This window comes from Crenothrix polyspora, assembly GCF_900163755.1.
Lineage (GTDB): Bacteria > Pseudomonadota > Gammaproteobacteria > Methylococcales > Methylomonadaceae > Crenothrix > Crenothrix polyspora.
The window spans coordinates 1-42,966 of the sequence record NZ_FUKI01000124.1 but is presented as its reverse complement, the minus strand read 5'-3'; the positions used below and the strand labels follow the sequence as shown (position 1 = coordinate 42,966).

Annotated in this window: 38 protein-coding genes; 15 read left to right on the top strand and 23 right to left on the bottom strand. The window is 44.0% G+C overall.

Annotated elements, in window-relative coordinates; all coding sequences use genetic code 11:
* Positions 1–11: 11 nt before the first annotated feature.
* From CRENPOLYSF2_RS11265 to CRENPOLYSF2_RS11240, 6 genes are all read right to left on the bottom strand, one after another.
* The gene (locus tag CRENPOLYSF2_RS11265) at positions 12–650 is read right to left on the bottom strand and encodes a hypothetical protein (RefSeq protein ID WP_087144046.1); all 639 of its coding nucleotides are present in this window, start codon (positions 648–650) and stop codon (positions 12–14) included.
* A 230-nt stretch (positions 651–880) separates the two neighbouring features.
* Positions 881–2,206, bottom strand: a complete 1,326-nt coding sequence (locus CRENPOLYSF2_RS11260; protein WP_087144045.1) for a hemolysin family protein — start codon at positions 2,204–2,206, stop codon at positions 881–883.
* 47 nt (positions 2,207–2,253) lie between these two features.
* On the bottom strand, positions 2,254–2,751 hold the full coding sequence (locus CRENPOLYSF2_RS11255; RefSeq protein ID WP_087144044.1) for a phosphatidylglycerophosphatase A family protein: 498 nt from the start codon (positions 2,749–2,751) through the stop codon (positions 2,254–2,256).
* Between the two features lie 311 nt (positions 2,752–3,062).
* Positions 3,063–4,508, bottom strand: coding sequence for a dihydrolipoyl dehydrogenase (gene lpdA, locus CRENPOLYSF2_RS11250; RefSeq protein WP_087144043.1), 1,446 nt, complete (start codon positions 4,506–4,508; stop codon positions 3,063–3,065).
* Positions 4,509–4,513: 5 nt separating this feature from the next.
* A complete protein-coding gene (odhB, locus tag CRENPOLYSF2_RS11245; RefSeq protein WP_087144042.1) occupies positions 4,514–5,755 on the bottom strand; it encodes a 2-oxoglutarate dehydrogenase complex dihydrolipoyllysine-residue succinyltransferase in 1,242 nt (413 codons plus the stop codon).
* Between the two features lies 1 nt (position 5,756).
* Positions 5,757–8,585, bottom strand: a complete 2,829-nt coding sequence (locus CRENPOLYSF2_RS11240; protein ID WP_087144041.1) for a 2-oxoglutarate dehydrogenase E1 component — start codon at positions 8,583–8,585, stop codon at positions 5,757–5,759.
* Positions 8,586–8,735: 150 nt separating this feature from the next.
* Between CRENPOLYSF2_RS11240 and CRENPOLYSF2_RS11235 the strand changes: the two genes are divergently transcribed.
* Complete coding sequence (locus CRENPOLYSF2_RS11235) at positions 8,736–9,050, top strand: hypothetical protein (RefSeq protein ID WP_087144040.1); 315 nt, start codon at positions 8,736–8,738, stop codon at positions 9,048–9,050.
* Positions 9,051–9,373: 323 nt separating this feature from the next.
* On the opposite strand, the gene CRENPOLYSF2_RS11230 is transcribed toward CRENPOLYSF2_RS11235, so the two are convergent.
* The gene (locus tag CRENPOLYSF2_RS11230; RefSeq protein WP_087144039.1) at positions 9,374–10,291 is read right to left on the bottom strand and encodes a hypothetical protein; all 918 of its coding nucleotides are present in this window, start codon (positions 10,289–10,291) and stop codon (positions 9,374–9,376) included.
* 151 nt (positions 10,292–10,442) lie between these two features.
* Here CRENPOLYSF2_RS11230 and CRENPOLYSF2_RS11225 point away from each other — a divergent pair, with 151 nt between their 5' ends.
* Complete coding sequence (locus tag CRENPOLYSF2_RS11225; RefSeq protein WP_087144038.1) at positions 10,443–10,778, top strand: H-NS histone family protein; 336 nt, start codon at positions 10,443–10,445, stop codon at positions 10,776–10,778.
* 131 nt (positions 10,779–10,909) lie between these two features.
* Here CRENPOLYSF2_RS11225 and CRENPOLYSF2_RS11220 read toward each other — a convergent pair whose 3' ends face one another.
* The 11 genes from CRENPOLYSF2_RS11220 to ettA all read right to left on the bottom strand — a co-directional run bounded on the left by CRENPOLYSF2_RS11220 (position 10,910) and on the right by ettA (position 27,853).
* Positions 10,910–11,200, bottom strand: coding sequence for a hypothetical protein (locus CRENPOLYSF2_RS11220; RefSeq protein WP_087144037.1), 291 nt, complete (start codon positions 11,198–11,200; stop codon positions 10,910–10,912).
* Positions 11,201–11,249: 49 nt separating this feature from the next.
* Positions 11,250–12,209, bottom strand: a complete 960-nt coding sequence (locus tag CRENPOLYSF2_RS11215; RefSeq protein ID WP_336469729.1) for a YncE family protein — start codon at positions 12,207–12,209, stop codon at positions 11,250–11,252.
* 10 nt (positions 12,210–12,219) lie between these two features.
* Positions 12,220–12,795, bottom strand: a complete 576-nt coding sequence (locus CRENPOLYSF2_RS11210) for an SRPBCC family protein (protein ID WP_087144036.1) — start codon at positions 12,793–12,795, stop codon at positions 12,220–12,222.
* A gap of 90 nt (positions 12,796–12,885) precedes the next feature.
* Positions 12,886–17,403, bottom strand: a complete 4,518-nt coding sequence (locus tag CRENPOLYSF2_RS11205) for a pilus assembly protein (protein WP_087144035.1) — start codon at positions 17,401–17,403, stop codon at positions 12,886–12,888.
* Between the two features lie 187 nt (positions 17,404–17,590).
* Positions 17,591–18,133, bottom strand: coding sequence for a pilus assembly PilX family protein (locus tag CRENPOLYSF2_RS11200; RefSeq protein WP_087144034.1), 543 nt, complete (start codon positions 18,131–18,133; stop codon positions 17,591–17,593).
* 7 nt (positions 18,134–18,140) lie between these two features.
* Complete coding sequence (locus CRENPOLYSF2_RS11195) at positions 18,141–19,355, bottom strand: PilW family protein (RefSeq protein ID WP_087144048.1); 1,215 nt, start codon at positions 19,353–19,355, stop codon at positions 18,141–18,143.
* Positions 19,356–19,714: 359 nt separating this feature from the next.
* Positions 19,715–21,055, bottom strand: a complete 1,341-nt coding sequence (locus CRENPOLYSF2_RS11190; RefSeq protein ID WP_087144033.1) for a type IV pilus assembly protein FimV — start codon at positions 21,053–21,055, stop codon at positions 19,715–19,717.
* Positions 21,052–21,399 carry a hypothetical protein gene (locus CRENPOLYSF2_RS11185; protein WP_087144032.1) on the bottom strand — a complete coding sequence of 116 codons (348 nt, stop codon included), beginning with the start codon at positions 21,397–21,399 and terminating at the stop codon, positions 21,052–21,054. Before CRENPOLYSF2_RS11185 ends, CRENPOLYSF2_RS11190 begins: the two co-directional genes overlap by 4 nt.
* A gap of 18 nt (positions 21,400–21,417) precedes the next feature.
* A complete protein-coding gene (locus CRENPOLYSF2_RS11180) occupies positions 21,418–24,189 on the bottom strand; it encodes an Hsp70 family protein (protein WP_087144031.1) in 2,772 nt (923 codons plus the stop codon).
* A 577-nt stretch (positions 24,190–24,766) separates the two neighbouring features.
* Complete coding sequence (locus tag CRENPOLYSF2_RS11175) at positions 24,767–25,570, bottom strand: hypothetical protein (protein ID WP_087144030.1); 804 nt, start codon at positions 25,568–25,570, stop codon at positions 24,767–24,769.
* 618 nt (positions 25,571–26,188) lie between these two features.
* A complete protein-coding gene (gene ettA, locus CRENPOLYSF2_RS11170; RefSeq protein WP_087144029.1) occupies positions 26,189–27,853 on the bottom strand; it encodes an energy-dependent translational throttle protein EttA in 1,665 nt (554 codons plus the stop codon).
* Between the two features lie 524 nt (positions 27,854–28,377).
* Between ettA and aqpZ the strand changes: the two genes are divergently transcribed.
* A complete protein-coding gene (gene aqpZ, locus CRENPOLYSF2_RS11165; protein WP_087144028.1) occupies positions 28,378–29,067 on the top strand; it encodes an aquaporin Z in 690 nt (229 codons plus the stop codon).
* A 245-nt stretch (positions 29,068–29,312) separates the two neighbouring features.
* Complete coding sequence (locus CRENPOLYSF2_RS19500; protein WP_087144027.1) at positions 29,313–30,044, top strand: YidB family protein; 732 nt, start codon at positions 29,313–29,315, stop codon at positions 30,042–30,044.
* Between the two features lie 143 nt (positions 30,045–30,187).
* Here CRENPOLYSF2_RS19500 and pyk read toward each other — a convergent pair whose 3' ends face one another.
* The 5 genes from pyk to CRENPOLYSF2_RS11135 form a co-directional block, all read right to left on the bottom strand.
* Positions 30,188–31,636: a pyruvate kinase gene (gene pyk, locus CRENPOLYSF2_RS11155; protein WP_087144026.1), complete on the bottom strand. Its 1,449-nt coding sequence runs from the start codon at positions 31,634–31,636 to the stop codon at positions 30,188–30,190.
* 15 nt (positions 31,637–31,651) lie between these two features.
* Positions 31,652–32,665 carry a type I glyceraldehyde-3-phosphate dehydrogenase gene (gene gap, locus CRENPOLYSF2_RS11150; protein ID WP_087144025.1) on the bottom strand — a complete coding sequence of 338 codons (1,014 nt, stop codon included), beginning with the start codon at positions 32,663–32,665 and terminating at the stop codon, positions 31,652–31,654.
* A 200-nt stretch (positions 32,666–32,865) separates the two neighbouring features.
* On the bottom strand, positions 32,866–33,276 hold the full coding sequence (locus tag CRENPOLYSF2_RS11145) for an ExbD/TolR family protein (RefSeq protein WP_087144024.1): 411 nt from the start codon (positions 33,274–33,276) through the stop codon (positions 32,866–32,868).
* 2 nt (positions 33,277–33,278) lie between these two features.
* Positions 33,279–33,944 carry a MotA/TolQ/ExbB proton channel family protein gene (locus CRENPOLYSF2_RS11140; protein WP_087144023.1) on the bottom strand — a complete coding sequence of 222 codons (666 nt, stop codon included), beginning with the start codon at positions 33,942–33,944 and terminating at the stop codon, positions 33,279–33,281.
* A 208-nt stretch (positions 33,945–34,152) separates the two neighbouring features.
* The gene (locus CRENPOLYSF2_RS11135; protein ID WP_087144022.1) at positions 34,153–35,085 is read right to left on the bottom strand and encodes an energy transducer TonB; all 933 of its coding nucleotides are present in this window, start codon (positions 35,083–35,085) and stop codon (positions 34,153–34,155) included.
* 377 nt (positions 35,086–35,462) lie between these two features.
* On the opposite strand from CRENPOLYSF2_RS11135, the gene CRENPOLYSF2_RS11130 reads away from it, so the two are divergent.
* The 11 genes from CRENPOLYSF2_RS11130 to CRENPOLYSF2_RS11080 all read left to right on the top strand — a co-directional run bounded on the left by CRENPOLYSF2_RS11130 (position 35,463) and on the right by CRENPOLYSF2_RS11080 (position 42,282).
* A complete protein-coding gene (locus CRENPOLYSF2_RS11130; protein WP_087144021.1) occupies positions 35,463–37,304 on the top strand; it encodes an LTA synthase family protein in 1,842 nt (613 codons plus the stop codon).
* A 36-nt stretch (positions 37,305–37,340) separates the two neighbouring features.
* On the top strand, positions 37,341–38,447 hold the full coding sequence (locus tag CRENPOLYSF2_RS11125; protein ID WP_087144020.1) for a hypothetical protein: 1,107 nt from the start codon (positions 37,341–37,343) through the stop codon (positions 38,445–38,447).
* 46 nt (positions 38,448–38,493) lie between these two features.
* A complete protein-coding gene (locus CRENPOLYSF2_RS11120) occupies positions 38,494–38,910 on the top strand; it encodes a DUF4124 domain-containing protein (protein WP_087144019.1) in 417 nt (138 codons plus the stop codon).
* 40 nt (positions 38,911–38,950) lie between these two features.
* Positions 38,951–39,514: a hypothetical protein gene (locus CRENPOLYSF2_RS11115; RefSeq protein WP_087144018.1), complete on the top strand. Its 564-nt coding sequence runs from the start codon at positions 38,951–38,953 to the stop codon at positions 39,512–39,514.
* A gap of 153 nt (positions 39,515–39,667) precedes the next feature.
* A complete protein-coding gene (locus CRENPOLYSF2_RS11110) occupies positions 39,668–40,351 on the top strand; it encodes a class I SAM-dependent methyltransferase (protein ID WP_087144017.1) in 684 nt (227 codons plus the stop codon).
* Positions 40,352–40,440: 89 nt separating this feature from the next.
* On the top strand, positions 40,441–40,692 hold the full coding sequence (locus CRENPOLYSF2_RS11105) for a type II toxin-antitoxin system Phd/YefM family antitoxin (RefSeq protein ID WP_087144016.1): 252 nt from the start codon (positions 40,441–40,443) through the stop codon (positions 40,690–40,692).
* Between the two features lie 40 nt (positions 40,693–40,732).
* Positions 40,733–40,972: a type II toxin-antitoxin system RelE family toxin gene (locus CRENPOLYSF2_RS11100; RefSeq protein ID WP_217884100.1), complete on the top strand. Its 240-nt coding sequence runs from the start codon at positions 40,733–40,735 to the stop codon at positions 40,970–40,972.
* A gap of 274 nt (positions 40,973–41,246) precedes the next feature.
* Positions 41,247–41,453 (top strand): type II toxin-antitoxin system HicB family antitoxin, encoded by a 207-nt coding sequence (locus tag CRENPOLYSF2_RS19235; RefSeq protein ID WP_087144047.1) that lies wholly within the window; start codon positions 41,247–41,249, stop codon positions 41,451–41,453.
* A complete protein-coding gene (locus CRENPOLYSF2_RS11090; RefSeq protein ID WP_245807978.1) occupies positions 41,386–41,661 on the top strand; it encodes a type II toxin-antitoxin system HicA family toxin in 276 nt (91 codons plus the stop codon). Before CRENPOLYSF2_RS19235 ends, CRENPOLYSF2_RS11090 begins: the two co-directional genes overlap by 68 nt.
* 139 nt (positions 41,662–41,800) lie before the next feature.
* Positions 41,801–42,010 (top strand): ParD-like family protein, encoded by a 210-nt coding sequence (locus CRENPOLYSF2_RS11085; RefSeq protein WP_087144014.1) that lies wholly within the window; start codon positions 41,801–41,803, stop codon positions 42,008–42,010.
* A 2-nt stretch (positions 42,011–42,012) separates the two neighbouring features.
* Positions 42,013–42,282 (top strand): type II toxin-antitoxin system RelE/ParE family toxin, encoded by a 270-nt coding sequence (locus tag CRENPOLYSF2_RS11080; protein WP_087144013.1) that lies wholly within the window; start codon positions 42,013–42,015, stop codon positions 42,280–42,282.
* The last annotated feature ends 684 nt before the right edge of the window (positions 42,283–42,966 follow it).

Sequence of the window (42,966 nt, the reverse complement as noted above, 5' to 3'; positions counted from 1 at the left end):
GGGGTGGTCGACTATTTTAACTCAATACTACTGGATAACTGTAAGACCGACACACTCCTAGCGCCGCCAGCTGCTGCTTGTTCTAAAACACGGACACAATCGTGCCGATAAGGATGAATGCTGGCGACCCATTCAAAACGCTCAGGGTAGCGCTGTGCCAAGGACATTGCATAGTCGTTAGGTACAAAAAAAGACGTGTTGGCATGGTTAGCATCGCCGTTAGCACCGTGGGCTTTATCGAAGGCATACAACATGGCTTTAGCGCCTTGTGGCAGGGTTTCCAGTAATGCCAATAAGCGTTTAACAAAAGCAATATCTTGCCCACCGCTATTTCCTGTACACGCGGCATTGGCATAAGCCCAGTGTTGAATCGTTTGAATGGGGTGCAGCAGTGGGGCATTCATATCTGCGCTCATGGTAATGCCGCTACCGCCATCACCAGAACCTACAATATGGGTGTGGCAATCCCAGTAATTAACAGGATTAATACCTTGCCATGCCAGTGTTTCTAAGGCTGTTGTTGGTGTTTTCAATGGATCAAGACAGGCATTAGCAAGCCTAAACAGTGCTGGCGCTGAGCTGCTGTAGCTAATTAAGCCCGTGGCAGCGAGTTGCAGAAAATGGCGACGTGAATATTTGAGTTGCGTCATGATGATGTTTAAAAATAAGGCAACTAATTTAAATACAGGAGAAAAAATAATAACACTCAGGATAGTAAATTGGGTTGTTTGTTACAGCTTAAAGAGATGACTGTAAATCAGGAACCTGATCGTTTGTCACCAATTGTGCCTATACTCAACGCATGCGCGTATTTGAAAAAGAGGAGTGAGGGGCGATTTTTAAATAAATTCCCCTTTTTCAAAGGGGAAAGTGAAGACACTTACCCTAAATCAGTTGTTTCAATAGGATATATTTTGACAAAAGCAATGCGTGATCCATGCATCTTTTCAACGACGACATTGAATTGATTGAATTCAATCTTCTGGCCTTTTACGGGAATATCACGTAGTTTGGCCATGATAAGGCCACCGATTGAGACTTCGTTTTCCAATTCAAGCTCTTCATTCTCAATGTCGATGCCCAAAATTCGTTCCAATGAGAAAATCGGTAAACTGCCTTTACCGGTCAGCGTGCCGTCATCCAGCCGAATCCAATCATGCTTGTTATGACGGAACTCGTCACGTATTTCTCCGACCATAGCACTTAACAGGTTATCCAGCGTAATAAAGCCTTGTGGCTTGTGTCCTTTTTGCCCAATGATAGCAAAATGGGATGCCCCCATACGGAAATGACGGAATAACGCAAGCGAAGGTGTGCTGGGTGAGATGTATTGAATTGGTCGCAGGTAGGTAGTTAAATCTTCAATTACTTTGCCTTCTTGCTGTGTAAAAAACAAATCTTTTAAATGAATGACCCCTAAAACATCGACGTTGTTCGTGTCGAAATAAGGGTAACGACTGTAGCGATTTTGAGCGACAGTGTGCAGATTTTGCTGTAATGACTGGTTGCGATACAACGCGGTGAGTTCGTGGATAGGACGCATCAGGTCGGACACTTCAAGTTCGCTGAAATCAAGTGTTTTCGCCAAAATATTCCATTCGTCACGGCTAAAACGACCATCTGGGCAATTGTTGCGTAAAATAAGTTTAAGTTCGTCGGCCGAATAATGCGCATCGTTACCGTGGGTGTTATTCAGACCAAACACACGCAATACCAAATTGGCGCTGGAGTTAAGTAACCAGATCGCAGGGTACATCAGCCAATAAAATCCGTACAGCGGTACAGCGCTCCATAAACCAATTTGCTCAGGATTACGAATGGCCATTGATTTGGGTGCAAGTTCGCCGACGACGATGTGCAAAAATGAGATGGTAGAAAAAGCGAAAGCAAATGAGATACCGTGTATCAGTTCCGCTGAGGTGACACCGATTCTGATGAACACGGGTTCTAATAGGCTGGCAAATGCCGGTTCGCCAATCCAGCCAAGGCCTAGCGAAGCAAGAGTAATACCCAGCTGACATGCTGATAAATACGCATCAAGCTTTGCGTGTACCTTACCTAGAATGCGGCCACGAAAGCCCTGTGTTTTAATAATTGCGCGAAGACGCGTTTGTCGCAGTTTAACAAGACCAAACTCAGCGGCTACAAAAAAGCCGTTGAGAGCAACGAGCAACAAAGCGATAATGATCGGAAAAATATTATTCATAAGCTGGCAAACGGTGTGCTGGATAATTTAATTTTGTAAACAATGGCTTAAAAAATCCACAGTAATATCAAACCGGCAAAAATTCCCGCCAACACATCATCCAGCATAATACCCAAGCCGCCATGTACTTTCTGATCTACCCATTTAATAGGCCACGGTTTAATAATATCGAAAATTCTGAATAAAATAAAACCGACTAGCGTAGCTTGCCAGCTAAAAGGCACAAACCATAGCGTAATTAAATACCCCGCCACTTCATCCCAGACAATACCACCAAAATCGTGTTCACCTAATTTATCAGCAGCGATACCACACAGACTGATGCCGAGCAGTGTAACGGCTATAGTTAACAGACTGTAGACAAGTAACGGTGTTTGCGCAAACAAACAATAAACAGGAATAGCTGCTAGCGTGCCACACGTACCGGGGGCTTTTTTGGCTAAACCAGAACCAAACCCAAACGCCAAAAACAACACAGGGTCAGTGAGGATTTGCTTGGGCGTAAGCTTGTTTTTTCCGTAGCGTGTATTAATAAAGGTATTCAAAATGGATTGCCTCCAAGAGTAGGTGTCTGTGTCTTATGGCTTGTGTTGGTATTGCAGTATGCCATTTTGTAGCTATGTTCCATTTTCATCGTGTCAGAAAAATCGCGGGTTTAGTCCGCATAAATCCGAGCTACTAAATTCTTAAACCACTGCGGCCTAAAAATAACCACGTACACGCCCAAAAGACTGGTAATGGGAAACGGCCCAAGCCCCAGTACTGCAAAAAGCAATAAAACGACCGCACATTTAAAACGGGTAAATAAAGACTGGCTATTCATAACACCTACGGATAATGGTAGTGCGTGAAAAATCTACAACGGCAAATGCAGCGCTCGGTTTTTAAGTGCCAGCGCGGCTTCGTGCAAGGTTTCAGAAAACGTGGGATGTGCATGGATAGTTTGCGCCAAATCTTCGCTACTGGCGGAGAACTCCATCGCCAACACCGCCTCGGCCAATATTTCCGACGCATGGGTACCCATAATATGCACGCCCAAAATGGTATCGGTTTCGGCATGGGCGATTATTTTAACCATGCTCTCAGTGTGCTGCTGTCCTTCGGCTTGTGCCCGTAAATTAGCCGTGAGCGGAAAAATACCTACTTTAATAGGCTCACCAATAGCTCTTAAGGCTTGCTCGGTTTGGCCTACCCAGGCAATTTCAGGGTCGGTATAAATAACACTGGGCAGGGCATCGTAATTGATGAGATTGTGCATGCCGGTAATCTGTTCCGCCACAAAGAGACCTTCTTCTATGCCTTTGTGCGCCAACATAGGGCCTAGTACGGTTAAATCGCCTATGGCATAAACGCCAGGTAAGTTGGTACGGCAGTTTTCATCAACGTGGACAAAACCGTTTTCATCCAGTAATAAATTGGCTTCTGGTGCGGCCAGGTTTTCGGTATTGGGCTTGCGGCCTGAGGCAACAATAAGCTTATCAACAGACAAACTGTGTGTACCGTGTTGATCTTGGTAGCGTAAGGTGACTTTGTTGTTGTGGACTTTTGCGCTAATTACTCGTGCGCCAAGACGTATATCAATGCCTTGGTCGCTGTAAATCTGATACGCCGCACGGGCAATGTCATGGTCGGCTAGCGACAAAAAGCGGTCTTGGGCTTCCAGCAAAATAGTCTTTGCGCCAAACCGATTCCAAATACCACCCAGCTCCAGACCCATGACACCGCCACCAATAATAGCTAACGTATCAGGCACAGCATTCAGATTTAACGCGATGGCGGTATCGATAATAAACTCACCATCAATAGGCGCACATGCCAGGCCGGTCGGTGACGAACCGGTCGCCAGAATGATATGTTTGCCTTCCAGCACGAAGGGTGCAGGACAATCATGGGAGATCACTTCCACTTGACGTGCATTAAGTAATTTGGCCTTGGCGTGAATATATTCAATGCCGTGATGTATAAACAGGTCGGTAATTTTGCCTTCAAAAGTTTCAATGATTTGGTCTTTACGGGCAACGGCCTGGCCAATATCCAGCGATATATTATCGGCAAAAATACCGTGTTCATTAATCGCGTGGGTTAATAAGTAATAAATTTTTGACGATTCCAGCAACGCGATGCTGGCAATACACCCGGCATTAAGATGTGCCCCGCCCAAGCTGCGCTGGCCTTTTTTGTTATGGCCATTGTCAATACACACGGTTTTAAAGCCCAGCTGCGCACAGCGGATAGCACTGATATAGCCCGCAGGCCCTGCGCCAACGACAATAACATCATAGTGTGTTTGAGTATGTGGCATAAGTTTTAGATATTCAGTAAGAGATGGGCGGGCGCTTCCAGGCATTCTTTAATGGTGACTAAAAATTGTACCGCTTCACGGCCATCCACCAAACGATGGTCGTAAGACAAGGCCAAATACATGATGGGACGGATGACAATCTGGCCATTTTCCACCACTGCACGCTCTTTAATGGCGTGCATACCTAAAATAGCACATTGCGGCGGGTTAAGTATCGGTGTGGATAGCATAGAGCCAAACACGCCGCCATTGGTGATGGTAAATGTGCCGCCTTTTAAATCATCGTACGCCAATGTCCCAGCACGGGCTTTTTCGCCGTAGTTTGCAATGCTGCGTTCAATACCGGCAAAGTCGAGCTGGTCGGCATCGTGTAACACGGGTACGATTAAACCACGCGGCGTACTGACAGCGATACCTAAATCGTAATAACCGTGGTAGATAATGTCGTTGCCGTCTATCGAGGCATTAATGGCGGGGAAGCGCTTTAAGGCTTCTATCGAAGCTTTGACAAAAAACGACATAAAGCCCAGTTTGACTTTGTGTTTTTCTTCAAAGCGGCCTTTGTACTGGTTACGCAGGTCAATCACGTTTTGCATATTGACTTCATTGAACGTGGTCAACATGGCGGCGTTTTGCTGCGCTTGTAGCAAACGTTCGGCGACTTTGGCGCGTAAACGGGTCATGGGTACGCGCTGTTCTGGGCGCAGGTTGCTGGCGGCGCTGCTTGGCTCGGTTTTGGGCGCTACTTTGCTGGCTTTAGCCACAGGTGCTACGGGCGGCGGCGTAGGTTCGGCACTTTTAACCGTTTCTTGTTGCTGCAAATGTTCCAGTACATCGGTTTTGGTTAAACGGCCGCTTTTGCCAGTACCCGTAATCGCCGCAGGGTCTAAGGTATTTTCATGCACCAAGCGCCTGACCGAAGGGCTTAACGGGATGTCGGTGGTTTTTGGCGTGGGTGTTTCGGCGATGGGCGTATTTGGGGTGCTGGCCGGCGGCGTATTTTGCGTAGCCTGCGTTTCCAGTAACGCCAGTACTTCACCTGCCGTGACAATACTGCCGTCGTTTTTAAAAATGGTACCCAGTATACCGGTCTCTTGCGCGGTCACTTCCAAGACTACTTTATCGGTTTCCAAATCCACTAAATGATCGTTTTTTTGGATAACATCGCCGGTTTTTTTATGCCAGCTAATCAAGGTAGCATCGGACACGGATTCGGGTAACTGGGGAACTACAACGTCAATACTCATGTTAATTTCCTGAAGGATCGCCATAAAGAGCCGACTGTACGACGGCTTTTTGTTGTTCTATGTGAATATGAAACTTGCCCACCGCAGGCGATGCTGAGGCTTCGCGGCCTGCATACGTCACCCGAATGGTGGCGGGTAAATTATCGGTAAAGTGATGTCTGGACTGATACCACGCGCCTTGATTTTTAGGCTCTTCCTGACACCAGATAAAATCGTGCAACTGTGGGTATTTGGCAATTTCTGCTTTGAACAACACATCGGGGAAAGGGTATAGCTGTTCAATGCGGGCAATTGCGACATGCGCTAAGGCATCGGACTGGCGACGCTCTTCCAGTAAGTCGTAATAGACTTTGCCGCCGCAAAACACGATGCGGGTGACCTGTTCAGCAGCCAGCGCGTCTTGTTCGCCAATAATGGGTTGAAACTGGCCTTCGGTGAGTTCTTCCAGTGTTGATACTGCCAGCTTATGCCGCAACAAGCTTTTGGGGCTCATGATAATTAACGGCTTGCGGAAACAGCGCCGCATTTGCCGCCGTAATAAATGAAAAATTTGCGCGGGCGTGGTCGGTGTACACACCTGTATGTTGTGTTCGGCACACAGTTGCAGATAGCGTTCTAATCGGGCTGAAGAATGTTCGGGGCCTTGGCCTTCGTAACCGTGCGGCAATAACATCACCAGGCCGCATAAGCGTCCCCACTTGGTTTCGCCCGAACTGATAAACTGGTCGATTAACACTTGTGCGCCATTGGCAAAATCGCCAAATTGCGCTTCCCATATCACCAATGAGTTGGGCATGGTGGTGCTGTAGCCGTATTCAAAACCCAGCACACCGGCTTCTGATAATAAAGAATCGTAAATTTGCACGCGGCCTTGATCTTTGCCCAGATAGCGCAGTGGCGTATAAGTTTTATTATTCAGCTGGTTGTGCAGCACGGCGTGGCGATGCACAAACGTGCCGCGTCCGACATCTTGGCCGGTTAAGCGCACGTCGTATTGTTCCATGAGTAAAGTGGCATAGGCTATGTTTTCGGCAAAACCCCAGTCTATTGGCATAGCGCCTGCGGCCATTTTACGGCGATTTTCCATGACTTTAGCCACGCGAGGATGCAATTCAAAGCCCACTGGCAAACGTTGCAGACGCTCATTGCAAAAGCGTAAACGTTCCATTGTCACTGTGGTGTCGCTGGCTATATCCCAGTCTTTGTTGAGAAATTCATTCCATTGCGCGGTGTACAAATACTCGGTATCTGCCAATACGGGCCTTGAGACAATGTGACCGGCATCCAAACGCTTTTGGTAATCTTGTTCCAGGTCTATCGATTGTTCTAAGCTAATGACCGTTTCGTTGATCAATTTTTCCGCATACAATTTGCGGGTGGTTTTGTGATTGCGAATTTTCTTGTACATGATAGGCTGCGTAGTGGCCGGCTCATCGGCTTCGTTATGGCCTAAACGCCGGTAACAAATCAGGTCTATCACCACATCTTTGTTAAAGGTCATGCGGTAATCAATCGCCAGTTTGGTGACAAATAATACCGCTTCAGGGTCGTCGCCGTTAACGTGGAATACCGGTGCTTGAACCATGCCCGCCACATCAGTGCAATACAAAGTAGAGCGGGCATCTTGCGGGTTGCTGGTGGTGAAGCCAATTTGGTTGTTGATGACAATATGCACCGTGCCGCCGGTGGAAAAGGCGCGGGTTTGCGACATATTCAGGGTTTCCATGACAATGCCTTGGCCAGAAAATGCCGCATCGCCGTGAATTAATACCGGAATAACGGTGTGGATACCGTCTTTACCGGCACGATCTTGCCGCGCTTTAACCGAACCTTCCACTACCGGATTAATAATTTCTAAATGCGAAGGATTAAATGCCAACGTTAAATGCACTGCGCCGCCAGGCGTTGCCACATCCGAGGAAAAGCCCATGTGGTATTTCACATCACCGGAACTGACACCCGGATTAGGTGTGGAAATGCCGGCAAATTCATCAAATAAACTGGCGGGGCTTTTGCCTAAAATGTTAATTAATACATTCAAGCGGCCACGGTGCGCCATGCCGATGACAATTTCTTTAACGCCTTTAGTGCCGGCATTTTGAATTAATTCATCTAAAACAGGGATTAAAGATTCGCTGCCTTCCAAAGAAAAGCGCTTTTGCCCGACGAATTTATTCTGTAAATGACTTTCAATACCTTCAGCAGCTGTCAGTAACTTTAACAAAAAATATTTTTTTTCTGCATTAATGACAAGATTTGTACGAGAACTCTCTAGACGATTGATGATCCAGCGTCTAATATTGGAGTCCACAATATGCATGTATTCCGAACCAATGCTGCCGCAGTAAATATTTTTAAGGCTGGCAATAATATCGCGTAAAACCATACGATCGACACCGTAAATAATACCGGTATCAAACATGGTATTCATATCGGGTTCGGAAAAGCCGTAATAGGCAGGTTCAAGATCGGCGGGTATGACAGTTGTTTTCCCCAACGGATTGTTTTGAGCAATTTGATGGCCACGTACCCGATAATGATTAATCAAGCGGGCAACGGCCGATTGTTTTTTAACCGTTTCCTCGGTGAAGCCTTGTAGCTGTACCAGTCGATTGGGTGACTTTATTGCCAGTTGAGCGAAGCGTTCTACAACGGGGCTGTGCGGGGTTTCGTAACCTGCGTTTTGATGAATGTCATGGAACTCTTTTTGCCAGCTGGCATCAACAGACTCAGGGTCATTTAAATAGTGTTCGTACAAATCTTCAATAAAGCTGGCATTGCTGCCATATAAACTTGATGAATTTTGAAAAAATTTAAGCAGCTCACTCATTTTGATAGTTATCCGGTAAATTCTGCGCGGGGTTTTTTCTGTGCTAGTGGTATATTACCAAGTGTAACGCATTGCCCCAAAAAAACATGCTGGCTTGCGTAAAACAGCAAGTATGCCTTTTCCTTTTAAACCAGAGTGAATATAAATTCTATGGCCGAAAAAAAACATATTGTTATTAAATTAAAATTCCCTACTGGGCAGATGTCTGGAAAAAAAATTCCAGCGGCTAATGTCATTACCGAATGGAATTATACCCGTATCGTCTTGGCGTTAGCTGTTATTGTCGCTTTAGTGGGATTAGGCGGGTATTTTTTTTTAACACATCAACAAACTAATGTCGCTGCAACACCCGCTATTGCACCTGTTACTGTATTAAGTGCGCCAGTGCCCAGTAGTGACATTCCAAAGGCACAGGGTTTAGACAAGGGCGTTCAAAAAAACACTCAAGAGGCACCTAATCGCTAAATTGTCGACAGTGAATCAGTAGTGAAATTAATTTGTCAGTTAAACCAGCAACAAACAGTCGGCAATGGCGGCTTTATTTAGCTAAACTTACTGATATGAACGCTTAATTAGACCGCTAAGTCCATGTTAAAAAGCTGTTAATATCATCAATACACAGTGTGATGCATCCCCAATCGATAAAAAATGTGTAGATTAGCAATAGCAACTGGCCTGTGAGGTTAGTTAATTATGTTGCAGTAATAACACTGCCGTACGTATCAGAATAGTAACTCATTTATTTTAAAATGACGCTTATTATGCAGTGTTGTTTTTAATGTCTTCGCTTATTTAGTAGGCTTGTTTAGGCGATTTAGCAGATTTTTAAACAAGGGCAGCACGTTATGTTGCCATTGCTCATAAGCTTTTTTTGCTACTACAGAAAGCATAGGTAATAGATTTTTACCTGTTTCAGGTGGAAAAATAGTTCTGTAGAGAGTGCGTAATTTTTGGCCATATACACCACCTGCTTCAATATATATTTTCTTATACAACCACATTTCCGACAGTGATATTGCCCACATAAACATAAACGAAATCCCCATGCCCATGCCGGCTAGAATAATCAGCCAGGCAAACAGCGGATTTATTTTTGTTAGCCACCAAGATAAAATATCAGTTACTAAAAATATATAAGGCATGCCGACAGCAATACATTTGTATTTTGTTGATGTTGTTTCAGAAAAGCTAAATATCAAACCCACAAACATAAAAATAAAGCTGATACCAAATAGATGAACGTGCGAGACACGTATTAAAGAGTTAAATGTCGCGCCGGTATCTTGCGTGGTTAAGGCTTTTAACTTTTCAAATTTATTAAAATCTGGCATGCCGGCTGGCGCTTGTGCGTTATGGCACATTACGCAGCGCTCTTCAACAATGGCTTCAATGCCATCGGCTTTATAGGTGTTTAATTCGGCACCGTCTCTTACCCATTGAATGATTTTAAAACGTTGCTCTGTAGAGGCATTTTGTTTCATAGCGCCGTTCAGTTGAGTTTCTAATACTGAACCAGATCGGTTACCATAATAACTGTAGACAATATCATCAACGGATAAGCCAAATTTTCCATCTGCCATGCCGTGCGTAAATAATATTTGTAATAAAGCAAAAAAATAACCAATACCTACCGCAGATAAATAACCGGTAAATAATACTTTGATGGGGGTATCGTGATCTTTTAGTGGTAAATATTTTTGTGACATATTTAATTAATACCTATCTAGGGTGAAAATAATGCGCTGGTAACCAGAATATTAACTATTGACCGTTTATATTCAAAGTATACTGTAGTAAAATTATTATATATACTGTTATAATCGACAGGGTAACGTTAACTATTAAAAAGGCTATACAATGCTAGATTTCCAAAAAATGAGTGAGAAAGAATTAAAAGACATTATTGAAAATGCTGAAAAAGCGTTACGTAATTTACACGTTAATCGACGTAAAGATGTTATGGCACAAATGAAAGAATTAGCGGCCTCCATCAATGTCTCTGTAGAAATTGTTGAAACTGATAAAAAGTCGTTGGTTCGTAAAGGTAATCCTGTGCCTGTTAAATACTGCCATCCTGATGATGCGGAAAAAACCTGGACAGGCCGTGGTGTTATGCCTACGTGGTTAAGAGCGCTGGTTGATGCGGGGCATGATCGTTCTGAATTTTTAATTCAACCGGTAATAAACGCGTAGTATTCTGGTGTGGAGAGGCAGGGATGACAGGTATTTAATATTTTTCATTCCAGTCCTCTCCAGTAGGAGAGGGGGATTTTTAACGTAATGGCGACAACACGGCGTATGAAAACGAAAGTCAGCGCGGCGAGCTATTCTTGTAGATCAACCCATTCAGTTAATGCAGCGATCATGTTTTTAGCCTGATCTTTGCTGGAAATATTAAATTTGGACTTTTGCTTGTATTCACCGTTTTGTTTCTGGTAACGACGGATCGTATATTTATCAGCGCTGTATTCTTGTTTCGCGCGATTCCATTCCTGATAACGGTACATTACCGTTGCCCACGCACCTTTGGTGAGTATTTTTTTATCCAGCTCTTTGATTGTTTCAATGCTGTCATCCAGATAAGTGACAGTCAATTCATCGACAGTTTCAGCCATGTTCCCTCTGTATCATACAAATAATGTTTATTGATTTACAAGTGTACCATCACTTGCTAAAAAACTGACCAAAGCCACGCGCACCTTCACCCACTTTAATGGTATCGACAGTTTTTAAAGATTTTGCGTCCAGCACCGACACTGTGCTGTCAAACCAATTGGCGACATACACCAGTCGGTCATTCGGGTGCGTTGCGATACCTTCTGGTTTTTCGCCGACATCAATCACTGCAACGCATTTAAAGCTTTCGGTATCAATTACGGACACCGTATTATCCACTTGGTTAGTCACTAGCAGGCGGCTGTCATTTTGTGCCAAAGCAACCGCGTAAGGCAGGTTGCCCACTTTAATTGTGGCAATCACTTTTAGCGTTGCGGTTGCTAAGACAGTGACATCATCGCTTTCAACATTAGCCACGTAAAGCCGATCACCACTTTGTGTGGCAATAATACCAAACGGGTGAGTTCCGACCGCTGTCGTCTGCTTAACCGTTAAGGTATCGGTTGCTATTTTAGACACTGAATTACTGCCGCGATTGGCCACATATAACCAGCGATTATCAGGACTGACTACCAAGCCGGACGGTGATTCTCCTACAGTGATGGTCTGTAAAACCGTTAACGTTTTAGCACTTACCGCAGATACGGTATTGGCATACCAATCTGCGACATAAATACGTTGACCATCCGGTGCTACGGTAATACCCAGTGCCCCAGCACTGACTTTGACGGTATTTAATACTTTATGGCTTTGGGTATCAATTACGGCAAAGCCTTGGTTTTCAGGGGTGCTAATATAAACTCTATCGCCTGCTGGCGCGACCGCGACTCCCGCAGGTTTGCCTGTTACCGTCACGGTATCAACAACGGTGCGTTTTGCCGTATCAATAATCGACACGCTATCGCCCAACTGATTACTGATATAGGCAAACGGCGCTGCCACACTTAAGTGGCAGTGTAAGCTTGCCAGTAGAATAAGCCGCGTCGATAGCTTTTTTGGGTGTAGCACGCAGCCGGCCTTATTTTTCAGCTAAGATTTTTAAATTGGCCAAGCCACTGGTAAAAACAGCTTTAACAGCTGAGTTTGCCGCGTCTTCGTTCATGTCTTTGGGTTCATTGGTTTTGGGGTCAATGTTATTGGTGTAAGCGCGGTAATACGCACCATGCCAGGTTACAACCGATGTGTCACCTTGTGCTTCTACGTCAATATTGGCGGTGTAGTTATCTACCGGCAATACCGGTACTTTTAATTCTGCACCGGCATGGGTAATGGTTTTGGCGCTACTCATCTCGGTTATTTTATAGCCATAAGACATTTTATCGGCATCGTATTTTTTTAATTCTTCGGTAATGCTGCCGCCGTCTTGTAATGTTAGTACACGAATTGAACCCGGTGTATTTGCTTTATCCGCTGTGGTATTTTTAACCGCCGGTAGCCAAGACATATCACCATAATCTTTAATAATGCCCCATACTTTAGCGGCGGGTGCGTTAATGGTGATTTTTTCGTCGGCTTTTTGGCGCACAGGGCCGTGTGCGCTGACGGCGCTGGCAGCAAGTAACAAGGCGGGTAACAGTAATAAATTCTTTTTCATAATGACTTCCTTATGGGAATGTATAAATAAACACCCGCATTATATGACAACTCGAAACAACACGCATTAGTCTAACGCAGTTAGCGGTTTTTAACGTAACTGCGCCCAAGATTGCCTACGGCCTGTGGTCTTTAATTTTTTAACAATTATTTTAAGATTGTTACCGTTTTTATTTGTAACTGTGTTAAAGCCAGGTGTAATCGATACGGTGTTCATGTCAACATGATAACCTGAGGCGGCAATAAGACTGACTTTATCATTGTCTTTGATTTGATCTTTTGTATCAATCTGATTGTCTCCGCTTATATCAAACGGGGTTTGCGATAATCTGCCACCTGTTAGTGGGTTTAACTCCATTAACCATGCGCCACCTTCGGTTTTACAGGATTGATCATTAGGGATGTTGGTGATAAAAATAATGCTGTGATTACGCAATACTGCTTGGCTGACCACCCGTTCCCCTAAAGAGTTACCCGGCTGTGGTGGTTTAATAAGATCCATATACCAGCCTTTTTGGCTAGGGTAAGATACTGTGTTGCTAGAAGTTTTTCGGATGGCCAGTTGATTTTCTAAAAATTCGTCATCAATTGTTTGTGCAACTAAAGCCGAGCGCCCGTTGACAGGGTTGCTGGTACAGTTTTTTGGGATGCCAATGTAATTAACACATTCGTCCCATATGCCATAAAAAGATTGTGTGGGGGCTGTGTCAATTTTATTGTCGCTGGTTTGAAAATAGCTGCCAGCACCAAAAAACAACGAAATGCCGCCATTAGCTGTCTGTACACCATACGCTGGCTTAATAGTGATCGGTTGTCTTGGTTGATTATCAATTTTAGCGGTGAATAACGGTGCAGGGGCGTTATTGTTTGTATAGGCAACATCCCAATTATCTGGATTGCTGGTGCTGACATCAAATTTCCACAAGTTACCTTGCAAATCACCGGCATAAATGGCATCGGTAATGCCGTCGTTGTTAACGTCGACTGCCAATGGTGTCGATAAGCCATTATCGCCACTGGCATGGGTATTAATAGAGCGGATTAAACGACCATCTTGTATATTAACAATATATAACACAGCTGTTTCGCTCTGGCTGTTATAACCATTGCCAAAAATAGCGGCAAACTGGCCATTCGCCAGTCGTATCACACTGGCTTGCCCTAGGGTATAACCTAAATAATGCGTGTAACCATATTGCTTGGGCGTGCTGGTTAATTTATCTGTTAAGTTATCTTCAAAAGGCGTACTGTGATCATTGATTTCCCACAAAATACGTTGGGTCGAAAAATCAGGCTCAGGGGTTTTATAGGTTTGATCAGCGGGGCTTAAAAAACTCATATCCAAGGCAAAAACACCTTTGCCGCCCGCACCTAATGTACCAACTAATATGGTGCGCCATTCTTTATGGTTATCGTGATCTACGTCAAAATACGCATCCCCTACAGCGGCTGAGCCATCAACAAAATACTTATGTTGCCCTGCGGTTGTGTAACTGGGTGATGTTAATGCGGCCAGATTGCCCATGACGGTATTGGGTATATAGGCAAACAGTTCTTTGCCATTATGGGCGAGGGCGGCATCAAATACATGTAACATACCATCGTTAGCACCAATAGCCAGCATAGGCGTTCTATTGAGCATGGCAGAACTGCCAATATAATTTGAATAGTCGCTGCCTTCGGTATTGGGTAATACCCGGTAACCATTATTAACAGGGCCTATAAACAGCGGTGCCGAGTTAATAATATCGCCGAGTACACTGGTTCGGGTTCGTAAACCATCGATGGCTTCACCACGGATATAACGCAATTGCGCTTGGGTTAATAATGATTGCTGATCGGCATTGAGTTGTTCATAAATAAAATCAATTCCCTTGTTTTGTTGCAGCATAGGGTTATAACTAAAAATAGCGCGGTTTTTTTGCGCGGACAGTGCAAGCCCGGCATCCCATTGTGCAATAGTAGCAATATTATCAGTGGCAACCGTATACGCCCACAATTGTCCCGTCCAATCGGTGCTATTAAATTTAGCTTGGTATAATACGGTATTGCTATTAATGCCAAAAGAGTTACTGGTAACAGGTGCTGATGAGCCGGTTGTGCGAGTGATTTCAGTGGATATATTATCTAATGCGGCTTCTGTGCGTTTAGGCTGAATTGCGGAAAAATATTGGTCAGGAATACCGTCGCCAGGGGGTAATCCGGTGGCATTATTAATACTGTCCCATTCGCTTTGTTGATCGGGTTTATCATTGTCATTGCTGTCATTGAATCCACCCCATTGCGCCGCATAAAATAACGGTGTTTGCAAAAAGTCTGCGCTGTCGCCTGTAATGGTATAGGGTTTACTTTTTGCAGGGTCAGTAACAAGACACGGTGTACACAAAGCCTCTGCGTCAGTAAATTTATTAATCCCTGAGTGGCTATGAAAGCCATCGTCATTGGTGCCGCTAATAATGTAACCAAATCCCATGGGGTAAATTGTCGATTGTCCAATCACGTCGGTACTGATGGTAATCGTATTGGTTCTTATGCGGTTGGTAATCGTATTGGCGCTTATGCGGTAATTAATAATCCCCCACATATCTTGATCGAAATCGCCGCCTTGCTCACTGTCTTCCCAGTTGACATAGAGTTTACCCGCAGTATTGGTTTGCTTAACTATTTTAAAATCCACCAGCGTACAATTGCCATTAACTTCGGTATTACGACACGCGGGTAATAATGTTATTTTTTGTGTGCTGTCAGGAACATTAATCACAACTGCTGGCTTATGATGAGACAGTGCAACACCATAAGTTGTTATTTTTTGTGCATTCAGAATGGTTTTATTGGGGCGCATGTCAGTGATATGGCCATAATGTGCCAGGCCACTGAGCGCATATGAGCCATCCAGCCTGGGCTCTTCTGGGCATAAGCCGCGTACTTTACTTAACGCAGTAATGGTTTTTGCAGTGCATAGCCGGTTGTCCTTGGCGGTTACTGCGCCAACAAAAAAACGCTTTCCGTTAATATCGGCATTATTACCGACCGTATCAATCAGGCTATTGACATCCGTGATGCGAATGTCGGTTGCGCTGATCAGTCCATCGGCATCGTAACTGCTGTTAGAGCCATTAAAGTGCATCACATTCAGTGACGCGCAGTAGTCTTTATTGATCAACGGATCGGTTGCGCTTGCCCCCGTTAAGCCGCTAATGCGATCTGAATCATTGGTCTCGGTTACAAAAGCAGGCGATGCCTTCTTACCGGCTAAATAGCGCAGGGATTCCAAAAATATTTCTGCTTGAGGATTGCCCCAGTTACTGCATTGGCCATTCTTAAAAATGTCTAAGCCCCAGGGACAATTATCATCACCTGGCATTTGAGGTTGGTTGGCGTAGGTTCCGTTAGTCGCCAATGTGCCACCGCTGTGGCGATAACCATAAATACGCAATTTATTCAGTGTATTAATAATGCCACCTGTTGAGGGTGCCGCTTTAAACGTACCATCGGTATCGACATTAATTTCATCGGTTACGGCGCTGACATTTTTTCGCAGTATGCCACCGGATTTATTGTTACCGTAAGAGCCTGTCATCAAACCAAAATGTACGTGGCCATTATCGCCATAAGTTTGCAGTAGACCGACAGGTTTTAGGGTACGTTTACCGGTACGTGCATTGTAATAACTTTTACAATGTTCAGCATCTTGCAGGCCGTCATCAACACAGGCGTTAACCCGTACAATAAAGTCGCTGTTACCGTTATCTACGCCGTTACCGGCTTTACTGGGATTGGTCGCTTTAGCGTCATGAATACTATCCAGTATTTCTGATTCTGGGTTGGGATTCCCATTGCCAACAGGGCCTAGTTTATTTAACGCAAAATCCCATACTCGCTTATCTCCGGCGGCTTCCTCTTCCGTCCAAAGGCATTGCCAGCGCTCATTAGCCGCCCATAAATTATAATTACCTGCTGCTACCCGCAGCAGTGGTGGATCGGTGACATCTTGTGAAAATGTGCTTTTAGAGACGGTCGTATTACACAATGTGATGCCAAGCGGTTCGGAAAAAGGCGTGAGTCTGTCTAGGTCAAGCCCGTCATAAAATTTTGCAAAACTGTGGGCATCGTTGGGTAAGTAACTGCGTTCCAATAGGGTTTCGGTGTCGGTATCGCTGGCTCTCAATCCGCCATAGAGTAGTTTACGTACATTATCGATACGCGTCATACTGGCCCAGTTTAAAAAATTACCGCTCCAGCGCCCTGTGCAATATTTGCTAACCGTGATTGAAGATGGCTCAAAGTGATTACTCACGTAGTCGTAACATCGGTAACTGTCAAAATAGCCGTAATAATTGAAGTCGTGTTTATAGGTGGTTTCAATGATGCCGTCACCGTCCAGGTCAGAATAATCATCAAAGGCTTTAATATACAGCTGATGATCTTTGGGCATGCTGAGCATGACAAGTGGCGATGCTGAGGGTGTTAAAAATAACGGTGTTTGAGCAATATTTAATGCTGCAAAAACTTTCGGCAGCAGTAACAAGCTTAATAATAGGGCTATTAAGCCGTTTTTGAGTATAGAAAATAGTGAAACAATAAAGCTATTCATAGTAAAAATACTCATCACAAGGGCTGCGGTATAGTAAAACAAGCTTTCAATTTAAAATGGGACAAGCAATGCATAATGCAGTAGTCGCGTGGTGACAGTCATTTCAACGGGTGTGGCAGTTTGGGAGGATCGTTACTTTGTTTCAAGCGACAGTCGCGGTGTAGCTTAAGCTAATGACTGTAATATATTGTTTTGCATGATGTTATAGCAGGCTGGCCACATCGAGGGCATACACGGATTGCAATATGACGCTGGCATCAGGTGTTGTACCTTTTGCGTAAGCGGTAATGCGATATAAGCCGTTTTTGTTCCCTAAACACTGGACAATAAATCGCGGTTTATCCAATTTTTGTTTATTAAATGCGCATTGGGTTAAAGTGCTATCGTCACACCAGTCGTCGTTTTTTAACCAAGCGCCTATTACAGGTGTATTAGGGTCTTCATTTGTTAGGCCATCATTTTTTCCGGCGGGGCAAATAATAGATGAGCCACCTATTTCTTTATCATTTAAAGCTTGAATATATTTTTCACCCGCTTGTAATGCGCCTTCAGCGGCCTGAAATGCTGTGTTTTTAGCGCGCATATTACCGGCTATTTTTTCTTCAAGGCTGCTTACTTGCACTGCTGTTAAGCCTAGAAGGGTCAATAAGCTTAATATAATCAAACTGACTACCAACACCACGCCGGACTGACGGTGGTGTGCTGGGGTTTTTTGCGAGCAGGGTAGAGGAGATTTCGCTAGCATTGTTACATTATTGCGTTGCTATGGGTTGCGCTAAACGATTACGAATGGCAATCGTTGCTGTAAATACACGTCTAATTTTTTTATCTTCTTTATCCGGTGGTATTGTTTCGGTGAGATCGCTGAGATCGGCATTGAAAATATACGGTAACCGATGGGCTGCCACATTGTCGGCTGTGGCTAGCAATAACTTAACACGCACACTGACAACGTTATCCCAGTTAATCTCGCCTACCTCTACCTTATTAGCGGTGACATAATAATTGGGTGCGGAATAATTTCCTACCGCAGGCTTAAAATCACTGTCTACACCGTAGAGAATCTGCATTTGCTCGACACCATCAACCAATTCTTCCGCCACGTCTGTGTTTGTTTTTCGATACAACAGTTTTTCGTTATTTTTTGTCGCCACGTAATAACTGGCAGTGTTTACAAGATGAACAGTACCACCTTTATAGGTCGTGAGCGCAGGAATGGCTTTATTACCCGGTCTTGCAGCGATTAAAGCACTCCCTGCTTTAGATGCTATATCCTTATATTCAATAACACCGGTTGATAATACGTTTGTTATTTGAAAAGCCTGCGCAGATGCACAATCAGCAGATACCGCGACAACAGCCACGCCATCGTTAGCAGGCGTGGGTTTGGTGATACCAGCGGAAGCTAATTCGTTAGCGTTTGCATTCACTTGCAAAGATTTTGATTTTAGGTCAATGGACGTAATTAAAAAGCCTTGGGGATTTACTTTGCGAATTGTTAACACATCCGAACCTTCTAAAAGATTATCTGGCGACGTTATATCAAAGTCTTCATCTATGGGGTTTAATTTGGGAGCCCAATTTTCTACCGACGTTGATAAGCCTGCCGACACTGGTGTTATTGCCTCAAAACCTTCCAGTGCTTTTCCCAATTTTTTTTTATTAGAATCCTCCTTGGTAAACTGATAAAAAAAATTTTTCTTGTCAAAGTGATCTGTCTCAGGTGCTGATTTACTACAGCCCCAATAGCCCGCCATTCGTACATCTTGGCTGATAAAATCCAAGGCTAAACGACCATTTTCTTGTAAGCGTGCTAAATTTTCTTGCGTGCGGTAGCTTTGTTTGGCCGCACTAAAAATATGTAACACCCCGTTTAAAAAAAATGCGCCTAGTAGCATCGCTATCATAAGCTCTACCAAGGTAAAACCTTTGCTCAACCGACGGTCACGAAAACAAAAAGCGGTCATAACCTATTTTTTTAAGGGAAAAATGCTTGGGGGAAAATAGCTAAATTGTCGGTTATATTGCAAACCGCTGTATTTAAACTATCCTATAGTTAGCGCAGTATAACTCTAAAATTTGACTAAATGTACTGCTAGTTATTGGAAATATAGTGCGACTATATTCTTTTGACATACTAATAAAGTAACTATGGAATTTTGATTTAAAATTTTACAGTAATACCGGTAAAAGCAGATTTATTTTTGCAGTATGCCATAAGGATATGCAATGATATTTGCTATTGATGGCGCTATTATTAACGTATTGAATTCGAGTTTTTGTGACACTAATAACGTGTTCGCTCAGGATATTTTGTGCCCGTGTTTTAATAGCGATCCAACTGAATTTTTTTGGTTTTGAATTTTTTAGTTGCGTAAAAGCTTAATAAACCCAAGCCAATAAGCTCCGCTAAACCAACCAGCATATACATTACACTGCGATTTTCGACGAAATTCGGCATAATGTTATGTATAAATTCAGTTAACCAAGACGGTAATACAGTGGCGTTAGCTTCATGTGTTTGTTGGCTTTGCAATAACGCTAATTGTTTGTCTTTTACCAGTAGCATTTTTTGCATGCCGGACATTTGTTCTTCCATTTTATTCAAACGATCTTGCAAACTTTGCATTTTTTCATTTAACGCATCTATACGCGCTAACGGTTTTATCGCGGCATTTATTTCATCACTCAATAACAAGGCATTAAGATCTAAAGCGGCATCTGCGGGTGCGGATAAGGTCAACTTTTTTTGTACCGGTATCGGCGTTTCGCCAACAGCAGTTGCTGATTGAGGTTCTGGTGGGGGCGGAGTTACCCTGTGTTCTTTCCAGTCTCTGTTCTGGCGGTAAAACTCAGCCCGTGCTGCAAACGCACTGAGACTGTTCAAATCTTTGCGCTCTGGTACACGCAACGACTGTCCGGCTTTTAAGGCATTAATATTGGGGCTGAAAAACGCTTTTGGATTGGCGTTATATAATGCGATAGCCATGTGTTCATAGTTAACGCTACCATACAGACGCTTGGCTATTTTTGATACGCTATCGTTAGAGCGCACAGCTACCCAATCCGGTTTCTTTTTAACCACAGGCATTGGAGTGGCAAATCTAGCGCGCGCAGGTACGGGTGTATATGCAGAGGCTCTTTTTCTTTGCGCTGAGGGGGTATAAAAACCACTGCGTGGCTCGCGATATTGTCTTGGGGCAGTTATTTCAGCTTCTGCACGCCGTGTAATACGCACGGACTCATAATTGGCAGGCGGATCGAGTAACACGGTAAACTGTCGATAAATTGTGCCTTTTCGTGAGCTGGCTTGCAGTAAAAAAACCAATACCGGTTCTGAAATAACACCGCTAGATTTTACCCGAATCAACACAGAATTACCGGTACTTTGGACGGTATTAAAATGCAGCTTAAGCAGTTCCCTATCCCATGGCACACCCTGCTCAGAAAACTTATCGTAAGGTGCCAGTTGTACATGAATATCGCCAGCGTTATCCCCTGTATTTAAAGACAGCATAATATCGGCGTTAAAGCTTTGATTAAGTGCAGATTTAACCCGAATATTGCCGATATTAAGTGCCTGCGCCGAATTATGTGCCAATAACAAGCAAATTCCTGTTGCTTTAATAAAACGCACCATAATGGCTTTTTTACTTTGTCCGCTCATAAACGCTTAACTTTCCAGCTTTTCATAAGCGTATAACCCATCACAGCCCCCCACAGCATCATATAAAGACCGTGCAACAGCACTTCAAAATGAAAACTATCGACATGGCGGTAATAATCCAGCGCATCATCGGCTAGAGCCAGCATTAACACAATAATGATAGCCATTTTTAGCTTGATGATATGCTCGTAAAAAACACCAATACCTAAAATAACAAAACCGGTAAAAAATCGTATGCCACTATGCGTTAACATTTCTGGGGTAAATAGCTGTATTTTCAACGCCGCATCAACAAAATACAACAATATCAAACCTAATCCGATAACAATACTCTGCGCTTTCATTGTGACCTTCTTATGCGATTATGCATCGTCAATTAATTTTAATCCTGGCGGTAAGGCTTCGCCAAAAATCTGTTTCTCTTCTTTTTCATCCAGTACTTTCACCTGCTCCACCATGTCTACCCAGGCTTGCGGCGCTTTGCTTAATTTCAATTTATCAATGACGAGACTGCGAACAGTGTCATTAATGTCTCTGGCTCTGTCACCGCTCATTCTGGCAATAAGTGTAGCAGCAAAGCCTATATGCGGGGATTTTCGCCAATCTTCACTCAACATGCGTGTTAGCCAGTCACTAACAACATCCGCAGGAATCACATTATGGCTGCTGCCATGAAACGGGTGGCGTGCGCCGATACGCCCGACCGCCCACCAGGTTTGTGTCGATTCGCTGGGTTTTTGCAAACGCGTTAACAGCCATTCACCGAGCTGGGTTTTCTTGTCCACGGGCAGACGTTCCAACACCGCCGCCAAACGTACAATATCATCATAACTGCGAATTTTAAGTTGCTTGAGCACGCCCGGTTGCCGCGCCGCCGCCGGATTAATGTACTTTTCAATATCGGCAAACAACTGTTCTTGCGCCTGCACATTCAGGCCACCGGCAATGCGCCGCCACAACGTCCACCATTCGCTCCAATTTTGCGATTCATTCACAAACTGGATGCCTTGCGGGTAAAGTTTCCACAGTTGCTCCACCCGCCAGTCATCCAGTGGGTAACCAAAGCCTGGTCGCAAACAAAAACCGGTTAAGCTCAACCAGATTTTTTCATGGCTTTCCGAGCGTTTGTGGTATTTCGCACCCTCCAAAAACGTGGCGAACAAAGTTCGCAGCAACGGTGTTGGCCATTCAGGACGCGCCGAGCCAATCAACTTTTCCAGATCAACACGCAGATTTTTAACGGCTTTGGGATCAACCTGTTTGGATTTTGAGCCGTAGCTGGTCTGGATTTTTTCAATAATCGCATTGATATTGTGCGGTAAAGCCGCATCGACTTGCACTGCGCCACTACGGCCTTTTTTGCGGATTTGAAATTCGACATTCCAGCGTTGCTGGCTGTCTTGTGCCGACACACATTCAATCTTCAGCGTACCCACTTCGGTTTGGGTGACGGCTAACTGTACAATGACTTCGGTATTAGCGCTGCTGTCATCGCCTTCAAACGCCGCCGCCAACGGGGGCAAGGAATGAAACTGGTCAGTAATGTCGGTAATGTCCCCGGGGTTAAACTGGCTGTCACCGGACATTGACACCAAATGGAAACGTACCGGCTGGCCTAAACGCAGTGCAAAGCGACGATCTTTTAACACCACTTCATCGCCTTCTTCACTGCCCTGCGGCAAAATGCACACGCCGCGTTGCTGTGCATCATCGTCGGTATCGACTAACAAGAAATAACTTCGCGCCGCGCCGCCGCCAATCTTGAGCTTTTTGTCGCGCCGTGCAATCGCATAGCTGACCGCACCAAAGGCGACCGACAATTCGGGGTGGTTGTTCTCCAGTAACACCGGCGGTTTGGACGACCAGGAACTGATTAAATCTATGGTTCTTTGCGTAATGGGTTGGCTACGAAATACCCCGCCATTCAATAATAACGCATCAGGAACGATGCCTTCGCCTTTTAAAGCCAAGCGTGCCCGGTCTTTGTGCTGTTTTAAAAACCCTGCGATGTGCTTGCTGATAGCAGGTTCTGCGGCATACGGCAAACCGAATTCCACTACGCCACTGCGTTTTCTGTCTGGCAGTTCATCTAAACCCGACAAGGGGAAAAACCCATTCAGGGCAATTTCCCGCACTTCATCACGACTTAACACGGCTGAGCGCGTCGCGCCGATTAACTTGCCGCCACCGCCCAATAAAGTCACTTTGATTTGTTCGGGCGCATCGTCGGCCAATAGCTTTTCTTTGGCAATGCGGCATTGTTCTAGCAATTGCGATAAATCCGCGACCGATAAACGCTTATCCGCACCACCCAAGCGACTTTCCGCCAAATGCGCTAACGCCAAATCGATATTATCACCACCGAGCATTAAGTGGTCACCCACACCAATACGGGTTAATTTGGGTTCGACATCGGCTTGGTTGCTGTGCTGTATTTCAATCAAGGTTAAATCGGTGGTGCCGCCGCCGACATCACACACCAGCAGCAAGCGCACATCGGCCAAAGCCTGATGCAGGTTGTCGTGGTTGCGGCGTAGCCAGTCGTAACACACGGCTTGCGGCTCTTCCAGCAGACGCACGCGGGTGAGCCCTGCTAGCTTGGCCGCTTCTAATGTCAATGAGCGTGCGGCTTCGTCAAAGGAGGCGGGCACGGTAATGACCAAATCTTGCTGTTCTAATAACGCATCGGGGAAGCGGTGGTTCCACACCATGCGGATATGCGCCAAATAACTGGCACTGGCATCAATTGGCGATATTTTATTGACATCATCACCGCCTCCCCAAGGCAGAATTTCTGCGCTGTGATCTACCGACGGATGCGATAGCCAACTTTTAGCACTGGTGACAAAACGCCCCTTGCTTTTTGCGCCCAACATGCGTGCCGCCATACCGACTACGCCGGTTTCACCTGGCGCTGCAAACACGGTGTCGCTGTCGGATAATTCGCCTTGTGCCGGATGGTAGCGCACCGAAGGCAATAACGATCTGGCCGCGACTTGACCCGGCGCTACCAGTTGTTCTATGGGAAAAATTTCAATCGCTTGGTGGTGGTTATCAGCTGAAGCAAAAGCAACAACCGTGTGTGTAGTACCTAAATCGATACCTACCAGATATTTTGGAGTGTGAGCTTGCACGATAGTGGTTTTTTGAGTTCTGTTAACGGAATGTATATAGTAAAATGCTGACGGTTATGTCAACCGGTTGCCCTATCTTAACGGTAACTGGCTATCTGGCAAAAGTATTTGATGACACTTGGCGAGTTTAGAAAATAGCGAGGCAAGGAATATGTGAATAGTGCGTAGCTAATTATTTTCTATATCGGGAGGAATAAATAGGTTGCGCCTAGCATGAGGAGAAATACGTTATCAGTAAACGGCAGATTTTAGCGGAAGTTATGGCTAAAAATCCAGGCTTTTTACACGGTAAACGACCTGGATGAAATAGTCTGTTAGTGATTCTTTACGTGCTTTCTTAGCAAAGAACACAATTTAAGAGAGAACTAAATTGATGATGGTGTTTGTAGGTTAAAAAATAAACATACAACGTTTTCATAGTTCAATAGTCACAGCGTAACCGTTCGCACTGAGTTTGTCGAAGTGTACCGTTCATGCTTCGACAAGCTCAGCACGAACGGTGGCTGTAACTGTCTTAAGTTGAAAGCGCTGTAAGTAGTTGATTATAATATTAATAATAGCTGTTATAGCGTCGTAATTAAATAGCGAATTGGCTGCTGCTTAATAAGCTTGCTGTTCTTTTACGTGTTAAGTCAAAACCGACCAAACCCAAAGCTATTAAGCCCATTAAATTAGCTTCTGGCACGGGAATGTAGTTAATACCGTAAGTATCAATATTCATATCCCAGCCATTACTGCCATTCATCACCATAGTCATAATGCCGCCTTTGTTAATTTTAGCTATACCATCAAACGATAGATTAAAAAACACATCCGCGTTTAATAAGTTTGCGCCCAATGTATTATGACCAGAAATAAGTTGCAGTGGGTTAGTGCTTCCATCGCCAAAGTAGAAATCTACAAAGGTAGGATTAGAATCCGTATTGTTAACAAAAAATTGGAATTGTGCGGAAGTATTTTCAGGCACGAAATCAGCAGCCACATTCCAAGCAACAGACACGGTGCTGTTTTCACCAGCACCGTTAATTACTTGTAAATAACCGCCGCCAGGTTGTACAACTTCAGCAAAAGCAGTTGGTTTATAGTTAAAGGGTGCGGCGGCATTAACAGGAAAAGGCGTTGCGAATAATTCGTGTGTTAGCGTTCTATGTATTGAAGGAATAATTGAATTAACGTTATTTACAATAGTTGAAACGCCACCGTCGGATATTTCCTGAGTGCCAGAACCTGATACTTTAGGTACTGTTTGTAAGGTAGTATCTTTTACAGTTGCATGCGGTACAGAAAAATCATCAATAGGGATCAACTTAGCATGTGCAGATGCAGTTATTAAAAAGCCAGCAGCTAGCGCTGCTAAGATTGTGTTTTTTTTCAGATTCATTAAAACTCTCCACAGGGGAACAATAAATAAAGGGTGTTATATTGATGCGAATAAAAATTAAGTTACACGGGATTTTAGCTTCAGTTTTGAAGGGAAAATTGAGCTGATTTTCAGGTGGTCTTGGTAGGGTTAGATAATTAGGCGCACCGTGTGTGCAGTTAATCATAAGCACAAACAATGCCATATTGAGTAGTGCGTAGGCTTATATGCTTGCGGAGTAAGTGACATAAAACGCCATTTATTTACAATTTTTTGCAAGATACGTGCTGTGTATACAGTACAAAAATTATGAAAATCACGCTTGTTTACTATTGTTATTGTAGGTGAGAGTGAGATAGTTTGGCTTTTTGAGTCTGCTAACAATAATTCTGGGGCAATACCGCCAACAATGACAATAATTTGCGTCACATTGTGACAAATTTTGTCATAAGCGTACTCAAAAATAGCTTAGGAGCTGACAAATTTTGGCAGTTAATTTAAATATCGGCAATGGCAGGACACGCTTTTTCTCTAACGAAAAAACCGAGTGAAGTGTGTTTTGATGCCTGATTTTGTTGTGAGTGGGTTAATGCGCTTAGGCTTTGTTGAAGATGCCTTTAACGCATTAACCTTGGTGCGTTAAGACAGTTTTTTATATTTTAAGCGATGTGGTGTATCCGCATCGCTGCCTAAGCGACGATGTCTGTCGGCTTCGTAATCTTCGTAATTGCCTTCAAACCATACCACATGGCTGTCGCCTTCAAACGCCAGAATATGCGTGGCAATTCTGTCTAAAAACCAACGATCATGCGAAATAACCACCGCACAACCTGGGAAGTTGAGCAATGCGTCTTCTAGCGCTCGTAAGGTTTCCACGTCTAAATCGTTAGTGGGTTCGTCGAGCAACAGCACGTTGCCGCCGGTTTTAAGTAATTTGGCTAAGTGGACACGGTTACGTTCACCACCGGACAATTCACCAATACGTTTTTGCTGATCGCCGCCTTTAAAGTTAAAACGTCCAAGATAAGCACGAGAGGGTGTTTCATATTTGCCCACAGTAATCATATCAAGGCCATCCGATACTTCTTCCCACACCGTTTTTTTAGCATCCATGTCATCGCGCAATTGGTCAACATAAGACATTTCTACGGTTTGGCCAATGGTTAGCGTACCGGAATCCGGTTGTTCAAGCCCTGCCATCATACGGAACAAGGTGGTTTTACCCGCACCGTTAGGGCCAATAATGCCAACAATGCCACCAGGCGGCAGTTTAAAGTTCAAGTTATTAATTAATAAGCGATCGCCAAAACCTTTGCTGATATTGTTGGCTTCAAACACCACATCGCCCAAGCGCGGTCCTGGTGGAATATAAATCTCCTGGGTTTCGTTACGCTTTTGTACATCAATCGATGATAACTCTTCAAACTTGGCCAAACGCGCCTTACTTTTGGCATGGCGACCTTTAGGATTGGAGCGCACCCATTCCAGTTCGGCTTTCATGGCTTTTTGGCGGTTGCTTTCTTGTTTATCTTCCAGTAATAAGCGCGCACTTTTTTGTTCTAGCCAGCTGGAGTAATTGCCTTCCCACGGAATCCCTGATCCTCTGTCCAGTTCTAAAATCCAGCCAGCGACATTATCCAAAAAATAACGATCATGGGTTACAGCAACCACAGTACCTGGATAATCATGTAAAAAACGTTCCAGCCACGCGACCGATTCAGCGTCTAAATGGTTGGTTGGCTCATCCAGTAACAGCATATCTGGATTAGACAACAGTAAGCGGCACAGTGCCACGCGGCGTTTTTCGCCACCGGATAGCTTGGTGACATCGGCATCCCAATCTGGTAAGCGTAACGCATCGGCTGCAACTTCCAGTCGACGATCCAAATTATGCCCATCACAGGCATTAATAATATCTTCCAGTCGCGCTTGATCTGCTGCCAGTTTGTCAAAATCGGCTTCGGGATCAGCGTAAGCCTGATACACCGCATCCAGCTCTTCCAAAGCCGCTTTAATAGGGGCAACCGCTTCTTCAACATTGCCGCGTACCGTTTTAGTGGCATCAAGTTGTGGCTCTTGTGATAAATAACCGATATTGATACCTTTAAGCGGAATTGCTTCGCCTTCAATTTCTTTATCAATGCCAGCCATGATTTTAAGTAGCGTGGATTTTCCTGAGCCGTTTAAACCCAATACGCCAATTTTTGCGCCAGGAAAAAAAGACAGCGAAATGTCTTTTAGAATATATTTTTTGGGTGGGACTATTTTACCCACCCGATTCATTGAATAAATGTATTGCGCCATAATGATATTTTTAACTAAAGGATAAGAAAAGTATTGCGATAATAAGCATTCAAAATGTGAGACGCTGCGTTTAGAGCAATAAGTCTATTATTTCACGTTATGGTGGATTGTTGTGAGAGCGAGTGAAACTTTGCTTTTGCCGCTCACTTTTAAGGTTAGATTAAAATGGGTTGCTATTTGGGTAATTAGGCAATAAATTATGATTGCTATTCACGCACAAACTCATCTTCTGTTTATTTTTGTGGTTATTTCTTTACTTATTTTGCTTGTGATGGTAGGTAATTCAAAGTATTTGCTCAACATTTGTAAATTATACTATGCTTAAAGATGCTTTTTAGCATTTATATACCTAAATCTAGTGCGCCGTTAAAGTTGATATGTCGGGTATATTTTTGACCCGCGTGAGGTTCTATGAGGTTTTTAAAGCCGCGTAGGTCTCTGTGTAATACTCGACAGAATAAAGTTAACAAACTACGGGATAGTATTTATTTAATTCATTATTTTTTACTTACGAAGGAACGATTATGAAACAGAGCTTAGCTGAATTTATTGGAACATTTTGGTTGGTTTTAGGCGGCTGTGGCAGTGCCGTATTAGCGGCTGCATTTCCGGACGTGGGCATTGGTTTATTGGGGGTATCGTTTGCTTTTGGTTTAACTGTGTTAACAATGGCTTTTGCCATCGGGCATATTTCAGGTTGCCATCTTAATCCAGCTGTATCTATTGGTCTTTGCGTAGCGGGTCGCTTCCCTGCGAGTAAATTATTACCCTATATTGCCGCACAAGTTTTAGGCGGTATTGCAGGTGCCGGTGTTTTATATTTAATTGCCAGTGGTAAAGCAGATTTCAGTTTAGCCAATGGTTTTGCATCTAATGGTTTTGGTATACATTCACCAGGCGGCTACTCTTTGCTTGCTTGTTTGGTCACTGAAGTGGTTATGACCATGATGTTTTTATTGATTATCTTAGGTTCTACCGACAGCAGAGCGCCACAAGGTTTAGCGCCAATTGCGATTGGTTTAGGTCTAACGTTAATTCATTTAATCAGTATTCCTGTGACTAATACGTCCGTCAATCCCGCTAGAAGCTTGGGTGTTGCTGTTTTTGCAGGCGACTGGGCGATAGGACAGGTGTGGTTGTTTTGGGTTGCGCCTATTATTGGTGCAGTGTTAGGGGCTGTTATTTATAAAATTATAGGTAGTACCGAAGAATAAACGCCACGTTAATTTTTAAAGTCTCACTTTTCAATGATTACCCCCTGTGTTTAAAACTTTGCTACATTTTAGTTTATTGAGTGCTGCGGGGTTAATCAAAAATACAACAATACCCATTTAAACGGCGACATACCGGTAATTTTTGCGACAGTATTCAATAGTTTGCTATATCATAACGGCTAGGGCAGTCTGATTAGTCTGGCCTTATTGGTTTTACTTTATTTGATTAGGTAGGAGAAAAAACGATGAGTCTATTAAGTAGTCTGGCACAAGTTGCAATACAAAGTGCGCTAGGTGGGAGCGGGCAAAGCCAAACTCAAAATCTGGTCACTGGTGTTATAGGTATGTTACAAAACTCTACTGGTGGTTTGACAGGCTTGGTGGAAAAATTTCAAAAATCTGGATTGGGAGATGTTGCCGCGTCTTGGGTAGGAACAGGGGATAATAAGGTGGTAAGTCCTGAGCAAGTTGTGGAGGTGTTAGGGCAAGAGAAAGTCACTGAACTTGCTAAAGAAGCGGGCATCCCTGAAGAAAAAGGCGCTGAGGTATTGGCACAAGTTTTGCCTACGGTGGTTAATGAGATGACCCCTGATGGTGAAATTCCAGAGCCGCATAAGTTTGGTATGTTATCTAAACTTATATTGGGTGGCTTGGGTGCGGCGGGTGTGGCAATGGCAGCCAAAGCTGCGGCCTCTGCTTATAATAATCATAATGAAAATTCGGTCAGTACTGACAATGGTGTTATGGCGGATGCAGGCGCCTCTATGGGGAGCGCTGTGTCTGATGTGGCCGCTGCTGAACCAGTTGCAGTCACAGCAGGTAGAACTTACACTGTGGCTTCGGGTGATTCTTTGTCAAAAATATCCAAGCATGTGTACGGTGATGCCAGTCACTGGTCGCAAATTTTTGAAGCGAATCGTGACAAGTTAACTGATCCTGATCGTATATTTCCTGGGCAAGTGCTGCGTATTCCTTAGTTTTAACAAGGTACTAACGCGAAGCTTGGCTTTAAACAGCAATCGTTTGACCCAAAAAAGCCACCCTATGGGGTGGCTTTTTTTTAATTAATTTAACCGATTCGTTAGCAATGGGTTAAATCGTTCCAGTGCGGTGATCAAATCTAAGGTGTTAAGCCCTGACCAACAACAATCACCTTTAATGCGTTAGTGCCGCCTTCTACGCCAGTTAAATCACCTTTGGTGATGATAAACTTATCGCCGTCTTTGGCCAGATTCCATTTACGCAATTCTTTCACAACATCCCGATTAACTTCGGCGTGGTCATGATGTTCATTTAACGTAAAGTGGATAGGGAAAACACCACGGAACAAAGTCACTTTACCCAGGGTTTTTTCACGGTCGCTCATGGCAAAAATAGGAATACCGGAGCTGATTCTGGACATCCACAACGGGGTTGAACCCGACTCAGTTAAAGCGACAATACCTTTAATTTTACTGTGGTTGGCCATATACATAGCCGACATAGCAATCGCTTCATCATCGCGATCAAATTGGATATTGATGCGGTGATCCGATTCGCGCACGCTGCGTTGTTTTTCAGCTTCTATACAAATACGGTGCATGGCTTCAACCGCTTTAACAGGGTATTTACCTGAGGCCGTTTCCGCAGACAACATAATGGCATCGGTACCGTCATACACTGCATTGGCTACGTCAAATACTTCGGCGCGGGTTGGAATCGGGTTTTCAATCATTGATTCCATCATCTGCGTCGCCGTAATCGCCACACGATTGAGTTCACGGGTGCGTTTAATGAGCATTTTTTGTACGGCGGGCAAGTTAGCGTCGCCAATCTCAACGCCTAAATCGCCACGCGCTACCATTACCGCATCGGATGCCAGAATGATTTCATCCATGACATCAGGTACGATGGCTTCGGCACGTTCCACTTTAGAGACGATGCCTGCATAACAGCCTTCCGCTACCAATAAGCGACGTGCTTCATTCAAGTCTTCTGCACAACGTGGGAAAGACACCGCCACATAATCGCACTTCATTACTGCGATAGTTTTGATGTCTTCTTTGTCTTTGTCTGTTAACGCGGCAGCAGAAAGGCCTCCGCCCATTAGGTTAATGCCTTTGTTGTTGGACAAATCGCCTGCGACAACCACGGTACAATTAACCCGCATGTTGACAACATTCACCACGTCCAGCACGATGCGGCCATCATCCAGTAATAAACGGCTGCCAGGTACAACTTCCAGGGCTAAGGGTTCGTAGGTAATGCCGACTTGAGTATTATCGCCCGCTAACGGATCGAAATTAATATCCAGAGCAAAGTCTTGGCCTTCAACCAGATTGACTTTGGTGTCTTTAAAACGGGCGATACGGATTTTAGGGCCTTGTAAGTCGGCAAGAATACCGACGCGTCGTCCGGTTTTTTGGCTCAGATCACGCACCATTTGGGCTCTGTTGATATGATCTTGTGCAGAACCGTGTGAAAAGTTCATACGGACTACATCAACACCGGCGCGAATCAGTTCTTCTAGGACACCTGGCTTGTCTGTCGCAGGCCCCAATGTTGCTAAAATTTTGGTTCTTCTTAACATTAGGTTTTTGAATCCTTATTTAGCGTTAAATAACGCAACAGTGGTATCTAACATACGGTTTGAGAAGCCCCATTCGTTATCGTACCAAGACAGAACTTTAACAAAGTTGCCGCCGGTAACCTTGGTTAACGCTGATTCGTAGATTGAAGAATGCGGGTTGTGATTAAAGTCTGATGACACCAATGGCTCATCATTAATCGCCAAGATACCTTTTAAAGAACCGGCAGCGGCGGCTCTTAATACGCTGTCGATTTCTTCTTTAGTGGTAGGGCGTGAAGCCTGGAAGCATAAATCCACAACAGAAACGTTGATGGTGGGTACGCGCATGGCGAAACCATCTAATTTGCCTTTCATTTCTGGCAATACCAAACCTACGGCTGCCGCTGCACCGGTTTTGGTGGGGATCATGGATTGGGTAGCAGAACGGGCGCGTAGCAAGTCGCTGTGGTATACGTCGGTTAATACTTGGTCGTTAGTGTAGGAGTGGATGGTGGTCATCAAACCGTGATCAACACCGATAGCATCCATTAAAGGTTTAACCAAAGGCGCTAAACAGTTGGTGGTGCAAGACGCGTTAGAAATAACGGTATCAGAGGCTTTTAAGGTATTGTGATTAACACCAAAAACAATCGTCGCATCAACGTCATCGCCGCCTGGCGCTGAGATGATGACTTTTTTAGCGCCAGCTGCAATGTGTGCAGAGGCTTTGGCTTTGCTGGTGAAGAAACCAGTGCATTCATGTACCACATCAATGCCTAATTCAGCCCAAGGTAATTTAGACGGATCTCTTTCGGCAAAAACACGGATTCTGTCGCCATTAATAACGATGTAATCACCGTCAACGCTGACATCAAATGGGAATTTGCCATGTACGGTGTCGTATTTGGTTAAGTGTGCATTGGTTTTGGAATCGCCTAAGTCGTTAATGGCAACTACTTGAATTTCATTGGTGCGGCCAGACTCGTATAGCGCACGCATGACATTGCGGCCGATGCGTCCATAACCGTTAATTGCAACTTTAATTGGCATTGAGTGTCTCCTGAGACTGATGGATTGAAAACGTTTGCTGAATGGGTAAAAATACCCGTAAAGCTTTTGATTATAGCAAAATTTGTAGTCTTTCGTCTACGTGATGCTGGGGGGTTATTGTAATTTTGGCAATTGATGACAGCGCCGACTTTATCATGAATATGACACGCTAAAATCAGCGTAACTTAGTCGCTAAAAAATTATTCCTCAACTGTCACAAAGGCCATTTTAGCAATTCCTGCTTGCTGCACTGTGGCCATGACTTCTGCTACTTTTTTATAAACCACGGCTTGATCGGCATATAAATGCACACCGACATCTTTATTTTTAGTAAATTCTGCTTTCAGCGTGGCTTCCAAGGCGAGAAGGTTTATAACGGGCTGTTTGTTTAATGTTATAACACCTAGCGCATCAATGCCCAGTTGCAATGGCTGTGCATCTATATTGGCGCTGGTTGAGGCGGTTTTAGGTAAGGTAACATGGACAGATTGCGTTAACAACGGTGCTGTCACCAGCAAAATAATCACTAATACCAACATAACATCAACCAGCGGGGTAACATTAATTTCGCTCAGCGCACCGTCACTGTCAGATTGTGGTTTAAATGCCATGATTACACCTTTGCTTGGTTGTCTGAGCTTAATGCGGCGTGCATAAAGCTGACCACGAAATTTTCTAAGCCCACACGGTGTAATTTAACGCGGCGTAAGAAAAAGTTATACGCCAACACCGCAGGTACGGCGACAGCAATGCCGACGGCGGTAGCGATCAGTGCGTCACCAATCGGTCCTGCGACCACATCTAAACTGGTTGAGCCACTTGCAGTAATTTGGTGCATGGCGTGCATAATGCCTAATACCGTGCCAAATAAGCCTACAAACGGTGCGGTGCTGCTGATACTGGCCAAAATGGTTAGGCCGCTTTCCATTTGGCGTGCTTCTGTTTGCATTTGCACGAGCAGATGTTGCTCCAATAATTCATCGGTTTTGCCCTGAAATTTTAGCACTTTACCTACTGATTTTCGACTCTCGGTTAACCAGGCGAGGCCTTGCTTTGCAATACGCGCTTGTGGGCCGGCGAAGGTGTTTTCTGGTAGCGCCTGCGTGCCTGCCAATGAAGCTGTATTCCAGAAAATTGTATTGAAACGTTGATTGAGCGCACTGTTTTGCCAAAATTGCCAGGATTTAAAGATAACTAATGTCCAGGTGATGATTGAAAAAATCAATAGCACATATAACGTGCCATCAATAATCAGGGTAGGGGTGATATGTTGAAACATGAAAATGCCTTTTTAGGTCAGTAAAAAAATTAAATGGGCAGGCGAGCCACTTTTCGCCTTTTTAAGTATCGTTAGCTAATTAGTTCAGGCTGCATACGTAGGTTTATGTTAATAATGAACCTACCGAAAGGGTTGTCTGCGAAAAACACGAAAGTTTTATTTGGGGTATTCTTTTGTGGGAATTACCTTAAAACAGAACAGAAAAATGTTAATTTAGATTAAAGTTAAATTTTTTCGTTGCGCTACCATTTACCGCTTTGCCATTCACCATTTTGGCTTTAAATCTGAATTTTTGTATGGCTTCTAAAGCCGATGCGTCAAATATACCCGGTGGCGATGCGCTAACGATATGGGCATTAGTGACCTCACCTGATGCGGTCACGGTAAATTCAACTTTAGCCCAACCTTCAATATTGCGGCTTTTAGCACGCATTGGATACGTGGGTTTGGCTTGTGCTAATTCAACCACGCCAGAAGACACGGTGTTATTATCTTGGCCGCTACTGCCGGCTTGTTGCACTGGTTTACTTGGCGCTGTTTTGGCGCTTGAAAACGCTGGGCTTGGTTTAGATACTTGTGTATAAGGTTTTAAAGACGAACGATTAAACACTGTTGTTGAATGCGCGACCGATTTGCTGGTAAGCACTGCTGGTGTTCTGGGTAAGTCTGCTACTTTATGGCTTGGGCTTTTAGGTGTCACCGGTTCGCTGATTTTATGGGCAATAACAGGCGTTTTTTGCACCTGGGGTTTACGAACAGGTGTTGATTTTTGCGCCACAACAGGCTTAACAATGTCAGGTGTTTTGGCTTTAACATGGGATTTACCGGCTGTTAATTTAGGCGGTATTTTCTTGGGTTGTTCAGGCGTTAATGGTTTGGGTTTGAGTTTGGGTTCGATTTTGGGTTTGGGTGGTTCTGGTTTGATTTTAGGTTCAGGTTGAGCCATGAGTAATACTTGCACCAGTTTACGCGACTTATTTTCTTTAACCGCATGGCTTTGCTGTAGTAGCCAAAAAATGGCGATGATATGCAGAAAAACCACCAGTATGGCCAATAAACCTAGTAGCATTCGATGATTGATTTCGCGGGTCAGAGCTACCAATAAAGTTGATTCTTGTGCGCTGTTGCGAATATAGGTCATTGTAAATACGGTATATTTTTAAGAATAATGGCTGTTGTGGATTTGAAAACAAGGGCAGTAATACATAAAGATCAGTGCAATTTTACATAAGTATTTGTTTTTTAATAAGATAGAAAATAATATCACAAATTGATTTTTTTAGAAATGGCCGGTCAGGTAATTTAAGCGCAGCAAGCTGCTGTTTAAAAGCCGTTGTACCGAGTCTGTATTACCGGTATTTTGTAGTGTGTCGCTTACGATAGCGCTGAGCAGTATACGGCCTTAGTCATACAGGGTTAGACAGGTTCTCGCTATGAATTCTATGATAATATGAAGTACATTCATTCCTTGTTCAGCCTGACAGTTGTATTGTCGCTGTTAAAAATCGCCTTCCCGTTATGTTAAAAAAATCATTGCCGCTTATTTCGACAGCCTTGCTGTACAGTATTTTTTATTTTGTAAGTAGCATTAAGTTTGACGTTCAGATTCAGGCTAAAGCCATCCCCTTTGATTTTTTAGTCCAGCTGGGGTTTAGTTATATTTTGTATGCCTTGTCCAGACGGCTGTGGATTTTTTTGATCATTCAGACGTTGATCATGGGTATTTTGTATATCGGTAATGCTGTCAAAATATCATTTTTTGGCGGTCCGATTATGCCGGATGATGTGTACGCGTTACGATCATTGTTATTAATATTAGAGGGCTGGCGATTTTTTGCCGCCGCGATTCCTTTGGCCGCCATAGCGTGTTTGTTGGTATTTAATTTTTCTATGCGCCATTGGAGTGCATATCTTGCCAGTACGATTGCGGTGTTACTGGGTATTACGGTGGTTTATAAACCGGTATCTATTCTTACCCCCCTAGATAAATACACCGGCAGCTCTGTTTGGGATCAACGCTCTAATTACTTGTGGCATGGCGCAACTGTTTATACCTTGCAGGAAGGCTCGCGTTATTTTGCTTTGGCCGATGCGCCACCCGATCAAGACAGTGTGCAGCAGTCTGCTGAAAATTTGCTGAATAATATAGCCAAAACGACAGAGCCGCCTAAAGCTTTTACGCCGCGTAATATTCATTTGGTGTTATTAGAATCTTTCTGGGATCCCAGTGAATTGAAAAAAGCCAAATACACTCCCAATCCGTTATCGCCAGAGTTTCGTAAGCTGTGGAAAAGCGCAGAATATTCACATGCCATGCCGCCGGTGTTTGGTGGTTACACAGCCAATTCGGAATTTGAAGTACTGTGTGGTTTTCCGGTGGTGAAAGATAACGTTAAGTTTGAACGGCAATTATTGAATTCCGTGCCGTGCTTACCGCATATTTTGGCGGATAAGGGCTATCGCACCGTGGCATCACACCCCAATGTGCCGGTATTTTGGAATCGGGTCAATGTGTACCGTAACATAGGTTTTCAAACCTATTGGTCGATTAAAGATTTTGTGCAAGATGATATGAATCGCGAATTTATGGCGGATTCTACTTTGTACCGGCAAGTCACTGAGAAAATTTCCGATTCTTTAGAAAAAAAGCAGCCTATTTTGGATTATATCGTCACCTATTTTGGTCATTGGAATTATCCATTGGGCGCTAATCGGCCTAGCAAGGTTAAATCGGCCTCTAAAGTGGAAGAGGTGACAACGTATGCCAATACCGTGTATTACAAATCCCGTGAATTGATGGGCTTTATTGACGATATGCGCAAACGCGACCCAGACAGCATTATTGCCGTATTTGGTGATCACTTGCCGTTTTTGGGGGAAAATTTTGCCGGTTATGTTGATTCTGGCGTATTGGCAGCGCAGCGCGGTGAGTTTACTCCCGCTATGTTCCGATTGTATGTGAGTACGCCGATAATTATTATTGACGGTAAGCGTGGCCCGCTTAAATTAGGTAGTATGCCTTTATACCAAGTGCCTAAATTGCTTTTGAATCTGCTCAATTTTAATGAGCCGAGCATTATGGACTATACCTCAGCGCCACCCGATGTACGGGTGCGTCCGTTGCCAGGCTTGCATTTTAATGTGCTGCAAAACAATAAAATTGAAGTTTGCAAAGAACCTCCTTACCTTAATACGTGTCAAAATTCGGCGCGGTGGTTGAGTGATGTGAATGTGGTCAGTAATGATTTGTTTATTGGGCGGCAGTTTTCGCGCCCTAAACAGGTGACTGAGATTTCCAAAGCATTAACTGAGCCAGCGCCGGTTGCCCTGCCATTAGCAGCGCCTACGGTGCAGCCGTAATATAAAACTCTAATCGTGATTTTTTGGGAGTATGGAATGAAAAAATATGTTGCTCTGGCCGCAAGTGGTTTAGTGTTGTTGTTTTCCACCGGTACGCGTGCAAATCCGGTTAACCTGCCCATTCAATTGGATTACAGTCTGATTAAAAAAGCCTTGGTGAGCCAATTATTTACCGGTCAAAATCATTCTGCACAGTTGTGGAATGATAAGCACGGCTGTAGTTTTTTAAATCTGACCAACCCTAAAATTAACGGTGTTAAAGGTCAGATTCGTATGCTAAATGATGTTCAGGCGCAGTTTGGTACGTCTATAGGTGGCCAATGTTTAACAGTTTTAAAATGGGAGGGCGTACTGGAAACCTTTCAGCAACCAACGTTAAATACTGATCATTCGGTACTGAGCTTGCCAGTAAGCAAAGTCAATGCCTATGATCAAACCGGCCATCAGTTAACGATTGATAAATTACAGGAGCTAATTAAAAAAGTTGCCGCGCCAAAGCTGGCTGACATAAAAATAGACTTAAATCATTCACGCGCGGATATTGAGAAAACCTTAACTAAGTTTGTGCCTAAAGAAAACGCACCTGCTGTTAAGACTATGCTAGACAGTTTAAAGTTTGGCAGTGCAGAGGCTAACGATAACGGCGTTGCCATTAAATTAGCGTTTGATGCACCGCTAAAAACAGCGGTTAAAAAACCGGTGGCAGCGTTTAGCGCAGCTGAGATAACACAATGGCAAGCATCGTGGAAAGAATGGGATGCGTTTTTAACACGGGCGATTAAGCAAGCGACCCATGATACGAAGTCACCGGCACTGCGTAAAACCTTAACGACGATTTTGGGGCAATCACGTATTGCCTTTAAAGCCGGCTTGCAAAGCCATGATCCTAACAATGATCCGGTACGCGCATTTTTTACCCAGACCTGGGAGCAATTGGCACCGCAATTACACGCGTTATCTAAAGATTTACCGGAAATACAAGGTTTGCGTTATGCAACTTTTATTGCCGCTACTGATGTTATCTATGAATTAGATAAAATAGGTGCGCCTTTAGGATTAGAATTGTCATCGGATGGTTTGCGGCAATTAGCCCGCTTGATGATAGCTAATAAAGATGCACCTGCCGTTAAACCTGTGTCGTAATAGTTACCATAAGCTATGCTTATGCTGTGATGATAAGGATGAGACCATGAATAAAACACTGTTGATATTATTGGCAATAACGGCATCTGCGGTACAAGCGGAGGTATTTAAATGCACGTTGGCCAGTGGTGCAGCTGAGTATCAGTCAACACCGTGTATAACCCCAAAAACACAACAAAAAATTGTTGATGTTAAGCCCTTGAGCCCACAGCAAGAAGAGCAGGCGCGGTTAAAGTTACAAGAATGGTACAAAAAACAAGACACCCACGGTACGGCAAAAAAACACCTAAAAAAAGATCGGCAAGCGGAGCGCGACAAAAAGCTTGGCTTGTCGGTTACGTCACTTAAGGCCGCCGTCGCAGGGCAACAAACCACCACGGTACAGCCATTAGTGGTTGTGGCAAAGCCGCAAAATAAAACCAAAGCGTCTAATGATAACAATGCTGTGATCTTAGGTAAATAAAACTATTGTGATTTAACGCAGGCTTTCAAGGAGTGAAACAATGAAAAAGATGTTGTTTGTAGTATTGGCAGTAACAACGGTTTCGGTCAATGCGGCGGTGTTTAAGTGCCAATCCCCCAGTGGGGGATTGGAATACAAATCAGGTTCGTGTGCGCCTTTAGATACGGAGCAGGCGGTACTTGCTATAAAAGCTAAAAATCCACAGCAAGAACAGCAAGCACGAATGCGTTTACAGGCTTGGCAAGAGAGACAAGAGGCAGATAAAAAACAAAAACTGGCGGTTGCTAAAGCACGGCAAGCTGAAGTAGATAAAAAAATTGCATTAAATGCGGCTGTTCGTACTGCCACAGCAGCCGAGCAGCAGGCTTTGGCGACGCAAGCGTTAGCTGGACAAATAGAGCGGCAAAATCGACTCAATGCGAATAATAGTTTGTATGAGCCACAGCATCATTATGATCAACAGCAGCAGGATAAAATGTACAGTGGTAATCAGGAACATCAGCTATTTGGCGAGAGTCATACGGATGATTTGCATCGCGCACGGCATGGTCACCAGGGTCGTCATCCGCGTCGGCATAATGAACAAGTGCAGCATCCAGAGTAATTGAGTGATTTTTAATAATGAAGCTATCAAAAAGATTATTTACGAAAAACACGCAATATAAAGCCATTTTTCGTGTCTTATTAAAGTCAAATTGGATGCTGGAGAATTGTTAGTGGAACGTATTTAACGGCTTATGGCTATTTTTGGATAGAAATGGCATTTACCCTCGATAAAGTCGTACCTTGGGGACGTTCTTATCAAGAGTACGTCAACATGTTTGCTCTTACCGAAGCCGATTTGCAAGGTCGCATACTGGGTTGTGGTGATGGGCCAGCCGGTTTCAATGCGGCATTGACGGCGCGTGGTGGCCACGTTGTTTCCATCGATCCTGTTTATGCCTTCGACGCTGTACACATCAAAAGTCGCATTACTGAAACTTACGATACCGTGCTGAGCCAAGTACGCAAAAATCAAGCTGATTTTGTGTGGACAGCGATTACGTCGGTTGATGAACTTGGACGGGTTCGCATGTTGGCAATGGATGCATTCCTGTCAGATTATGCGGCGGGGAAAAATGAAGGTCGTTATATTGCAGGGGAATTACCCTTGCTGCCTTTTGATAGCGGCAGCTTTGATATTGCCTTGTCGTCGCATTTTTTGTTTTTGTACAGTGAGCATTTATCCGCTGAGTTTCACCTGCAAGCGTTATTGGAGATGTTGCGGGTAGCACAGGAAGTCAGGGTGTTTCCTGTACTTACGCTGGCTGGCGAACCTTCCCCTCATCTTGCTGCCATTATGGATGCACTAGCAAAACAGGGCTTCTGTGCTGAGATTCGGCGTGTGGCTTATGAATTTCAGCGCGGTGGTAATGAAATGCTGGTGGTTAAGGCTCTCTGATGCGTTGTTACGCATATCTAAATCAGAGTTGAGTTTTTCTAATTAAGGGCTAATATAAGCACTTAGTTAGGCACTTATTGGGGTTACAGATGCAACAAATATTCGCTTCTTTTAGCGCAAGCATTTCTGAATTAAAGAAAAATCCAACAGCCTTGTTAAACAAAGCTGATGGTGAAGTAATTGCCATTCTCAACCATAATTTGCCTACCGCTTATCTTGTTCCTGCGGGTGTTTATGAATTGTTGCTGAGTAAATTGGAAGATTATGAATTAGGTGAAATAGTTAACGCTAGGCAAGCAGAAAAGCCCTTGGCAATTGAAGTTACGCTTGATAACTTATAAATTAAAATTTCTGCTGAGCGCAAAAAAAGAATGAGACAAACTGGATAACGGCATCAAAATACAATTTAAAAACAAGCTGAAAAAGTGTTTGGAAAATCCCCATATTGAGGCCAATCGATTAAGTCACTTTGAGTGCGCTTACAAAATAAAGCTACGCTCAGCAGGTTATCGGCTTGTTTATGAAGTTGATAATCAAGAAATTATTGTTTTTGTTATTGCTGTTGGAAAAAGAGAAAATAACGAGGTTTATAAGACAGCAGCAAACAGGGCTAAAGTTTAATTTTCTGTACAATTCGGCGTGTGGCTTATGAATTTCAGCGTGGTGGTAATGAAATGTTGGTGGTTAAACCGTACTGACTCGTTAAGTTACGTAGGTTGGGTTGGTGCTGTTCCAATCCAACATTTATCGCCTCATGTGTTGGGTTGCGAAAAGCGTGCAACCCAACCTACGCAGCTGCTGTTATAGAAGTGGAGAATGGCCGCGCCTCAACGCAACATTATGCATTTTCCGATGGCAAGCGTAAAATATGGGTGTTGTCCTATCTGGAGATGATATGAATTTTCATATTGAATACGAACAAGAAAATGATGGTCGCTGGTTAGCGGAGATTCCTGAAATTCCGGGCGTACTTACTTATGGCGCTACCGCTAATGAGGCGATGGCCAAAGCTGAGGTATTGGCGCTTCGCGTACTTGCCGAGCGAATTGAAACAAAAGAAAGCCTCCCGATGCCAATCTGCATTGATTTTGTTGCTGCGTGAGCCATTGCCTTCGGTAAAAGCTAAACGTGTTCTTGCGGCGCTACTGGCTATTGGTTGGAAAGTTAAGCGTCAATCTGGGTCGCATCGTACCCTTTCGCGGAATGGTTGGCCTGATTTTGTGTTCGCCTTCCACGATGGTGAAGAAATTGGATCCCGTATGCTTGCTCGTATTTCTAAGCATACTGGATTGAGTCCAAATGATTTGTAAGAGCTATTCTTTGTGTTGTTTAATATGATGCTGTAGCCCGTTGAGATGTTGGGCTGCGAAAAGCGTGCAAGCCAACCTAACCGACTGTTGTATAATTGGTCGTACTACAATTGTGGCATATTGCATCAGGGGAGTGTTTATGAGTGTTTCCATCCGCATCAATGATCAATTATATGAGGCTGCCAAACAACGTTCCAAGGCTGAATTTCGTTCTGTACAAGGACAAATAGAATTTTGGGCTAGCATTGGACGTGCTTCTTTAGATAATCCAGACTTGCCGGTTGAATTTGTGCGTGATGTGCTGGTTGCTCGACAAGAAGAGTCCGAGCCATTTGAATTTGGTGACTAGGTGTGCGCATTGAACAAAAACCCACTTTTCGGCGTAGTTACCGGAAGTTACATCCAAATCAACGGAAAATTGTTGATGACGTTATTCGATCCATCCTAAAAACGCCCTCTATTGGGGACGAAAAGCGTGGTGATCTTAAAGGTGTATGGGTTTATAAATTTGATTGCATCAATCAGCTTTACCTCCTGGCTTACGAGTATTCTGATAGTTTGCTGATGCTGCTTGGATTGGGGCCGCATGAAAATTTTTACCGTGATCTCAAGCGGGATTAACGTTCAAAAGCGAGTAGGTTGGGTTGATGCTGTTCCAACCCAACATTTAATTGCGCCAAGTGTTGGATTGATATTGTTTCAACCCAACGTTTAGCCCATGTGTTGGGTTGCCAAACAGCAGGCAACCCAACCTACGCGGCTAAGCATACTGGATTGAGTCCAAATGATTTGTAAGAGCTATCCTTTGTGTTGCTTAATATGATGCTGTAGCCCGTTGAAATGTTGGGTTACAAAAGCTTGCAACCCAACTTATACAGTTAAAAAGTGCGGAAAAAACCGAAAATTTTAGTTACGTAGGTTGGGTTGATGCTGTTCCAACCCAACATTTATCGCCTCATGTGTTGGGTTGCGAAAAGAAGGCAACCCAACCTACGCGGCTAAGGAACGTCTACGAAATAAGTCGAGCAACTTGAAACACACTACCGTTCGTCCTGAGTTTATCGAAGGATAATTGGCCATCAGTAATATAAAGTGGATACACTAAATTTTAGTTACGTAGGTTGGGTTGATGCTGTTCCAACCCAACATTTATCGCCTCATGTGTTGGGTTGCGAAAAGAAGGCAACCCAACCTATGCGGCTAAGGAACGTCTACGAAATAAGTCGAGCAACTTGAAACACACTACCGTTCGTCCTGAGTTTATCGAAGGATGATTGGCCATCAGTAATATAAAGTGGATACACT

What these genes read in the sequence shown, in the direction of transcription:
- CRENPOLYSF2_RS11265 (WP_087144046.1), bottom strand. Translation starts at nt 650, where the DNA reads ATGACGCAACTCAAATATTCACGTCGCCATTTTCTGCAACTCGCTGCC.
- CRENPOLYSF2_RS11260 (WP_087144045.1), bottom strand. Translation starts at nt 2,206, where the DNA reads ATGAATAATATTTTTCCGATCATTATCGCTTTGTTGCTCGTTGCTCTC.
- lpdA (WP_087144043.1), bottom strand. Translation starts at nt 4,508, where the DNA reads ATGCCACATACTCAAACACACTATGATGTTATTGTCGTTGGCGCAGGG.
- odhB (WP_087144042.1), bottom strand. Translation starts at nt 5,755, where the DNA reads ATGAGTATTGACGTTGTAGTTCCCCAGTTACCCGAATCCGTGTCCGAT.
- CRENPOLYSF2_RS11240 (WP_087144041.1), bottom strand. Translation starts at nt 8,585, where the DNA reads ATGAGTGAGCTGCTTAAATTTTTTCAAAATTCATCAAGTTTATATGGC.
- CRENPOLYSF2_RS11235 (WP_087144040.1), top strand. Translation starts at nt 8,736, where the DNA reads ATGGCCGAAAAAAAACATATTGTTATTAAATTAAAATTCCCTACTGGG.
- CRENPOLYSF2_RS11230 (WP_087144039.1), bottom strand. Translation starts at nt 10,291, where the DNA reads ATGTCACAAAAATATTTACCACTAAAAGATCACGATACCCCCATCAAA.
- CRENPOLYSF2_RS11225 (WP_087144038.1), top strand. Translation starts at nt 10,443, where the DNA reads ATGCTAGATTTCCAAAAAATGAGTGAGAAAGAATTAAAAGACATTATT.
- CRENPOLYSF2_RS11220 (WP_087144037.1), bottom strand. Translation starts at nt 11,200, where the DNA reads ATGGCTGAAACTGTCGATGAATTGACTGTCACTTATCTGGATGACAGC.
- CRENPOLYSF2_RS11210 (WP_087144036.1), bottom strand. Translation starts at nt 12,795, where the DNA reads ATGAAAAAGAATTTATTACTGTTACCCGCCTTGTTACTTGCTGCCAGC.
- CRENPOLYSF2_RS11205 (WP_087144035.1), bottom strand. Translation starts at nt 17,403, where the DNA reads ATGAGTATTTTTACTATGAATAGCTTTATTGTTTCACTATTTTCTATA.
- CRENPOLYSF2_RS11200 (WP_087144034.1), bottom strand. Translation starts at nt 18,133, where the DNA reads ATGCTAGCGAAATCTCCTCTACCCTGCTCGCAAAAAACCCCAGCACAC.
- CRENPOLYSF2_RS11195 (WP_087144048.1), bottom strand. Translation starts at nt 19,355, where the DNA reads ATGACCGCTTTTTGTTTTCGTGACCGTCGGTTGAGCAAAGGTTTTACC.
- CRENPOLYSF2_RS11190 (WP_087144033.1), bottom strand. Translation starts at nt 21,055, where the DNA reads ATGAGCGGACAAAGTAAAAAAGCCATTATGGTGCGTTTTATTAAAGCA.
- CRENPOLYSF2_RS11185 (WP_087144032.1), bottom strand. Translation starts at nt 21,399, where the DNA reads ATGAAAGCGCAGAGTATTGTTATCGGATTAGGTTTGATATTGTTGTAT.
- CRENPOLYSF2_RS11175 (WP_087144030.1), bottom strand. Translation starts at nt 25,570, where the DNA reads ATGAATCTGAAAAAAAACACAATCTTAGCAGCGCTAGCTGCTGGCTTT.
- ettA (WP_087144029.1), bottom strand. Translation starts at nt 27,853, where the DNA reads ATGGCGCAATACATTTATTCAATGAATCGGGTGGGTAAAATAGTCCCA.
- aqpZ (WP_087144028.1), top strand. Translation starts at nt 28,378, where the DNA reads ATGAAACAGAGCTTAGCTGAATTTATTGGAACATTTTGGTTGGTTTTA.
- CRENPOLYSF2_RS19500 (WP_087144027.1), top strand. Translation starts at nt 29,313, where the DNA reads ATGAGTCTATTAAGTAGTCTGGCACAAGTTGCAATACAAAGTGCGCTA.
- pyk (WP_087144026.1), bottom strand. Translation starts at nt 31,636, where the DNA reads ATGTTAAGAAGAACCAAAATTTTAGCAACATTGGGGCCTGCGACAGAC.
- gap (WP_087144025.1), bottom strand. Translation starts at nt 32,665, where the DNA reads ATGCCAATTAAAGTTGCAATTAACGGTTATGGACGCATCGGCCGCAAT.
- CRENPOLYSF2_RS11145 (WP_087144024.1), bottom strand. Translation starts at nt 33,276, where the DNA reads ATGGCATTTAAACCACAATCTGACAGTGACGGTGCGCTGAGCGAAATT.
- CRENPOLYSF2_RS11140 (WP_087144023.1), bottom strand. Translation starts at nt 33,944, where the DNA reads ATGTTTCAACATATCACCCCTACCCTGATTATTGATGGCACGTTATAT.
- CRENPOLYSF2_RS11135 (WP_087144022.1), bottom strand. Translation starts at nt 35,085, where the DNA reads ATGACCTATATTCGCAACAGCGCACAAGAATCAACTTTATTGGTAGCT.
- CRENPOLYSF2_RS11130 (WP_087144021.1), top strand. Translation starts at nt 35,463, where the DNA reads ATGTTAAAAAAATCATTGCCGCTTATTTCGACAGCCTTGCTGTACAGT.
- CRENPOLYSF2_RS11125 (WP_087144020.1), top strand. Translation starts at nt 37,341, where the DNA reads ATGAAAAAATATGTTGCTCTGGCCGCAAGTGGTTTAGTGTTGTTGTTT.
- CRENPOLYSF2_RS11120 (WP_087144019.1), top strand. Translation starts at nt 38,494, where the DNA reads ATGAATAAAACACTGTTGATATTATTGGCAATAACGGCATCTGCGGTA.
- CRENPOLYSF2_RS11115 (WP_087144018.1), top strand. Translation starts at nt 38,951, where the DNA reads ATGAAAAAGATGTTGTTTGTAGTATTGGCAGTAACAACGGTTTCGGTC.
- CRENPOLYSF2_RS11110 (WP_087144017.1), top strand. Translation starts at nt 39,668, where the DNA reads ATGGCATTTACCCTCGATAAAGTCGTACCTTGGGGACGTTCTTATCAA.
- CRENPOLYSF2_RS11105 (WP_087144016.1), top strand. Translation starts at nt 40,441, where the DNA reads ATGCAACAAATATTCGCTTCTTTTAGCGCAAGCATTTCTGAATTAAAG.
- CRENPOLYSF2_RS19235 (WP_087144047.1), top strand. Translation starts at nt 41,247, where the DNA reads ATGAATTTTCATATTGAATACGAACAAGAAAATGATGGTCGCTGGTTA.
- CRENPOLYSF2_RS11085 (WP_087144014.1), top strand. Translation starts at nt 41,801, where the DNA reads ATGAGTGTTTCCATCCGCATCAATGATCAATTATATGAGGCTGCCAAA.